General features: G+C 56.2%; 49 protein-coding genes (2 of these 49 cut by a window edge). 19 read left to right on the top strand and 30 right to left on the bottom strand.

Annotated features, from left to right (window positions below; genetic code table 11):
- On the top strand, positions 1–47 hold the final stretch of the coding sequence (gene narP, locus APU02_RS12325; RefSeq protein ID WP_060570147.1) for a nitrate/nitrite response regulator protein NarP. Its footprint begins 601 nt before the window's first position; only the last 47 of its 648 coding nucleotides appear in the window; the start codon falls outside the window, past its left edge; its stop codon occupies positions 45–47.
- A gap of 108 nt (positions 48–155) precedes the next feature.
- On the opposite strand, the gene APU02_RS12320 is transcribed toward narP, so the two are convergent.
- The 15 genes from APU02_RS12320 to napF form a co-directional block, all read right to left on the bottom strand.
- Positions 156–1,208, bottom strand: a complete 1,053-nt coding sequence (locus APU02_RS12320) for a cytochrome c-type biogenesis protein CcmH (protein WP_060570146.1) — start codon at positions 1,206–1,208, stop codon at positions 156–158.
- Positions 1,205–1,762 (bottom strand): thiol:disulfide interchange protein DsbE, encoded by a 558-nt coding sequence (dsbE, locus tag APU02_RS12315; RefSeq protein ID WP_060570145.1) that lies wholly within the window; start codon positions 1,760–1,762, stop codon positions 1,205–1,207. Before dsbE ends, APU02_RS12320 begins: the two co-directional genes overlap by 4 nt.
- Positions 1,759–3,702 carry a heme lyase CcmF/NrfE family subunit gene (locus APU02_RS12310; protein WP_042290515.1) on the bottom strand — a complete coding sequence of 648 codons (1,944 nt, stop codon included), beginning with the start codon at positions 3,700–3,702 and terminating at the stop codon, positions 1,759–1,761. The genes dsbE and APU02_RS12310 overlap by 4 nt, the downstream gene beginning before the upstream one ends.
- Complete coding sequence (gene ccmE / locus APU02_RS12305; protein ID WP_042290518.1) at positions 3,699–4,178, bottom strand: cytochrome c maturation protein CcmE; 480 nt, start codon at positions 4,176–4,178, stop codon at positions 3,699–3,701. The genes APU02_RS12310 and ccmE overlap by 4 nt, the downstream gene beginning before the upstream one ends.
- Positions 4,175–4,387, bottom strand: a complete 213-nt coding sequence (gene ccmD / locus APU02_RS12300; protein WP_042290520.1) for a heme exporter protein CcmD — start codon at positions 4,385–4,387, stop codon at positions 4,175–4,177. The genes ccmE and ccmD overlap by 4 nt, the downstream gene beginning before the upstream one ends.
- Entirely contained in the window at positions 4,384–5,121 is a 738-nt protein-coding gene (locus APU02_RS12295) for a heme ABC transporter permease (protein ID WP_042290523.1), read from the bottom strand. Before APU02_RS12295 ends, ccmD begins: the two co-directional genes overlap by 4 nt.
- A gap of 85 nt (positions 5,122–5,206) precedes the next feature.
- On the bottom strand, positions 5,207–5,866 hold the full coding sequence (gene ccmB / locus APU02_RS12290; protein WP_042290527.1) for a heme exporter protein CcmB: 660 nt from the start codon (positions 5,864–5,866) through the stop codon (positions 5,207–5,209).
- A complete protein-coding gene (gene ccmA, locus APU02_RS12285) occupies positions 5,863–6,483 on the bottom strand; it encodes a cytochrome c biogenesis heme-transporting ATPase CcmA (RefSeq protein ID WP_060570144.1) in 621 nt (206 codons plus the stop codon). Before ccmA ends, ccmB begins: the two co-directional genes overlap by 4 nt.
- 23 nt (positions 6,484–6,506) lie before the next feature.
- Positions 6,507–7,109, bottom strand: a complete 603-nt coding sequence (gene napC / locus APU02_RS12280; protein WP_042290532.1) for a cytochrome c-type protein NapC — start codon at positions 7,107–7,109, stop codon at positions 6,507–6,509.
- 9 nt (positions 7,110–7,118) lie between these two features.
- Entirely contained in the window at positions 7,119–7,568 is a 450-nt protein-coding gene (gene napB, locus APU02_RS12275) for a nitrate reductase cytochrome c-type subunit (RefSeq protein ID WP_042290535.1), read from the bottom strand.
- Positions 7,565–8,428 (bottom strand): quinol dehydrogenase ferredoxin subunit NapH, encoded by an 864-nt coding sequence (gene napH, locus APU02_RS12270; protein WP_042290537.1) that lies wholly within the window; start codon positions 8,426–8,428, stop codon positions 7,565–7,567. Before napH ends, napB begins: the two co-directional genes overlap by 4 nt.
- Positions 8,415–9,110, bottom strand: coding sequence for a ferredoxin-type protein NapG (gene napG / locus APU02_RS12265; protein ID WP_060570143.1), 696 nt, complete (start codon positions 9,108–9,110; stop codon positions 8,415–8,417). Before napG ends, napH begins: the two co-directional genes overlap by 14 nt.
- Positions 9,111–9,116: 6 nt before the next feature.
- Positions 9,117–11,603: a nitrate reductase catalytic subunit NapA gene (gene napA / locus APU02_RS12260; protein ID WP_060570142.1), complete on the bottom strand. Its 2,487-nt coding sequence runs from the start codon at positions 11,601–11,603 to the stop codon at positions 9,117–9,119.
- Positions 11,600–11,863 (bottom strand): chaperone NapD, encoded by a 264-nt coding sequence (napD, locus tag APU02_RS12255; protein WP_042290545.1) that lies wholly within the window; start codon positions 11,861–11,863, stop codon positions 11,600–11,602. Before napD ends, napA begins: the two co-directional genes overlap by 4 nt.
- Positions 11,853–12,344, bottom strand: a complete 492-nt coding sequence (gene napF, locus APU02_RS12250) for a ferredoxin-type protein NapF (protein WP_042290548.1) — start codon at positions 12,342–12,344, stop codon at positions 11,853–11,855. The genes napD and napF overlap by 11 nt, the downstream gene beginning before the upstream one ends.
- A 412-nt stretch (positions 12,345–12,756) precedes the next feature.
- On the opposite strand from napF, the gene eco reads away from it, so the two are divergent.
- Positions 12,757–13,254 carry a serine protease inhibitor ecotin gene (gene eco / locus APU02_RS12245; RefSeq protein ID WP_060570161.1) on the top strand — a complete coding sequence of 166 codons (498 nt, stop codon included), beginning with the start codon at positions 12,757–12,759 and terminating at the stop codon, positions 13,252–13,254.
- Positions 13,255–13,347: 93 nt separating this feature from the next.
- Here eco and mqo read toward each other — a convergent pair whose 3' ends face one another.
- Positions 13,348–15,009: a malate dehydrogenase (quinone) gene (gene mqo, locus APU02_RS12240; protein WP_060570141.1), complete on the bottom strand. Its 1,662-nt coding sequence runs from the start codon at positions 15,007–15,009 to the stop codon at positions 13,348–13,350.
- A gap of 275 nt (positions 15,010–15,284) precedes the next feature.
- On the opposite strand from mqo, the gene APU02_RS12235 reads away from it, so the two are divergent.
- Positions 15,285–16,529 (top strand): SulP family inorganic anion transporter, encoded by a 1,245-nt coding sequence (locus APU02_RS12235; RefSeq protein WP_060570140.1) that lies wholly within the window; start codon positions 15,285–15,287, stop codon positions 16,527–16,529.
- On the opposite strand, the gene mgtE is transcribed toward APU02_RS12235, so the two are convergent.
- The 6 genes from mgtE to APU02_RS12205 all read right to left on the bottom strand — a co-directional run bounded on the left by mgtE (position 16,492) and on the right by APU02_RS12205 (position 24,027).
- On the bottom strand, positions 16,492–17,928 hold the full coding sequence (gene mgtE / locus APU02_RS12230; RefSeq protein ID WP_042290555.1) for a magnesium transporter: 1,437 nt from the start codon (positions 17,926–17,928) through the stop codon (positions 16,492–16,494). The genes APU02_RS12235 and mgtE overlap by 38 nt on opposite strands.
- A 151-nt stretch (positions 17,929–18,079) precedes the next feature.
- On the bottom strand, positions 18,080–19,723 hold the full coding sequence (locus tag APU02_RS12225) for a multidrug ABC transporter permease/ATP-binding protein (RefSeq protein WP_042290557.1): 1,644 nt from the start codon (positions 19,721–19,723) through the stop codon (positions 18,080–18,082).
- Between the two features lie 75 nt (positions 19,724–19,798).
- Positions 19,799–20,449, bottom strand: coding sequence for a DNA oxidative demethylase AlkB (gene alkB / locus APU02_RS12220; protein ID WP_060570139.1), 651 nt, complete (start codon positions 20,447–20,449; stop codon positions 19,799–19,801).
- A complete protein-coding gene (gene ada, locus APU02_RS12215; protein ID WP_060570138.1) occupies positions 20,449–21,513 on the bottom strand; it encodes a bifunctional DNA-binding transcriptional regulator/O6-methylguanine-DNA methyltransferase Ada in 1,065 nt (354 codons plus the stop codon). Before ada ends, alkB begins: the two co-directional genes overlap by 1 nt.
- A gap of 227 nt (positions 21,514–21,740) precedes the next feature.
- Positions 21,741–22,796: an FAD:protein FMN transferase ApbE gene (gene apbE, locus APU02_RS12210; RefSeq protein ID WP_060570137.1), complete on the bottom strand. Its 1,056-nt coding sequence runs from the start codon at positions 22,794–22,796 to the stop codon at positions 21,741–21,743.
- Positions 22,797–22,911: 115 nt separating this feature from the next.
- Positions 22,912–24,027, bottom strand: coding sequence for a porin OmpC (locus APU02_RS12205; protein ID WP_042290569.1), 1,116 nt, complete (start codon positions 24,025–24,027; stop codon positions 22,912–22,914).
- A gap of 742 nt (positions 24,028–24,769) precedes the next feature.
- Between APU02_RS12205 and rcsD the strand changes: the two genes are divergently transcribed.
- Positions 24,770–27,439, top strand: a complete 2,670-nt coding sequence (rcsD, locus tag APU02_RS12200; RefSeq protein WP_060570136.1) for a phosphotransferase RcsD — start codon at positions 24,770–24,772, stop codon at positions 27,437–27,439.
- Between the two features lie 16 nt (positions 27,440–27,455).
- On the top strand, positions 27,456–28,106 hold the full coding sequence (rcsB, locus tag APU02_RS12195) for a response regulator transcription factor RcsB (protein WP_042290573.1): 651 nt from the start codon (positions 27,456–27,458) through the stop codon (positions 28,104–28,106).
- 50 nt (positions 28,107–28,156) lie between these two features.
- Here rcsB and rcsC read toward each other — a convergent pair whose 3' ends face one another.
- Positions 28,157–31,003, bottom strand: coding sequence for a two-component system sensor histidine kinase RcsC (rcsC, locus tag APU02_RS12190; RefSeq protein WP_060570135.1), 2,847 nt, complete (start codon positions 31,001–31,003; stop codon positions 28,157–28,159).
- Positions 31,004–31,176: 173 nt separating this feature from the next.
- Here rcsC and atoS point away from each other — a divergent pair, with 173 nt between their 5' ends.
- The 6 genes from atoS to APU02_RS12160 all read left to right on the top strand — a co-directional run bounded on the left by atoS (position 31,177) and on the right by APU02_RS12160 (position 38,428).
- Positions 31,177–33,003 carry a two-component system sensor histidine kinase AtoS gene (atoS, locus tag APU02_RS12185; RefSeq protein ID WP_060570134.1) on the top strand — a complete coding sequence of 609 codons (1,827 nt, stop codon included), beginning with the start codon at positions 31,177–31,179 and terminating at the stop codon, positions 33,001–33,003.
- The gene (gene atoC / locus APU02_RS12180) at positions 33,000–34,385 is read left to right on the top strand and encodes an acetoacetate metabolism transcriptional regulator AtoC (protein WP_060570133.1); all 1,386 of its coding nucleotides are present in this window, start codon (positions 33,000–33,002) and stop codon (positions 34,383–34,385) included. The genes atoS and atoC overlap by 4 nt, the downstream gene beginning before the upstream one ends.
- Before the next feature lie 197 nt (positions 34,386–34,582).
- Positions 34,583–35,245, top strand: coding sequence for an acetate CoA-transferase subunit alpha (atoD, locus tag APU02_RS12175; protein WP_060570132.1), 663 nt, complete (start codon positions 34,583–34,585; stop codon positions 35,243–35,245).
- The gene (locus APU02_RS12170; RefSeq protein WP_042290586.1) at positions 35,245–35,895 is read left to right on the top strand and encodes a 3-oxoacid CoA-transferase subunit B; all 651 of its coding nucleotides are present in this window, start codon (positions 35,245–35,247) and stop codon (positions 35,893–35,895) included. The genes atoD and APU02_RS12170 overlap by 1 nt, the downstream gene beginning before the upstream one ends.
- Entirely contained in the window at positions 35,892–37,214 is a 1,323-nt protein-coding gene (locus APU02_RS12165) for a TIGR00366 family protein (RefSeq protein WP_060570131.1), read from the top strand. Before APU02_RS12170 ends, APU02_RS12165 begins: the two co-directional genes overlap by 4 nt.
- 29 nt (positions 37,215–37,243) lie before the next feature.
- The gene (locus APU02_RS12160) at positions 37,244–38,428 is read left to right on the top strand and encodes an acetyl-CoA C-acetyltransferase (RefSeq protein WP_060570130.1); all 1,185 of its coding nucleotides are present in this window, start codon (positions 37,244–37,246) and stop codon (positions 38,426–38,428) included.
- A gap of 50 nt (positions 38,429–38,478) precedes the next feature.
- Here APU02_RS12160 and gyrA read toward each other — a convergent pair whose 3' ends face one another.
- Positions 38,479–41,115, bottom strand: coding sequence for a DNA topoisomerase (ATP-hydrolyzing) subunit A (gene gyrA, locus APU02_RS12155; protein ID WP_060570129.1), 2,637 nt, complete (start codon positions 41,113–41,115; stop codon positions 38,479–38,481).
- A 193-nt stretch (positions 41,116–41,308) separates the two neighbouring features.
- Between gyrA and ubiG the strand changes: the two genes are divergently transcribed.
- The 4 genes from ubiG (at position 41,309) to yfaE (ending at position 46,207) form a co-directional block, all read left to right on the top strand.
- Positions 41,309–42,037 carry a bifunctional 2-polyprenyl-6-hydroxyphenol methylase/3-demethylubiquinol 3-O-methyltransferase UbiG gene (ubiG, locus tag APU02_RS12150; RefSeq protein ID WP_042290598.1) on the top strand — a complete coding sequence of 243 codons (729 nt, stop codon included), beginning with the start codon at positions 41,309–41,311 and terminating at the stop codon, positions 42,035–42,037.
- A 389-nt stretch (positions 42,038–42,426) separates the two neighbouring features.
- Complete coding sequence (nrdA, locus tag APU02_RS12145) at positions 42,427–44,712, top strand: class 1a ribonucleoside-diphosphate reductase subunit alpha (RefSeq protein ID WP_060570128.1); 2,286 nt, start codon at positions 42,427–42,429, stop codon at positions 44,710–44,712.
- A gap of 110 nt (positions 44,713–44,822) precedes the next feature.
- The gene (nrdB, locus tag APU02_RS12140; protein ID WP_042290603.1) at positions 44,823–45,953 is read left to right on the top strand and encodes a class Ia ribonucleoside-diphosphate reductase subunit beta; all 1,131 of its coding nucleotides are present in this window, start codon (positions 44,823–44,825) and stop codon (positions 45,951–45,953) included.
- Positions 45,953–46,207 carry a class I ribonucleotide reductase maintenance protein YfaE gene (yfaE, locus tag APU02_RS12135; protein ID WP_042290605.1) on the top strand — a complete coding sequence of 85 codons (255 nt, stop codon included), beginning with the start codon at positions 45,953–45,955 and terminating at the stop codon, positions 46,205–46,207. The genes nrdB and yfaE overlap by 1 nt, the downstream gene beginning before the upstream one ends.
- A 6-nt stretch (positions 46,208–46,213) precedes the next feature.
- Here yfaE and inaA read toward each other — a convergent pair whose 3' ends face one another.
- From inaA to glpT, 3 genes are all read right to left on the bottom strand, one after another.
- Entirely contained in the window at positions 46,214–46,864 is a 651-nt protein-coding gene (inaA, locus tag APU02_RS12130; RefSeq protein ID WP_060570127.1) for a lipopolysaccharide kinase InaA, read from the bottom strand.
- Positions 46,865–47,064: 200 nt separating this feature from the next.
- Positions 47,065–48,141 (bottom strand): glycerophosphodiester phosphodiesterase, encoded by a 1,077-nt coding sequence (glpQ, locus tag APU02_RS12125; protein WP_060570126.1) that lies wholly within the window; start codon positions 48,139–48,141, stop codon positions 47,065–47,067.
- A gap of 4 nt (positions 48,142–48,145) precedes the next feature.
- The gene (gene glpT / locus APU02_RS12120) at positions 48,146–49,504 is read right to left on the bottom strand and encodes a glycerol-3-phosphate transporter (protein ID WP_042290613.1); all 1,359 of its coding nucleotides are present in this window, start codon (positions 49,502–49,504) and stop codon (positions 48,146–48,148) included.
- A 272-nt stretch (positions 49,505–49,776) separates the two neighbouring features.
- Between glpT and glpA the strand changes: the two genes are divergently transcribed.
- The 4 genes from glpA (at position 49,777) to APU02_RS12100 (ending at position 55,021) form a co-directional block, all read left to right on the top strand.
- A complete protein-coding gene (glpA, locus tag APU02_RS12115; RefSeq protein ID WP_060570125.1) occupies positions 49,777–51,405 on the top strand; it encodes an anaerobic glycerol-3-phosphate dehydrogenase subunit A in 1,629 nt (542 codons plus the stop codon).
- Positions 51,395–52,654 (top strand): glycerol-3-phosphate dehydrogenase subunit GlpB, encoded by a 1,260-nt coding sequence (gene glpB, locus APU02_RS12110; RefSeq protein WP_060570124.1) that lies wholly within the window; start codon positions 51,395–51,397, stop codon positions 52,652–52,654. The genes glpA and glpB overlap by 11 nt, the downstream gene beginning before the upstream one ends.
- A complete protein-coding gene (glpC, locus tag APU02_RS12105) occupies positions 52,651–53,841 on the top strand; it encodes an anaerobic glycerol-3-phosphate dehydrogenase subunit GlpC (RefSeq protein WP_060570123.1) in 1,191 nt (396 codons plus the stop codon). Before glpB ends, glpC begins: the two co-directional genes overlap by 4 nt.
- 217 nt (positions 53,842–54,058) lie before the next feature.
- Positions 54,059–55,021 carry an Rpn family recombination-promoting nuclease/putative transposase gene (locus APU02_RS12100; protein ID WP_060570122.1) on the top strand — a complete coding sequence of 321 codons (963 nt, stop codon included), beginning with the start codon at positions 54,059–54,061 and terminating at the stop codon, positions 55,019–55,021.
- Between the two features lie 49 nt (positions 55,022–55,070).
- Here the strand turns inward: APU02_RS12100 and yfaU are convergent, their stop codons facing one another.
- The 3 genes in view from yfaU to rhmD are tightly spaced (at most 54 nt apart) and all read right to left on the bottom strand, a layout consistent with a single transcriptional unit that may run on beyond the window.
- The gene (yfaU, locus tag APU02_RS12095; protein ID WP_042290620.1) at positions 55,071–55,874 is read right to left on the bottom strand and encodes a 2-keto-3-deoxy-L-rhamnonate aldolase; all 804 of its coding nucleotides are present in this window, start codon (positions 55,872–55,874) and stop codon (positions 55,071–55,073) included.
- 25 nt (positions 55,875–55,899) lie between these two features.
- Positions 55,900–57,189, bottom strand: coding sequence for an MFS transporter (locus APU02_RS12090; protein ID WP_042290623.1), 1,290 nt, complete (start codon positions 57,187–57,189; stop codon positions 55,900–55,902).
- Between the two features lie 54 nt (positions 57,190–57,243).
- Positions 57,244–57,671: the final stretch of an L-rhamnonate dehydratase gene (gene rhmD, locus APU02_RS12085; RefSeq protein ID WP_060570160.1), read on the bottom strand. 778 nt of this gene lie beyond the right edge of the window; 428 of the gene's 1,206 nt are visible here — the last part of the coding sequence; its start codon lies off the right edge, out of view — the gene reads right to left on this strand; it ends in the stop codon at positions 57,244–57,246.

The following is a 57,671-nucleotide window of genomic DNA, read 5'->3' as shown; positions in this document are numbered from 1 at the left end:
GCGTTGCGGCCACTATCCTTTTCCTGCAAACGCGCGGGATGCAATAAAGTCACACAGCTATCTGCTACCGGATAACAACGCAACGCGTCTTATCCGGACCACCGCTCACAGTCATTCAGGCCCGATAAGCGTAACGCCATCGGGCAGCCGTAAGGTTACTCCTTCGGCGGCGAAAGCTGCTGTAACGCCTGCGCAATACTGCGTTCGATAACCGCGCGGCGGGTATCGTTGGCGGGCAACAGTTTCAGCATCATTTCCCAGGCCGCCACCGCTTCGCCAAAGCGCTGCTGCTCGAAGGCGTTAAAGGCATACATGCTCAGTAGCCGAACATTGGCATGGTCGCTGCGCACCAGTTGTCGAAGCAGTTCCCCGCCGCGCAGATTATCGTCAGGATCGGAAGAACGAGTCAGCGCCTCGGCGTAGCCAAGCGCGGCATCGCTGTTCTTCGGATCCAGCCGATACGCGTTGGCATAGGCCTCGGTAGCGGTGCTGGCGTTGCCTAACACCATGCCAATCCGCCCCAGCATGATCCAACCTTCCACATTTGCCGCATCATCCTGCAGGCGGGTTCTCAGGCCCAGCGCCAGGCGGGTCATCTCCTCTTCATTCAGAGGCTGGGCGTTCGGATCCAGCGCACGTTCCAGCAGTGCCGGCGTTTGCGCCGTCGCCTGCTGCCAGATTTGTACCTGACGAAAGTTTCCGGTCTGAGAATAGCTAACGCCGCCAACCGCCAGGGCAATCACTATGCCCGGCAGATACGCGCCAAACCCGGCGCGCTTACCCGCCAGTGCAGGCTGCTCGTCAGTAAAAGCGTCCTGTTTCACCCTTACCCGGCGACGCGAGCGCGCGTAAATTATCCAGCCTCCGGCGCCGATCGCCGCGACAGGAAGCACCCACAGCAGGATGGTCAACGGCGTCAGCGGCGGATCGTAAGTCACAAAATTGCCGTAGCGCGCCACCATGTAGTCGACGATCTCTTTCTGGCTTTTTCCTTCCTGCATCAGCTCATATACCTTCTGGCGCAGATCGGTCGCGATCATCGAGTTGGAATCGGCAATGCTGTTATTCTGGCATTTTGGACAGCGAAGCTGCTCGGTGAGCTGGCGAAACTGTTGTTCCTGCGCCTCGTCCTTAAACTGCATGACATCAATAGTGGCCATCGTGTTCGCTGAAAGCAGCAGCATCAGCGCGCCTAACAGAGTCCTCATTGCGCGGCCTCCTTGCTGTACTTCTCCCACAGCGGCTTGATCTCACTTTCCCATACCCGGGCGTTCAAATCACCGGCGTGGCGATAGCGAATAATGCCGTTACCGTCGATGAGGAAGGTTTCCGGCGCGCCATACACGCCCAGATCCAGTCCCAGCATCCCGTCGCCGTCAAACAGGCTCAGGGCATAAGGATTTCCTAATTCTTTCAGCCAGGCGATCGCTTTCTGTCGGTCGTCTTTATAGTTCATACCCACCACGCGAATACCCTGCGCTGACAGCTGATTCAGATACTGATGCTCGGCGCGACAAGTCGGACACCATGTTGCCCAGACGTTAAGCAGCACCGGTTTGCCCTGGGTCAGGACATCCGCTTCATAGTGCTTGCCGGGGTTCTCCAGCGACTCAAGGCGGAACGTGGGCACCGGTTTACCCACCAGCGCCGACTCAAGGTTGGTTGGCGTATCCCCTTCGGCGTTACGCGCCAGCTGCCACAGCAACGCCGCCGCAATCAGCAGAAAAATTATCAATGGGATCAAAAGTACGTTGCGCTTCATACTGCCTCCGGCGCCGTGTTTTGCGGTTGCTTGCGCTTGCGGTAGCGCGGATCGAACAGGCAGAACAGCCCGCCCAGCGCCATCAGCAGCCCGCCCGCCCAAATCCAGCGGATAAACGGTTTGTAATACAGGCGTACCGCCCATGCGCCGTTTTCCAGCTCTTCACCCAGCGCTGCGTAAAGATCGCGGGTGATCCCGCCGTCAATTGCCGCTTCCGTCATCATCGAACGGGTGCTGTTGTAAAAACGTTTTTCCGCATGCAGCGTCGCTTCCGCCTTCCCGTTCCGCGTAACGCCGATAATCGCTACGCCGCCCCGGTAGTTTGGTCCGGTGATCTCTTTCACTTCGCGGAAGGTAAAGCGATATTCATGAATATCAACGCTATCGCCCGCCTTCATGCGTACATCGCGCTCAACGCTGTAGTTCTGGCTAAACGCGATACCCACGATAGTCACCGCCAGGCCAACGTGCCCTAATACCATCCCCCAGTAGCCCGGCGTCATTTTAGTGCCGCGGGTAACGCGCTGCGCCACCTCGGCGATCGCCAGCACGAACACCCAGCAGGCCATCACCAGCCCGACCACCGTCATCGCGACGATGTTATCCTCAAACAGCCACGGCAGCAGGAAAGAGAGCGCCAACGTACTGACAAGGGCGACGACCAACAGGCGTTGCAGCTTACGCGGGCGATCCCGCCCCCAGCGCACCAGCGGTCCAATGCCCAGCAGCAGCGCAAACGGCGCCATCAGCCAGGTAAACATGGTATTAAAGAATGGCTCGCCGATGGAAATACTGCCCAGCCCCAGCTGCTTGTGCACCAGCGGCAGCAGCGTCCCTAACAGCACCACTAACATCGCGGCAATCAGCAGCACGTTGTTACCGAGCAGCAGCGACTCACGCGACCAGAGCGCATTGTTCACCCGTGAACGAACCTTGTGCCCCCGGGTAGCAAACAGCAGCAGCGATCCGCCAATCACCAGCACCATAAAGGCGAGGATAAACATACCGCGTGACGGATCGGAGGCAAAGGCGTGTACCGATACCAGCACCCCGGAGCGCACAAGGAAGGTGCCGAGCAAACAGAGCGAAAAGGCGCTGATGGAAAGCAGCAGCGTCCACGCTTTAAAGCTGGCGCGCTGTTCAGTCACCGCCAGCGAGTGCATCAGCGCCGTTCCCACCAGCCACGGCATAAACGACGCATTTTCTACCGGGTCCCAGAACCACCAGCCGCCCCAGCCAAGTTCGTAGTAAGCCCAGGCCGAACCGAGCACAATGCCGAGCGTCAGGAACACCCACGCCGCGAGCGTCCACGGGCGCGAGAAGCGGGCGAAAGTGCTGTCCAGACGGCCACTCAGCAACGCGGCAATGGCAAAAGCAAAGGCCACCGAGAAGCCGACGTAGCCCATATACAACAGCGGCGGATGGAAAATAAGCCCCGGATCCTGCAGCAGCGGGTTCAGGTCGCGCCCTTCAATGGGGAAATCGGGCAGCGTGCGGGCAAACGGGTTGGAGGTGAAGAGTATAAACAACAGGAAGCCAACGCTGACCATCCCCATTACCGCCAGTACGCGGGCGACGATATCCAGCGGCATCCGTTGCGAAAACAGCGCCACGGCGAAGGTCCAGCCGCTCATCAGCAGCACCCACAGCAGCAGAGAGCCTTCGTGGGCGCCCCAGGTTGCGGCAACCCGGTACCACACCGGCAGTTGGGTATTCGAGTTGCTGGCAACGTAAATCACGGTGAAATCATTGACCACGAAAGCGTTGACCAGCACCAAAAATGCGCCCATTACCAGAATAAACAGCAGCCAGGCAAAGGGTCTCGCCGAGGCCATCATCCGCGCGTCGCCACGCGCCACGCCCCATAACGGATATATGGAAAGCAGGAGCGCGACACCCAGCGCCAGGCAGAGCAGCGCATTGCCGATTTCAGGCATCATGACGACGCATCCTTATACACGCTTTCCGGGCGGCGGTGGTTTTCCTGCATCGCTTTCTCCACTTCCGGCGGCGTGTAGTTTTCGTCATGTTTCGCCAGCACCTCTTTCGCCTGGATATGGTTTTTCTCGCCGAGTTCCCCCTGCACCACGACGCCCTGCCCTTCACGGAACAGATCCGGGAGTATGCCTTCGTAGCTCACATCCACCACGCCTTCAGCGTCATAAATACTGAAATTAACCTTCAGGGTGTCCGGATCGCGCTTCACGCTGCCGGGCATCACCATGCCGCCGACGCGCAGGCGCTGGCCAACTTCCGGCATCTCCTGGGTTTCTCGCTTGCCATAAAGGATCTCGCCGGGGGTATAAAACAGATCGATATTGGAACGCAGCGCATACAGCACCAGCGTAATGGTCAGCGCCAGCCCTGCCAGCACACCGCAGGCTATCCATAAGCGGTTTCGACGTCGAATATTCACGCGGCCTCCTGCTGAGTCTGGGCGGCGCGCATCCGCGCTTCGCGCGCCCGCTGTTGGGCAACCTCGCGCAAAATGGCCCGCTGCCGGGTAGCGGTATGCGCAACCAATACTGCCAGCGGAATCACGCTCATCGCCACGGCCAGCCAGACATAAAAGGCGTAGCCGCCCATGGCGAAAAATTCACTCCAGGATGCAAATGCAGTGGTCATTGGCGGCCCCTTTTTAAAATCAGTTCGCTCACCCACGGGCGGCGTTTTTCCATCATCAGAATCAGGTTACGCATGCGCATCAGCGTCAGCGTGATAAACAGCAGCAGATAGCCGACAATTGCCAGGCGCAGCGGCGTACGCATCGCCGGGTCAATGCTTTGCTGCATCCGGGTCGAGCCCTGGTGTAAGGTATTCCACCACTCCACGGAGTAATGGATGATGGGCAGGTTAACGACGCCGATCAGCACCAGGATCCCCGCCGCGCGCCCGGCCATCTTGCGATCGTCAAAAGCGTGCCAGAGCGCAATGGCGCCAACATAGAGAAACAGCAGCACCAGTTCAGAGGTCAGCCGCGCGTCCCACACCCACCAGGTGCCCCACATGGGTTTGCCCCACGCGGAGCCAGTCACCAAGGCGATAAAGGTGAACACCGCGCCAATCGGCGCCATCGCGGCCAGCGCCAGGTTTGCCATTTTCAACTGCCAGACCAGACCGATAAACGCCGCTACCGCCATGGCGGCGTATATCCCCATCGACCAGATCGCCGCCGGAACGTGCAGATAAATAATGCGGTAGCTCTGCCCCTGTTGATAATCCGCAGGGGCAAAGCCGAATCCCCAAATCCAGCCGGTCGCCAGGACGATGACGCTGGCGACGGCCAGCCACGGGACGAACCAGCCGCAGATCTGATACAGCCGTGGGGGCATAGCCAGTTGATGAAGTGTTTTCCACATATAAGTCACCAGACCTCTCTAAACCAATGAAATTCCGTGGCGCCGGGGGCGGCTTCGCCTTCTCCGGCCTACAGCCTGTACCGGTCTACTGCACGCTGATACGTAACGCCGCCGCTGTCGCAAACGGACTCAACGTCGCGCTTCCCGCCAGTAGCGCGCCTAAAATCGCCATGTAACCGTCGACCGGTAAATGCATTGACGCCGCGTCCATAGCGGCGGTCGCAAAAATCAGTAGGGGAATGGTCAAGGGCAGCACCAGCACGCTCAGCAACACGCCGCCGCGCTTCAGTCCGACCGTGAGCCCCACCCCCGGCGCACCGAGAAAGCTCAGCGTCGGCGTTCCCAGCAAGAGCGTCAGCGCCATAATTTTCCAGCCGTAAATGTCCATGCCCAGCAGCAGCGCCACTAACGGAGAAAGGATCAACAGCGGTAAGCCCGTCACCACCCAGTGGGCCAGCACTTTCGCCAGCACCACCACTGGCAGGGGGATCGGCAGCAACATCAGTTGTTCAAGGCTGCCGTCCTGCAGATCGTCGCGAAACAGTCGCTCCAGCGCCAGCAGTGAGGCCAGCAGTGCGGCGACCCAGATAATGCCAGGGGCAATACGCGCCAGCAGCTGTGGCTCGGGGCCGATGCTCAGGGGAAACAGCGTAATAACGATCAGGAAGAACCACAGCGGGTTGGCGATTTCCGCGCTATGGCGAAACGCGACGCGCAGCTCTTGCCGGAAAATACGCCACATCATAACGCTTCCCTCACGGCGTTAAGCGCGATGCGACGAATGCGATCTGCGGCGACGTTCAGCGGCTGGTGAGTGGTGAGGAGAACCATCCCCCCATGGTCGGTATGTTGCGCCATGCGCTGCGTCAGGCGTTCAACGCCGTTCACATCGATCGCGGTAAAAGGTTCGTCGAGGATCCACAGCCGGGCGTGGGTCAACCACAAGCGCGCTAACGCCACCCGGCGCTGCTGACCGGCAGAAAGTTGATTAACGGGAAGATCTTCGTATCCGGCAAGACCAGCCTGCGCCAATGCCGCCAGGCACTGCGCGGTGTCGCCGTCCTGATGGAAAAAGCGCAGGTTCTCCAACGCCGTCAGCCGGGTTTTTATGCCCGGCTGATGTCCAATCCACAACAAATTTTGATGGTAGCTGTCCCGCACACGATGCAGCGGTTGCCCTTGCCAGCACACCTCCCCGGCGTCGGGGCGAGCAAGCCCCGTCAGCAACCGCAGCAGGGTTGTTTTCCCCGCGCCGTTGCGCCCGGTGATTTGTATCCACTCACCCGCGTTGACCCGGAACGACAAATCGCTGAATAAGATCCGCTCATCCCGTTCGCAGAGCAACTTTCTGGCTTCAAGCATACTACCCACTCATTACCATCCCGTCAGAAGCCCGGCTTAACGTCGCGCATATCGGGAAGCTTATGGGCAATCCCTTTATGGCAGTCAATACAGGTTTGGCCGTCTTTCACCGCCTGGTCGTGCATTTTCGCCGCGACGCCTTTTTGGGCAGTTAAGTCCATGAATTCGAAGTTGTGACAATTGCGACACTCCTGCGAATTATTGTCTTTCATTCTTCGCCATTCGTTTTGCGCCATAGTGAGGCGATGATCTTCGAATTTCTGCGGCGTATCGATCAGGCCGAGCGCTTTGGCATACAGCTCTTTGCTGGCCTTGATCTTGCGGATCATCTTCGGTCCCCATTCGTGCGGCACATGGCAGTCCGGACAGGTTGCGCGCACACCGCTGCGGTTGTTGTAGTGCACGGTTTCCATGTATTCCTGGTACACTGTGTTACGCATTTCGTGGCAGCTGATGCAGAACGCTTCGGTGTTGGCTTTTTCCATCCCGGTGTTGAATCCACCCCAGAAAATAATGCCGCCAACGAACCCGATTAACAGCAGCGTGCCCAGCGCCAGGCGACTGGGGCGACGCCACCATTGCCAGAGGCGCTTAATCCGGCCAGGTTTACGGTTAGCATTTTCCATAACGACCTCTTATTTTCCGTAACCTTTGGATGGCGTAAAGCTGTTGCCAACAATCGGCGCGGCATCGGCCTGCGGGACGTGACACTGCAAGCAGAAATAACGACGCGGCGCCACTTCCGCCAGCACTTTACCGTCGCTGTCCATAAAGTGCGTCGGGCTGATGCGCGGCGCGCCAGTGGTGCGATAGCTTTCTACGCCGTGGCATTGCAGACAGCGGTTAGTGTTAGTGGTCACCTGATAACCCTCGACGCTATGGGGAATCATCGGCGGCTGGTTGACATAATTCAGCGGCATACGCTCCTGCTCTTTCGGCATGCGAATCGCCCCTTCCTGCGTACCGGACACTTCCGGCGACTGGCTAAAATCCACTCCGTTTGCCGCCCAGACCGCGCCGCTGACTACCAGGGCAAGCAGGGCCGTCCATTGACACAGCGCTTTCTTCAGGTCATGGCTTTTCATGATTTCGCTCCCGAACTCCATCGTGTAGTTATTGTAAATACATCCTCAGAACAGACATCCACGCAGCGACCGCAGGTCATGCAATCGCGACTGGTGACCTGCACCGGGCTTTGCTCATCCAGCACCGGGGCACGTAGCACATGCGGTTCCGGGCAAACATGAAAACAGTCCATACAGCGGTTACATTTCTGTCGGTCAGTCGCCGCAACGGTTAATGCGCCTTTGCTACCCAGCACGCCATACAGCGCGCCTAAAGGACAGAGATGTCCGCACCAGCCGTGTTCAACGACCAGTAAATCAAACAAAAACAGAGCGATAATCAGCAGTGCGCCGCTACCAAAGCCCATCACCAGGCTACGCCCCATCAGGGAGACGGGGTTGATCCATTCCCACAGCAGCGTTCCGGTCAGGGCCGATCCGACCAGGACCACAACCAGCAGCACGTACCGTATATGACGCGGCAGCGTTGCGGACTGATTCAGGTCAAATCTTCTGCGCAGCCAGGCCGCAAAATCGGTCACGGGATTCAGCGGACAGACCCAACTGCAAAACAATCGCTTTCCTGCCAGGGCGTACAGCAGAGCAATAATCACCGCCCCGGTCAGCGCCAGCGCTGCGGGCAGATGACCGCTCGCCAGGCTTTGCAGGGTCATCAGCGGATCGGTCAGCGGGATGGTGTCCAGCAACAGGCTACCGGAGTAGTTGCCATGCAGGATCCACACCCCAAACCACGGTCCGCTAAGAAACATGCCCAGCACCGCAAACTGGCTGAGGCGGCGAAGCGCCAGCCAACGGTGACTGCGCCACCAGCCTTTTTTCGCCAGCGCTTCGCGCCCGGCGTCACGTTTACGATTTGCCATCGTTCCCCTCCAGCCAACCGAAGCGGTAATGGTGGCCTAACTCCCCTTTCGCCAACGACAGCGGCAGCACCTTGATGGCGGGCTGTTCCAGGACGCAGACTTTTTCGCACTTACCGCAGCCGGTACAGGCGTCGCTGTGAACGGTGGGAAGAAATCGCGCATGCTTGCCGGTACGCATATTGCGATCCAGCTCCAGCGTGATGGCCTCGTCGATTTTCGGGCACTCGCGATAACAGACGTCGCAACGCAGTCCCTGAAAGTTCAGGCAGTTTTCCTGATCCAACAGCACCGCCAGCCCCATGCGCGAGTCATCAATGGATTCGATGTCTTTATCCAGCGCTCCACTGGGGCAGACCCTGGCGCACGGAATGTCTTCGCACATTTCGCAGGGAATATCGCGGGCAACAAAATAGGGTGTTCCCGCCGACAAACCCGACGCCAGCGTCGCCAGCTTTAAGGTGTCGTACGGACACGCCTGTACGCACTGCCCGCAGCGCACGCAGGCGCTGGCGAACGCGTTTTCGCTCAGCGCGCCGGGCGGGCGCAGCCGCACGCCTGTGGCTCGCGCGGTCTGCTGTTGCAGCCCCAGCGCCACGCCTACAGCTGCCAGCCCGCCCGCTGTGCGAACCACGTCGCGCAGAAAGCGGCGGCGGCCATTTTGCGGTTTCGCTGACCGGGACATGATGGCTTACACCTTCGCCAGTTTCACGGCGCACTTCTTGAAATCCGTCTCTTTAGAGAGCGGATCCGTCGCGTCCAGCGTCAGGTTGTTCACCAGCTGCGCGGCGTCGAAGAACGGCATGTACACCAGCCCCTGCGGCGGACGGTTACGTCCACGGGTTTCGACAATCGAAACAACCTCGCCACGACGGGAGATCACCTTCACTTTGTCGCCACGACGCAGATCGCGGGCTTTCGCATCCAACGGATGGATAAACAGCACCGCTTCCGGGAACGCGCGGTGCAATTCCGGCACGCGGCGGGTCATACTGCCGGTATGCCAGTGCTCCAGTACGCGGCCGGTTGAGAGCCACAGGTCATACTCTTTGTCAGGCGATTCGGCGGCTGGCTCAAACGGCAGCGCGAAGATCACCGCTTTGCCGTCTGGCTTGCCATAGAATTTGTAGCCCTCGCCCGCCTTCACGTACGGGTCATGGCCTTCGCTGTAGCGCCACTGCGTCTCTTTGCCGTCCACTACCGGCCAGCGCAGCCCCCGCGCCTTGTGATAATCGTCGAACGGGGCCAGATCGTGACCGTGACCGCGTCCAAACCACGCGTATTCTTCGAACAGCCCTTTTTGCAGATAGAAGCCCAGCTCGCGGGACTCATCGTTAAGCTGATCCTCTTTCAGCTCCGCCACCGGGAACTTCGTGACCGCCGGGGTGGCAAACAGCACGTCGTACAGCGTTTTACCGCGCAGTTCCGGTTTCTTCGCCAGCAGTTCTTCCGGCCACACCTCCTCGGTTTTGAAACGGCGCGAGAACTGCACCAGTTGCCACAGGTCGGATTTGGCCTCTCCCGGCGCTTTAATTTGCTGACGCCAGAACTGGGTGCGACGCTCGGCGTTGCCGTAAGCCCCCTCTTTTTCCACCCACATCGCAGTGGGCAGGATCAGGTCGGCGGCCAGCGCACTGACGGTCGGATACGGATCGGAGACAATGATAAAGTTGCGCGGATCGCGCCAGCCAGGCATACGCTCTTCATTGATGTTCGGACCGGCCTGCATATTGTTGGTACACATTGTCCAGTAGACGTTAAGCTTACCGTCTTTCAACGCCCGGTCCTGAGCGACAGCGTGAAGCCCCACCTTCGCCGGAATCGTCCCCGCCGGGATATTCCAGTGCTTCTCACAGATATCGCGGTGTTTTTCGTTGGTCACCACCATGTCCGCCGGCAGACGGTGGGAGAACGTCCCCACTTCACGCGCGGTGCCGCAGGCGGAAGGCTGACCGGTCAGCGAGAACGGTCCGCAACCCGGCTGGGCGATTTTACCGGTCAACAGGTGAATGTTGTACACCAGGTTGTTGGCCCACACGCCGCGGGTATGCTGGTTGAAGCCCATCGTCCAGTAGGAGATCACTTTTTTATTCGGATCGGCGTACAGCTGCGCCAGTTTTTCCAGCTGATCTTTGGGCACGCCGGTCATTTCGGCGGTCTTGTCCAGCGTGTATTCCGCAACAAAGGCTTTGTAATCTTCAAAGCCCATCGGTTCGGAGGCGTCGGAGCCGGGGTTCTTCGCCGCTTTCTCCAGCGGATGGGTCGGACGCAGGCCGTAACCAATATCGGTCACCCCTTTGCGCACGTTGACGTGTTTACTGAAGAAATCCTGGTTAATCGCGTTGTTCTGAATGATGTAGTTCGCGATGTAGTTGAGGATCACCAGGTCAGTCTGCGGAGTGAAGATCATGCCGTTGTCCGCCAGCTCAAAGCTACGATGCTGGAAGGTGGACAGTACGGCGACGGTCACGTTCGGATCGGACAGACGACGGTTGGTGATGCGTGACCAGAGGATCGGGTGCATCTCCGCCATGTTGGCGCCCCACAGCACGAAAGCGTCGGTGTGCTCAATATCGTCATAGCAGCCCATCGGTTCATCCATCCCGAAGGTGCGCATAAAACCAACCACCGCCGACGCCATACAATGGCGGGCGTTTGGATCGATGTTGTTTGAACGAAAACCGGCTTTAAACAGTTTCGCCGCGGCGTAGCCTTCCCAGATGGTCCACTGACCGGAACCAAACATACCGATAGATTCCGGGCCTTTCTCTTTCAGTGAGGTTTTGAATTTCTCTTCCATCACGTCGAAAGCCTGATCCCAGCTGATCGGCGTAAATTCGCCGTCTTTGCTGTATTTTCCGTCTTTCATGCGCAGCAACGGCTGCGTTAAACGATCATCGCCGTACATGATTTTGGGCAGAAAGTAGCCCTTGATGCAGTTCAGACCACGGTTAACCGGCGCGTCCGGGTCGCCCTGACAGGCGACGATACGCCCCTGCTGGGTTCCCACCAGAACGCCACAGCCCGTACCGCAAAAACGGCAGGGCGCTTTATCCCATTTAATGGCTTCCTGCTGACCCACAACTGCGCGGGCGACGCCCGGCACGCTTAGCCCGGCAGCCGCCGCAGCGGCCGCAACGGCGTTAGCTTTCATAAAGCTACGACGACTGAGTTTCATGGTGTTTCCTCACCTTGCTCTTCCTGCTGGTGATAAACCAGCGACACCGCCAGCACGCCCGCAACGTTGCGTACCGACTCAATTGTTTGCATCAGCGTTTCACTGTGTTCTGCTTCGACGACCACAATCAGCTGACCGCTTTCGGTGTCACTGACCGCCACTTCGCAACCCGAAAAGGCGTTCACCCGCGCGCTGATATCCTGTAAATGTTCGCCTTTGGCCTGAACAATCAGGCTGCAGACCTGCCAGTTAGTGTGCATGGTTGTACTCCGCGGTAATGGCTGACACCGGACAACTGGCGGCACACGCGCCGCATCCGTTACAGGCCAGATTGTCGAGCTGCGGTTGATATATGCCGGACAGCGTCGGGCGAAAGGTAATCGCCTGAGGCTCGCAACTATCCTGACAGCGGCGGCATTCTACCGACTGGTACGCCAGACAGCCTTGCCCGAGAGTGAAAATCAGATCCCATGCCCTGGTGTGGCGCGGAAGAAAGAGAGATTCGGGGCAGGCCTGCGCGCACGCATAGCAGAAGCTGCATTCGTTTTGTTTGAAATTAACGCTCGGATAGCCGCCCGCGCCGCGTTGCAGGACGTCGTTTTCACACGCCTGGACACAGGCATCGCAGCGAGTGCAATGAGACAGAAAATGAGATTCTTCCCTGCTCCACGGCGGACGGATCCCGCTATTGGCGCTGCGCCAACTGCCTGTCAGTATGCCTCGACGGGATAGATCAACCATGGCATCGCCCTTCCATAAACGACGCTCCCCCAGGCGGGGTGAACGACAATAAAAACCGCATTACAACTACGTCATTATTATGTTGGCTAAGATATTAAAGGATGTGTCAGAGGTGCATACCCCAATCGGGGTAAAACAGGTGGTCGGATCAAAAGAGTGTTAAAGAAGCTTGTCAGAATGTGCTTCTGCGCACAAATCAAAGGGTTATATAATACTTTATACAGCAACAATTCATGTTAGCGATTTATCTTATATAAATCAAATTAATCAGAACAATTCACCACTTCAAAACCCAACAAAGAGTTTATACACTTTAAAAATACGTAAATCTGAAGTTATTGATTAAAGGAATGTGTTAGCCTGACCTTAAAACCGTTCATAAGACATAAAAGGAACGCCTGTGAACTCAAAAATGAAGACAATGGTCCCTGCCGTTCTGTTCGCTGCCTTCGCCAGTACCGCCACCTGGGCGGCCTCAACGGAGAGCAACCCACAGCCACTGGAAAAAATCGCGCCGTATCCACAGGCGGAAAAAGGCATGAAGCGCCAGGTGATTCAGCTACCCCATCAGGAAGACGAATCTACCCTGAAAGTAGAACTGCTGATTGGCCAGACGCTGGAAGTCGACTGCAATCAGCACCGCCTGGGCGGCGAACTGGACAGCAAGACGCTGGAAGGCTGGGGCTATGACTATTATGTGTTTGATAAACTCACCTCGCCGGTTTCCACTATGATGGCCTGCCCGGACGGTAAGAAAGAGAAAAAATTTGTTACCGCTTATCTGGGCGACGACGGGATGCTGCGCTATAACAGCAAACTGCCGATCGTGGTGTATACCCCGGCGAACGTCGACGTGAAGTACCGTATCTGGAAAGCGGAAGAGAAAATTCAGGATGCGGTAGCGCGTTAAGGCACGGTTTATCGGCTGGCGGCACCGCCTCATCCGGCCTACGGATTTTCGTTGCAGGCCGGATGAGGCGGTGCCGCCAACCGCGACTCGGGATTAAAGCGCGATATCCGCCACTTCTTTACGCGCGGGCTGCGGTTGCGCCTGCGGTTTTAGCTGGGGTTTCGGCGCGACGTCCGCGGCCTGCGGCGTATCGTATTTCAGACCAAGCACTTCGCTGGTGTACTGCAACTCCTGCTCCGTTGCCGCCACATTTCCGTTCAGTTTCGTGCCATAAGACGGAATAATCGTCTTCAGCTTCGCCTGCCATTCCGGAGTCGCCACCTTGTCTTTAAATACCGTTTCCATCAGGTGCAGCATGATCGGTGCTGCGGTGGAGGCGCCCGGCGATGCGCCTAACAGCGCCGCAACGGTTCCTTCTTTATCGCTCACCACTTCGGTGCCCAGACGCAGCACGCCACCTTTGTCTTCATCACGCTTGATGATCTGCACGCGCTGGCCCGCCTGCCACAGACGCCAGTCTTCTTTTTTAGCCTGCGGATAATACGCTTTTAGTGCCTCAAATCGATCGTCGTCGCTCAGCATCACCTGGCTAATCAGGTATTTCACCAGATCGAAGTTATCCATTCCAACGTTCACCATCGGCATAAAGTTCGAGGTGGTGGTGGAGCTTAGCAGATCCCACAGCGAGCCGTTTTTCAGGAATTTTGTCGAGAAAGTGGCGAACGGCCCGAACAGCACAACGCGCTTACCGTCCAGCACGCGGGTATCGATATGCGGGACGGACATCGGCGGTGCGCCAACGGAAGCCTGACCGTATACTTTCGCCAGGTGGCGATTCACCACGTCCGGATTCTCCGCAACCAGGAACTGGCCGCCCACCGGGAAACCAGCATAGTCTTTAGCTTCAGGAATACCGGTTTCCTGCAGCAGCTTCAGCGCCGCACCGCCTGCGCCAATAAAGACAAACTTCGCTTTAATCTGATGTTCCGCTTCACCCTTTTTCAGATCCGCGACGGTAACCGTCCAGGTGTTGTCGCTGTTGCGTTTAAAGCCGCGCACTTCTGTATTCAGCTCCAGCGCAAAGTTAGGCTTTTTCTGCAGCGAGGCCACCAGCTGTCGCGTGATTTCACCATAGTTGACGTCCGTACCAATTTCGGTACGCGTGGCGGCCACTTTCTGGTTCGGGTCGCGCCCTTCCATCACCAGCGGCGCCCACTCTTTAATCTGCGCATGATCTTCGGAATAGCGCATTCCACGGAACAGCGTGCTCTGCTGTAGCGCGGCGTAGCGGGCACGCAGGAAGTTGACGTTCTCATCTCCCCAGACAAAGCTCATGTGCGGGACGGTGGTGATAAAGGAGCGCGGATCGTGCAGAACGTTGTTCTTCACCTGATGCGCCCAGAACTGACGGGAAATCTGGAAGGCCTCATTAATTTCGACTGCCTTTTCGGTACTGATGCTGCCGTCGGCTTTCTTAGGCGTATAGTTCAACTCCATCAGCGCCGAGTGCCCGGTGCCGGCGTTATTCCAGCCGTTCGAGCTTTCCTGCGCCACGCCGTTAAGGCGTTCCACCATGGTCATCGACCAGTCAGGTTCCAGTTCTTGCAGATAGGTTCCTAATGTGGCGCTCATGATGCCGCCGCCAATCAGCAGCACGTCCGTTTCCTGCTCTTCCGTCGCTTTCGCTTTTGCCGCCATAGAGACAGCATTCAGCCCCACGGCCATTGAGAAGAGCATGGCAGTCACTTTTTTCATATTGTAATGCCTTACTTTTAGTATCGTTTTTTTGCTTTTTGCAGGTGAAAATCGAGCGGCATCAACGTTAACATTTCAACAATAAGATTTAAATATTGTTTATAAATTATATTAAGATTTTAAAGATGTTATTAATACGTTGATTTTTTATAAGGATATTCACAAGATTTTCTGGAAACTCGCGCGCCAGGCAGGTACTATGCGACGCTTTGTTTCCATCGCACGGACGCCAGTCGGTCTGCTGTTATCAGGCCATTTCCGACCTGAGAGTATTTATGTCTGTAACCCCTTCTTCTGCCGTCGCGGCAGACAACACCGTCAGCGGTGTCATGCGCTCGCCACGCCTGCTGGCGCGCGAAACGCTGGCGGGCGTGATCACCGCGCTGGCGCTGATCCCCGAAGTGATTTCCTTTTCCGTTATCGCTGGCGTTGATCCGAAAGTCAGCCTGATCGCCTCGGTGGTGCTATGCCTGGCGATGTCGGTACTCGGCGGTCGGCCGGCGATGGTAACCGCCGCCGCGGGCTCCGTGGCGCTGGTAATTGGTCCGATGGTGCATCAGCACGGCGTGGGATACATCCTGCCTGCGGTCATTCTGGCCGGGTTGATTCAAATCCTGTTCGGCGTGACCGGTATGGCGCGTCTGATGCGCTTTATCCCCTCTGCGGTGATGACCGGCTTTGTCAACGCCCTCGGTATTTTAATTTTCTTCGCCCAGGTTCCCCATTTCTGGAGTAAAAGCCCGTTAATCTGGGGATTGTTTGCCCTGACGCTGTTGATCGTGCTGTGGGCGCCGCGGTTTATCAAAAGCGTTCCCGCGCCGCTGATCGCCATTGTGTTATTGACGGTGTTTACGGTGACCACCGGTCAGATCCTGCCGACGGTGGGCGATGAAGGCTCAATGAGCGGCGGACTCCCCGGACTGACGCAACTGCGGGTGCCGCTGAATCTGGATACGCTGACCATTATCTGGCCGTGCGCGCTGAGCATCGCGTTTGTCGGTCTGATGGAGTCGCTGCTGACCGCGAAGCTGGTCGACGACCTGACGGTCACGCCGTCAAACAAAAATCGCGAAAGCGCCGGTCTGGGCATCGCCAATATCTGCGCCGGTTTTTACGGCGGGATCGCAGGCTGCGCGATGATCGGCCAGACCATTGTCAACGTTGAGATGGGGAAAGGACGCAGCCGCGTATCGACTTTCGCCGCGGGTGTGGTGTTGCTTCTGCTGGTTACGGCTCTGAGCGAGGTGATGGCAAAAATCCCCATGTCGGTGCTGGCGGGGATCATGGTGATTGTGGCGGTAAAAACCTTTAGCTGGCACAGCATTCAGCCCAGCACGCTGTCAACTCTGCCCGTCACAGAAACGCTGGTGATGCTGGTCACCGTGGGCGCAACGGTTTCTACCGACAACCTGGCGATTGGCGTGGTTGCCGGTGTGCTGGCGATGGGCCTGTTTCCGCGCGTTATCAGAAGTAAAAAACGCGCTACAGAAGAAACAGCGTCGCCAGCCCAAGAAAAATAAAGAAGCCGCCGGTATCGGTAATCGCGGTAATCATGACGCTCGAGCCGACCGCCGGGTCGCGCCCGAGCCTGACCATCGTCATAGGGATGATGACCCCCATCAGCGCCGCCACCAGCAGGTTGAGCACCATCGCCAGGGTCATCACGCCGCCGAGCGCCATGTCGTCATACAACCACCAGGTGATGCCGCCCATAATCCCGCCCCAGACGAGACCATTCACCAGCGCGACGCCCATTTCACGCAGGATCAAAAAGCTCAGGTTACCGGGCTGAATGTTCTGCAACGCCAGCGCGCGGACGATCATGGTGATGGTCTGATTGCCGGTATTACCGCCTATCCCGGCAACGATAGGCATCAGCGAGGCCAGCGCCACCAGCTGCGAGATGGTATGTTCAAACCCATCGATGACCCGCGAGGCGATGAACGCCGTACAGAGGTTGACAGCCAACCACGCCCAGCGCGTTTTTACCGCTTTCGGCACTGGGGCAAAGACATCTTCCTCGGCGCTCAGCCCCCCCATCCGCCGGAGATCGCTGTCGGTTTCTTCGTACACCACGTCGACGATCTCATCAATGGTTAAGCGCCCCATCAGCTTGCCGGCGGGATCCACCACCGCCGCGCTGACCAGGTTGTCACGTTCAAACGTGCGCGCCGCGTTTTCCGCGATATCTTCCGGCTCAAAGGTCAGGGGATCGTTATCCATGACCTCGCTGACCTGGCGCTGTACGTCGTTGAGTAAAATGCAGGTCAGGGACAACTCCCCAACCAGCGTTTTATCGCGACGGGTGACGAACAGTTTGTCGGTGTTCTCAGGCATCTTGCCCAGCCGACGCAAATAACGCTGCACCGCCTGCAGAGTCACGTCGGGACGCACGGTAATGACCTCGAACTCCATGATCGCGCCGACGCGGTTCTTTTCGTAATGCATCACCTGGCGCACGCGGGCGCGCTCGTCCGCCGGTAATGACGCCAGCAGTCGTCCGGTCAGGTTTCTCGGCAGGTGTTGCACCAGATAGATCTGTTCGTCAATGTCCAGATATTGCAGGGCATCGAGCAGTTCCCTGTCGGTCATTTCGTCGATCAGGTCATCCCAGACGCTTTCCGACGCTTCGAGCAGCACGTAACCGCGCTTTGCCTTATCAACCAGGTGCCACAGCGCGTGGCGTTCCTCTGATGGCAGCGCTTCAAGGGTATCCGCCAAATCCGGCGGCGGCAGATGGGCGACCAGAGCGCCTACCTCAGCAATATCGTCGGCAAGCGTACCGACATCATATTGCTCAGCCAGGGTGAGTTTGCCCAGTAAGGTGGAAACGACCGCTTTGTCGGTCGTGAGAAGCCAGATCAGGCGCGCACGTTCTTCATCGCGCAGCCTTGCGCTGTTTTTGGTTTTTACAGACATTAATCATAAATCCATGATATGAGTTGCCATTAAGCATGGTGCGAGATGATGTAAATAACAATAAACGGCATTAGCGGACGGATAAAAAAACGGCAGGCGACAATCCGCTCACCCGACGTGCGCAGGGCCATCGGGCGAACGGTTGTCAGCTTCAGGCGGTACGCGCCACCGCATCACGCGACGCAGCGTCGCGCTCATCGCCCACCAGCTCGCTCAGTTGACCGTTACGCATTTCCAGCAGGCGGTCGGCGTGTACAAAGTAGTGATCGTCGTGGCTAATGGCGAAAATGGTTTTCCCCATCTCCTGCATCAGCGGCAGCAGCACCTGATAAAATTCGCGGCGAAAGTGCGGGTCCTGGTCAGCCGCCCATTCATCAAGCAGAATGATGTCCCGCTCTTCCGCCAGCGCCAGCAGCAGCGCCACGCGCTTTTTTTGCCCTTTTGACAGTTTAAGATTCAGGATCCGCCCGTCGCGCAGTTCCAGCTTGTGCGCCATTTTCAGGTGCGCGAGCCACTTCTCAACCAGCGCCGGATCTGCCGGTTTGCCTTCCGGACCAAGCAGTTGATCAAACAACCAGACGTCGGTAAATACCGCCGAAAACAGCTTACGGTAATCTTCCGGTTTCTCTGCGGATAGTGGCTTGCCGTCGAGCAGAATTTCGCCGGACTGCGGCTGGTACAGCCCCGTCAGCAACATCGCCAGCGTCGACTTGCCGCTGCCGTTACCGCCGATCAAAAACAGCAGTTCGCCGCGATGAAGGGTAAGGTTCACTGGCCCCACGGCAAAGGCGTTGTCCTGATAGTGAAAGGTGACGTCGCGCAGTTCGAGGGTTTTCCAGTCCGCGAACGCCTGCGGGCGGGGAAATTCCGCTCTGAACGGCGCCAGCGCGAATGTGTTCAGCTTGTTAAAGGCCACCTGAGCCGTCAGCAGCGTCGGCAATGCCCCTACCGCCGACAGCAGCGGCGTACGCAGGAACAGCAGCGTCAGCGAATACGTGGCCGCGACGTTGGTATCCGCCCAGCCAAGACTATTCGCCATCCAGAACACCAGGCCAATGGCGCCGAGCATCATAATATTCGACCAGTTCACTGCACTCAGATGGAACGTATCGGCGCGAATAATATGGTGGCGATACTCCCGCGCGTCCGGCACGTACAGATGATTAAAGATCTGTTCGGCCCGCTCGCGGTTGAGGGTCAGCTCCTTGCGCCCTTCCAGCACCGTCTGATAATCGTTGTACAGCTTATCTTCCGTCTCACGCAGCGTCGCCATATGTCGGTAGACCCGCGCAACAAGCACGAACCCGCCCCAGATGGTGATCGCCATCCAGATTGCGGTCACCAGCAACATTTTGGTCGACAGCGTCGCCAGATATGCCGCGGACCCCACGGTGAGGATAATCCCCTGTACCAGCTCCGGCAGACGCACAAAAGCGATAGTAATGTTACGGATATCGCTGGTCAGTCCGGCCAGCAACGACGCGCTACCGAGCTGTTCGATGCGCTCGACGTGGGTATCCAGAATACGCTTGATGAACTCACTGCGCAGACGATAGACAAAGTGATGGCCGAGGGTGGTTAACGCCAGCTGCGAACCCAGCGTTACCGCCATCAGCAACAGTAATAAACCGAGGAATTCCGGTAACACCAGGAGCGACGTATCCGCCGTTTCGATCAGCCGCTGATTAATAAAGGCAATCAGCCCGATACCTAACGCGGCGCTGGCGAGGCTGAGCGCCATCACGCCGATAAATGGCCAGCGATACTGCCGCCAGACAAGAAGAAGGAGTTCCATTGAGACTACCCGGACAAGGAATAACTGCCCGCAGTTTAAACATCTCAACGCGATCGGCAATAATAATTCTTATTTTTATTCTTTTTTACCCGCCTGACGAAAGGTGAGATTGTAGCGGCAGTTTCCGGTTAACGGGTGAAGTCCGTCCTTCAGCGGTTGAATGCCATGATAAAACAGCCGCGATTCGCCCCCCCATACCACCACATCACCATGTTCCAGCATGAGGCGTTTCAGCGGATCGCTGCGCTTCAGGCCGCCGAACTGAAAAATGGCAGGCAGGCCCAGCGACACCGAGACAATCGGCGCGCGCAAATCCGGCTCGTCTTTATCCTGATGCAGCGACAGCTTCGCGCCAGGCGCGTAGCGGTTGATCAGGCAGGCGTCCGGCTGGAAATCCGTATAGCCCGCCGCCGTCGCCGCCCGCCGGCAAAGTTCGACAAACGATGCCGGAAAGGGCGGCCAGGCGTGACCAGTGAGTGGATCAACAGGGGAATAGACATAGCCGCGTCGATCGGTGGTCCAGCCCAGTTGTCCGCAGTTGGTCATCGCCACCGACATGGTGTAACCGCCGGGCGTGACCATCTGGCGAAACGGCGAACGGCTGGCCACCGCGTCGATATCCAGCATTAACCTCTGCGCCGCGCTGAAGGCAAAACGGCGCAGGATTGTCGCGCCGGGCGCCAGCGGCTCCTGCCAGGGTTGTGAATCGGCAAACAGATCGAGCATTATGACTCCTTATCTGATGACTCCCGCCGCAGCAGTTGCGCTTTGCGCGTTACCCCCCAGCGATAGCCCGAAAGCGCGCCATCGCCCCGCACCACCCGATGGCAAGGAATGACGATCGCCAGTTTGTTCGCCCCGCAGGCGCTGGCAACGGCGCGTACCGCTTTCGGTTTGCCGAGCGCGGCGGCCAGTTGCTGATAACTGACCGTTTCACCACAAGGAATGGCGCGCAGCGCCTGCCAGACCTGCTGCTGAAAAGCCGTGCCCTGAATATCCAGCGGCAGCGATAGCGGCACATCGCGCCCGTCAATACTGGCGATCACCTGACGCACACGCTGGTGAAACGCCTCATCAGCCGGTTCGCCGCGCGCCGACGGGAACAGCGCGCGCAGTTCGGCGATCAAACCTGCGTCGTCATCACCCAGCAAGATTGCGCAGATCCCGCGTTCGCTTTCCGCCACCAGGCAGCGCCCCAGCGCGCAGTCTGCAAGCGTATAGCGAACCGTCAGCCGTTCACCGCCGCGGCGAAACTGCGTTGCCGTCATCCCCAGCGCCGTATCGGCGTGACGGTAATAGCTGCTACTGTCAGGGAAACCGGCGTCGAGAATCGCCTGCGTGACGCTCTCCCCTTTGCCCAGCGCGTCGCGTAACCGACGCGCGCGCCAGGCCTGCTGCCAGGCTTTCGGCGTCATGCCGGTGGCGGCCTTGAACAGGCGGTGAAAATGGTACGGGCTCATTGCCACTTGCTGTGCCAGCGCCGCCAGCGTGATGGGGTTATCCTGCTCCAGCAACTGGCAGGCGCGGGTGATGTTATCCAGTCGGTGCTGCCGGGGATGGGCTTTATCCGGCTGACAGCGCTTACAGGGACGAAACCCTGCGGATAACGCGGCCTGCGCATCGGGAAAAAAGCGCACGTTTTTACGCAACGCGTGCTTAGCGCTGCAGGATGGCCGACAAAAAATGCCGGTGGTCTGTACCGCAAAGACAAACTGGCCGTCAGCGGCAGCGCTGCGTGCGAGCACAGCCTGCCAGCATTCATCAGGATTGTTCGACAGATTCGGTTTCATACGGGACTCCTTAAATAAGAGCCTAACCTAAGAGGCGTCATTGTGGCAGAGTTTCAACACGGACAGCGCGGAAGAACCGGAGCGTACACGGCGTACGGGAGGATCCTGAGCACTGCCGGAGGCAAAATGGCAAATGACATCGTCTATTGGGCCAGGCTCCTGGCATAGTGCCTGCTTAACGACAGTATGTTCGAAACCCCTTTCGCAAAAACCCGCAATCTTGCTGTTTAATTTTGTTCACCGATCAGAAAGGCGGAAAACTGTGGCGACATCCAGGTTTTAAAGTCCTCGCCCTCTTTGGTGATCATGTACACCGCCAGCCCTTCGCGGCGCACGACTTCTTTCGCTTTCTCGGCGCCGAGCACCATCAACCCGGTGTCCCAGCCGTCCGCTTCCAGCGCCGTCGGGGCGATAACCGTGACCGAAACCAGATTATGTTCAATAGGGCGGCCGGTCTGCGGATCGATAACATGCGAAAGCCGCTTACCGTCCACTTCATAATAGTTGCGATAACTGCCGGAGGTGCTGATGCCATGACCATTAATGTCCACCACCGCCTGAACGGCGTTTTCGCGATCGGTCGGTTTCTGGATCGCCACCCGCCACGGACGCCCTTCGGCGTTCATACCGCGACTGTTTAACGCTCCGCCAACGGAAACCAGATAACGCGCGATGCCTTCCTGCTCCATGAGCCGCGCCAGATGATCCGCCGCATAGCCCTCCCCCACCGTAGACAAATCAACATACAGATCCGGCAGATCTTTTTGCAGGTACTGCTGATGCGCCTGATTAATCACCGTCAGATGCTGGAGTCCGGTTTTCGCCTTCGCCGCATCGATCTGCGCCTGAGTGGGTACCTGCACCGGCTGTTTGTCCGGACCAAATCCCCAGAGATTCACCAGCGGACCGACGGTAATGTCCATCGCCCCCAGGGTTTTGTCGCCAATACGCAGCGAAGTGGTGATGATGTCCGCCATCGCCTCGCTAACTGGCCAGGGCGTGAGGCTTTTGGTGTGGTTAAAGCGCATCAACGCGGAATCATTTTTATACGTCGAGAGAAGCCGATCGTCAGCATCCAGTTGCGCCTGGATCCGGTTACGCAGTTTCTCTGCGCGCGCGGCGTCTATATCAACCACGCTCACGCGCCAGAACGTGCCCATGGTTTTACCTTCAAGCATCACCGGCGCCGATGCGGGAACCTGCGTCGTGTCAGGCGCGCTATCGCACCCGGTAAAAAAAAGCGTGGCGGCAAGGAGGGCCATCCGCGCAAAAGAAATTTCCATTGGTGATTGTCCTTCTGCGAAATTGCGCAAGGTTACACTAAAAACGCCCGACTGTACGCCGCGAAAAGTCCATAAAAAAAGGCCCCGCAGGGCCTTTTGTCGTCATGAAATGACCTTAGAACTGGTAAACCAGACCCAGTGCGACGATATCGTCAGTACCGATACCAGCAGCGCGGGTGAAGTCATTGTCGTCCAGCAGGTTGATTTTGTAATCAACATAGGTAGACATGTTTTTATTGAAGTAGTAAGTCGCGCCCACATCAACGTATTTCAGCAGATCTTCGTCGTCGTAGTTACGGCCGTTAACAGTTCCCAGGTTTTTGCCTTTGGACTGCAGGTAAGCCACGGACGGACGCAGGCCGAAGTCAAACTGATACTGCGCAACCACTTCAAAGTTCTGCGCTTTGTTTGCCCAGCCAATGTCGCCCGCACGCGTTGCGTTGTAAGTCTGGGTGTACTGTGCCGCCAGGTAGATGTTGTTGGCGTCGTATTTCAGGCCGCCAGTGTAGGTTTCAGCGCGATCGCCGTTACCAATGTAAATGCCGTTGTTCTGCTCATCCGTACGTTTGGAGCTGGTAACTGCCGCACCCAGACCGAAGCCTTCGCCCAGATCGTAAGTGACAGAACCGCCAACGCCGTCGCCGTTCTGGCGCAGGGCTTCACGACCATTGTTAGTAATGCCGGTCATACCTTCGCCGGACGGGCTGCCGTTTTTACCCTGGTACTGAACCGCAACGTTCAGGCCATCAACCAGACCGAAAAAGTCAGTGTTACGGTAGGTCGCGAAGCCGTTACCACGTTGCTGCATGAAGTTGTCAGAACCGTAGGTGTCACCGCCGAATTCCGGCAGTACGTCAGTCCAGGAGGTGACGTCATACGCCACGCCGTAGTTACGACCGTAGTCGAAAGAACCCGCATCGCCAAATTTAACCCCAGCAAACGCCACACGAGTCCAGGAGTTGTTTTCGCTTTCAGGCGCGTTACCCTGGATCTGATACTCCCACTGGCCGTAGCCGGTGATCTGATCGTTTACCTGCGTTTCGCCTTTGAAGCCGATACGCATGTAGGTCTGGTCGCCGTCAGCGCTGTTGTCATCGGAGAAATAGTGCAGACCGTCTACTTTACCAAACAGGTCTAATTTGTTGCCGTCTTTATTATAAATTTCAGCCGCATTTGCTGCGCCTGCTACCAGCAGAGCCGGTACCAGGAGGGACAGTACTTTAACTTTCATGTTATTAACCCTCTGTTATATGCCTTTATTTGCTTTTTTATGCCACTGCATACTGATTAACCCTCATTAACCAGTCGGCAAGTTCATTCTCCGCAAAAATGCAGAATAATCCAACACGAATATGATACTAAAACTTTTAAGATGTTTCAGATATCCACATAGATGTTTCAAAACATTAACAAGAAGGAACTTTTTATATCGCTCTGAAAGTCAAGAAATAAGCACAAATGTACAAGAAATAATAAAAATCCCTTAAATACAATAAAGTACAGACAAATAAAACATAGCACTGAATGACAAAACAAAATCGTCACTCACAACTAAAATAATCTCGCTATCATCATTAACTTTATTTATTACCGTCATTCATTTCTGAATGTCTGTTTACCCCTATTTCAACCGGATGCTTCGCATTCGGTTTTTTTTTACTTTTCTTTACACTCTCTTTCTGTTTATGTGCTACCGCATAAAAACAATCACCACAATCAATCATTCCGCTTCGTTTATTTCCTGAATGATATTCATAAACATTTTCTTGTTAATTAGTGCTATTTATCGCACAGCATCGGGTGATATTTGTACGACGCCTGTCGGGCTGTACACGTTTAACGCAAGCCGTTCGTTTCCCGTATATTCCGTGAATAGCGCTGTTCATCCGACGCGACGAGAGTGTGGAAATCTACAGCGTAGCCTTTATACTGCCCTATCACCTTTTGCGTTGCTTTACAGGTCATAACCACGAATGAGTCAGTCTGAAACCACGGCTACATCCCGCTTCTCCCTCCTGCCAGGAAGCATCACCCGCTTCTTTTTATTACTGATCATCGTACTGTTGGTGACGATGGGGGTAATGGTGCAGAGCGCGGTGAACGCATGGCTGAAAGATAAGAGCTATCAGATTGTCGACATTACCCATGCTATCCATAAAAGGGTGGATACCTGGCGGTACGTGACCTGGCAAATCTATGACAACATTGCCGCCTCCACCAGCCCTTCCACTGGCGAAGGATTGCAGGAAACACGGCTGAAGCAGGATGTTTACTATCTCGAGAAACCGCGCCGTAAAACGGAAGCGCTGATCTTTGGCTCGCACGACAGCGCCACGCTGGAAATGACCCAGCGCATTTCGACCTATCTCGACACCCTCTGGGGGGCGGAAACGGTGCCGTGGTCAATGTACTATCTCAATGGTCAGGATAACAGTCTGATCCTCATCTCCACGCTGCCGCTGAAAGACCTCTCCTCCGGATTTAAAGAATCCACTATTGGCAATATCGTCGACTCCCGTCGGGCGGAGATGCTTCAGCAGGCCAACGCGCTGGACGAGCGGGAGAGCTTCTCCTCGCTGCGGCGTCTGGCATGGCAGAACGGGCACTATTTTACCCTGCGTACCACGTTCAACCAGCCGGGACATCTGGCGACCGTGGTCGCGTTTGACCTGCCGATCAACGATCTCATCCCGCCCGGTATGCCGCTGGACAGTTTCCGCCTTGAGCCGGATACCACGCCCGCGACCACGCGAAATAATGAGAAAGAGTCGCCGGACAGCGTCAGCATCAGTTTTAACAGTTCAAAAATTGAAATTTCATCTGCGCTGAATTCAACGGATATGCGCCTTGTCTGGCAGGTGCCGTTCGGTACATTGCTGCTCGACACCCTGCAAAATATTCTGTTGCCGCTGTTGCTGAATATCGGCCTGCTTGCGCTGGCGCTGTTTGGCTATACCACTTTCCGTCATCAGCCGGGACGTTCAACAGAGGTTGCGCCCAACACGGCGGCGAATAATGAGTTGCGGATCCTGCGCGCCATCAATGAAGAGATCGTTTCCCTGCTGCCGCTGGGATTGCTGGTGCACGACCAGGAGGCCAACCGAACGGTGATCAGCAACAAAATTGCCGACCATCTGCTGCCGCATCTGAACCTGCAGAATATCACCAGCATGGCAGAGCAGCATCAGGGGGTGATCCAGGCGACGATCAATAACGAACTGTACGAAATCCGTCTGTTCCGCAGTCAGGTTGCGCCGCGTACCCAAATCTTCATCATCCGCGATCAGGATCGTGAAGTGCTGGTGAATAAAAAACTGAAACAGGCGCAGCGCTTGTATGAAAAAAATCAGCAGGGGCGCATCGCCTTCATGCAAAATATCAGCGATACGCTGAAAGAGCCGGTCAAAACCCTGGCCGACGAGATTGCTCAGGTCGCAGCGCCCGACTCGCAGAAGCTGGCCACTCAGGCTGACGTGCTGGTTCGCATGATTGATGAAATCCAGTTGGCGAACATGCTGGAAAACGATGCCTGGAAAAGTGAACCGACCCGATTCTCGGTGCAGACGCTGATTGATGAAGTGGTGCCGGAAGTCCTGCCGGCAATGAAGCGGAAAGGGCTGCAACTGCTGATCAACAACCGTCTGAACGCTAACGACGAGCGCCATGGCGACCGTAACGCGTTGCGCCGTATATTAATGCTGTTGATGCAGTATGCTGTCACCACCACCCAGATCGGCAAAATCACGCTTGAAGTTGATCAGGATGAATCCGTGGCGGAGCGCTTAACCTTCCGCATCCTGGACACCGGTGAAGGCGTGACGCTGAGCGAAATCGATAATCTGCATTTCCCGTTTATCAGCGAAACGCAGAAAGACCGGTATGGTAAAGCGAATCCCCTCACCTTCTGGTTGTGCGATCAACTGGCGCGCAAGCTGGGCGGACATTTGAATATCAAAGCGCGAGATACGCTGGGTACACGCTATACGGTCCATGTTAAAATGACGCCGTTGGATCAGCATGTAGAAGACGAGGAGCGTCTGCTGGATGATGTCAGCGTAATGATTGACGTGACCTCTAACGAGATTCGCACCATCGTGCTTCGCCAGTTAGAAAACTGGGGAGCCACCTGCATCACGCCGGACGAAAGACTCATAAGTCAAGAATATGATCTCTTTTTAACGGATAATCCGTCTAATCTTACTGCTTCCGGCTTGCTTTTAAGCGATGATGAGTCAGGCGTGCGGAAAATAGGCCCCGGCCAGCTTCGCGTCAACTTTAATATGAGTAATGCTATGCAGGAAGCTGTACTACAACTAATAGAAGAACAGCTGGCGCAGGAAGATATTCCGGAATCCCCCCTGGGCGGCGATGAAAATGCCGAACTTCATGCCAGCGGTTATTACGCGCTATTTGTAGACACAGTACCGGATGATGTTAAGAGGTTGTATACTGAGGCGGCAACCAGCGATTTTGCTGCGCTAGCCCAAACGGCTCACCGCCTGAAAGGCGTGTTTGCCATGCTAAATCTGGTACCCGGCAAGCAGTTATGTGAAACGCTGGAACATCTTATTCGCGAGAAAGATGCTCCAGGAATAGAAAAATACATCAGCGACATTGACGCCTACGTCAAGAGCTTGCTGTAGCAAGGTAGCCTTATACATGAACAATATGAACGTAATTATTGCCGATGACCATCCGATTGTACTGTTCGGTATTCGCAAGTCACTTGAACAAATCGAGTGGGTGAATGTTGTCGGCGAATTTGAAGACTCCACAGCACTGATTAACAATCTGCCAAAACTGGATGCACACGTATTGATTACCGATCTCTCTATGCCGGGCGACAAGTACGGTGATGGGATCACGTTAATCAAATACATCAAGCGTCATTTCCCGAGCCTGTCGATTATTGTTCTTACCATGAACAACAACCCGGCGATTCTGAGCGCGGTACTGGATCTGGATATCGAAGGGATCGTCCTGAAACAGGGCGCGCCGACCGACCTGCCGAAAGCGCTCGCGGCGCTGCAGAAAGGGAAAAAATTTACGCCGGAAAGCGTTTCCCGTTTGCTGGAGAAAATCAGCGCGGGCGGTTATGGAGACAAGCGCCTCTCACCAAAAGAGAGTGAAGTGCTGCGTCTGTTTGCCGAAGGTTTCCTGGTGACCGAAATCGCCAAGAAGCTGAACCGCAGCATTAAAACCATCAGCAGCCAGAAGAAATCAGCGATGATGAAACTGGGCGTCGAGAACGATATCGCACTGCTGAACTACCTGTCTTCTGTGACCCTGAGTCCGGCTGACAAAGAGTAATTCCTTTCCTGTGCAAAATGCCGGATAGCGCTACGCTTATCCGGCATTTTTTATGTCCGCGTTTTGCGCACCCGTTCGGCATAGACCGCAAGGGTTTGTTTCAGCACGTCCAGCGTCACCGGCTTAGACAAACAGCTGTCCATGCCCGATTCCAGGCAGCGCTGCTTCTCTTCCGCCAGCGCGTTCGCCGTCACCCCGACCACCGGCAGCGTCAGGCCAAGCTGACGAATACGTTGGGTCAGACGGTAACCGTCCATATTCGGCATGTTGACGTCGCTCAGCACAATATCAATGTGGTTTTTGCTCAACACATTCAGCGCATCCACACCGTCATTGGCCGTTTTGCACTGATAGCCCAGCGATCCCAACTGATCGGCCAGCAGGCGACGGTTGATCGGATGATCGTCCACCACCAGGATCATCATATCGTCATTGGCGATCGCCACCTTTTCTGGCGCTGGTAACGAGGCTGTCAGTTCTTCATTGTCCAGCTCGACGCTGTAGATACGGGCCAGCAGCGCGGGCAGTTCATGCGGGGAGGCCACGCTGTGCACCCATTCCCCCGGCGCTCTTTCGAGCGGAATACCAATGTGACGACGGCAGAACATCACCGCCGCTCTTCCCTGCCACGGCTGCTCCAGCGCATCGTCGGTGATCAGCAGGTCGTCGACGGCGGGCGTCTGACCTTCATAACGGATCACGTCCATCCCGCCGCGCGTCAGGCTGTTCTCAACAAAGTGGCACAGCGAGGCGTTCCGCACCGCCAGCCAGCAGCGCGTGTTGACCAGCCCGTCGAGGCTCTTCTTCGCCGGATACTGCGCGCCGTAGAGCGGAATACGCACCGTAAACTGGCTCCCCATCCCCGGCTCTGAATCCACCGAGATATCGCCGTCCATCATGCTGATCAGCTTTTCACAAATCGCCAGCCCCAGCCCGGTTCCCTGGAAATTGCGCTGCACCCCGGTGCCAACCTGGAAGAACGGGTCGAACAGACGCACGACCTCTTTCGCCGGAATACCAACGCCGGTATCGCGCACCCGAATACTCAGATAGTCATGATCACGTTGCACGTGCAGCACAATGCAGCCGATATCGGTGAACTTAATCGCGTTGCTCAGAAGATTGGAGATAACCTGCTGCAACCGCATTGGATCGCCATTCATCGCTACCGGCACGTCCGGCTCGATAAAGCAATAAAGACCGAGTTGCTTGCGCACCACCAGCGGCAAATAGTTGGCGGTGATGTGGCTCATCACCTCACGCGGGGAGAACTCTCGCGGCTCGATTTTCAGTTGCTCGGACTCAATCTTCGAGAAGTCGAGAATATCACTGATAATCTTCAACAACAGGCTGGAAGAGTTATTCATCGCCGTCACCAGGCGATCAACCCCTTTCGGCAACGCCTTGGTTTGCAGGAGATCGAGGTTACCAATGATACCGTACAGCGGGGTGCGCAGTTCATGGCTGACGGTTGCGAGGAACATAGACTTCGACTGGCTTGCCTGCTCCGCCGCCTGCGCCATCTCCTGTAAGGACTCTTCCATTTTGACGCGTGCAGAGACGTCCACCAGCACGCATATCGCCACGTTCTCGTTACGATAGCGGGAATGAACGAAGCTGATTTGCAAATTGGTGTTATTGCTGGTCAACACATCGACAAAATTCACCTGCTGTCCGCAGATGATTTGCGTCAGCCGCTGCCGATCCTCATGGGTGAGCATGTTCAGATAGGTGTGCGCCAGCTCGTTACTGAGAATGTTGACGCCGTCGACGGTACGCAGGATACAGATCCCAACCGGTGCCGAAGCCACAATTTTGCGGTTGAACTGTTCGTGCTCCTCCAGCCGCTGGGCGTCGCTTTCCGCCGGGATAAAAATTCGCCGCTCATACATTCTGGCGAGGGTAAACAGCGCGGCGCCAACCAAAACGTTCAGCAGAATGGCATTCAGAATTAACATCCGAATCCCCTCCAGCACCAGATCGACCGGTACCGAATAGACGATGCTGAGCGAGGAAGGCGGCAGGTTTTTCTTCAGCACCAGCTCACGAAAACCGGGCGTATAGCCAAACCAGGAGCGTTCCTGCATCCAGCGAGGTTCAGCTTTAATGGTGGTTTCCGGCCCCGTCAGTGAGATGAGCGCATGACCATTTTCATCAAGAATGGTCACGCCCATCGGCAGGCTGCCGGGGGTAAAGAAATTTTCCATCCGGATCGCCTGCTCTACGCCCAGCAGGGCCTGCAGCCGGTTAGCCAGATATACGGGCGTCAGCGCGTAAAAGTAGCCGATACCCGGACGCGGCCCCTGCCCCACCCAGTAAAGGTTATTTCCGGAATCATCCTTCGGCGCGCTGCGGTATTTCATGATCCGTTCATGCAGCGTTTTCAGCGCATTGTCGCGCTCAACCGGCATATCGCGCAGGCCAAAATTCGCCATGCACAGATTATCGCTGCCAATCAGAAACACGCGGTTAAGATCGTACGCCGCGGAGAAGTTATCCCGCCAGTAGCGCATAAACCAGGCCAGCGACTCCAGCGATCCGCGCCAGGCGTTGCCCATCGCCGCGCAGTCCGAGTCGGCAAACAAGGGCTCAAAGGTTGGCACGACGGTTTTATCATCGCGGGTGCGTGAAGAAAGTACCCCGTTCTCCGCCGTCAAACGATTCTCGGCAATGTACTTTAGCTCCTTCATCACGTCCGACGTACGCTGAATATAGCGCTGGGCCTGATCGGAACTGAGATTAAACTCCTGACGAATCTCGGACTCCCGCTGATGCAGCGCGTTGACAATGTAGAACACCGAAGCAAAGGCGATTAACAGCCATATCAACAGCGCCAGCGCTCTGAACAGGTAGCGCGAGATTTTCAGGGTTGTACGAAAGGAAGCCAGGTATTTCAAAGGGGCAAAGCTCCGCCTGAGGCGATAAATAGAGTGTGGTTAAGGTAGCGGTAAAAGTGCGATGTCGCAATCCTCACGCCCCTCTTTGCCGGAATATGATACACCGCTGAGAAACCTTTTGCGCAACTGCGGATAATTGGCGTTTACCTGAAAAGGGTAACAGGGATGCCAGAATGCGTTTTTTAAGGGGTTTCTATCCGCGACGCTTGCGCAATCAAATGATTCTGATGGCTATCCTGATGGTCATCGTGCCAACGGTGTCGATTGGTTATATCGTCGAAACCGAAGGACGTTCAGCGGTCTTAGCGGAAAAAGAGAAAAAATTGTCCGCCGTCGTTCATCTGCTCGATCAGGCGCTGGAAGAACGTTTTTTCCACTTCAGCACATTGCCGCGCGATGCACGCATCCAGGCGCTGAATGCGGAACTTGGCCCGATTACCGAGCGAATCACGCAAGCGTTTCCCGGCATCGGCGCGGGCTATTATCACAAAGCACTGGATGCGATCATTACTTATGCCCCTTCCGCGCTGTATCAGAACAATGTTGGCGTGACCATTGCTGCCGATCATCCCGGTCGTGACGTAATGCGTAGCAACACCCCTGTGGTCTTTTCCGGTCGCCAGGTTCGTGGGGATATTCTCAATTCAATGATCCCTATCCGACGAGACGGCGAAGTTCTGGGTTATATCTGGGCCAATGAGCTCACAGAAGATATCCGACGTCAGGCTTGGAAGATGGACATGCGCATTATTGCGGTACTGGTGGCGGGGCTGCTCTGCAGTCTGCTGCTGATAGTCCTCTTCTCCCGACGTCTCGGCGCCAATATCGACATCATTACCGATGGTCTGTCGACGCTGGCGCATAAAACGCCCACCCAACTTCCCAATCTCCCCGGCGAACTGGGGCAAATTAGCCGCAGCGTTAACGCACTGGCGCAAACGTTGCGCGAAACCAAAACGCTCAACGATCTGATTATTGAAAACGCCGCCGACGGAGTCATCGCCATTGATCGTCAAGGGGATGTCACCACAATGAACCCTGCGGCAGAAGCCATTACCGGTTATACACTCAGTGAACTTGTCGGTCAGCCCTATGCGACACTCTTCTCCGACCCGCACTTCGCCAGCCCGGTGCTTGATACTTTGGCGCACGGCACAGAACATCTGGCGCAGGAAGTGAGTTTCCCGGCGCGTGACCGTACCATTGAGCTCAGCGTCACCACCAGTCGCATTCATAATGCCAATGGTGAACTGATTGGCGCGTTAGTGATTTTTTCCGACCTGACCGCCCGCAAAGAGTCCCAGCGCCGCCTTGCACAAACCGAACGGCTGGCCACGCTGGGCGAGTTAATGGCCGGCGTGGCGCATGAGGTCCGTAACCCGCTTACCGCTATTCGTGGTTATGTACAGATTATTCGCCAGCAACTCACCCTCCCCGTACACCAGGAATATTTGTCCGTTGTGCTAAAAGAGATTGATTCTATTAATAAAGTGATTCAGCAACTTCTCGATTTTTCCCGACCGAGACAAAGCCAGTGGCAGCGGGTTCAGCTCAACACGTTGATTGAAGAGACGTTAATTCTGGTCAAAACCTCCGGTGTACAGGCGCGGATTGCCTTTAATTGTGAACTTAACCGGGAACTGCCCGCCATCATTGCTGACCGTGAACTATTGAAACAGGTCATCCTCAATATTCTCATCAATGCCGTGCAGGCGATTAACGCGCGCGGTGAAATCCGGATTCGTACCTGGCAATACGCCCCTTCGCAGCAGGCAGTATCGATTGAAGATAACGGCTGCGGGATTGATATCGCGCTACAGAAAAAAATCTTTGATCCGTTCTTCACCACCAAAGCGTCAGGAACCGGTCTTGGACTTGCGCTTAGCCAGCGCATCATCAATGCCCACCAGGGAGACATTCGCATCAGCAGCATGCCGGGATGCGGCGCGACCTTCACCCTCATTTTACCGATTAATCCGCAGGGAAACTTGTTAGTATGAAAACCCGCTACCGAATCCTTATCGTGGATGATGAAGACAACGTTCGTCGTATGCTCACCACCGCGTTTTCCCTTCAGGGACATGAAACCCACTGCGCCAGTAATGGCGAGGAAGCCTTGCAGCAATTTGCCGACGTGCCGCCGGACGTGGTGTTGATGGATATCCGTATGCCGGAAATGAACGGGCTCGACGCATTAAAGGCGATGCGCGCCCGCCAACCACGTATCCCCGTTATTTTGATGACGGCATATGCCGAAGTCGAAACCGCAGTCGAAGCGCTGCGCAGCGGCGCGTTTGACTATGTCATAAAGCCCTTCGACCTTGATGAACTGCATTTATTAATTCAGCGGGCGCTGCAGCTTCAGGCGATGAGGCAAGAGATTCGTCGTCTGCATCAGGCGCTGAGTACCAGTTGGCAATGGGGACATATTCTGACCAACAGTCCGCGAATGATGGATATCTGCAAAGACACCGCCAAAATTGCCATGTCCCAGGCCAATGTGTTGATTAGCGGAGAAAGCGGTACCGGAAAAGAATTGATAGCCCGCGCCATTCACTATAACTCGCGGCGCGCCAACGGTCCGTTTATCAAAATCAACTGTGCCGCGCTGCCAGAGTCACTGCTGGAAAGCGAGTTATTTGGCCATGAGAAAGGGGCCTTTACCGGCGCCCAGTCCCTGCGTCAGGGACTGTTTGAGCGTGCTCATACGGGAACATTGCTTCTGGATGAAATTGGCGAAATGCCGCTAGTGTTGCAGGCAAAATTGTTGCGGATTCTCCAGGAGAGAGAATTCGAACGGGTGGGCGGACATCAGACCATTCAGGTCGATATCCGTATTATTGCCGCCACCAACCGGGACCTTCCGGCAATGGTGAAGGAAGGCGCCTTCCGCGAAGATCTCTTTTACCGGCTAAACGTCATCCATTTGCAGTTGCCTCCGCTGCGCGAGCGGCGGGAGGACATTGCGCTGCTTGCCAACCATTTTCTGCAAAAATTCAGTACTGAAAATCAGCGCGACATTATTGAGATCGACCCCACGGCCATGTCGATGCTGACCGCCTGGCCGTGGCCTGGCAATATACGTGAACTCTCAAACGTTATTGAACGCGCAGTGGTGATGAATACTGGAGCGGTAATTTTTGCCGACGATCTGCCCGCCCCGCTACGCCAGCCGGTAAGCAGCATAGCGGAGGTCAAAACCGCGCAGCCCGGCGAACGAAATTTAAAAGAAGAGATTAAGCGCGAAGAGAAGCGGATCATTATGGAAGTCCTTGAACAACAAGACGGTAACCGCACCCGTGCAGCCCTGATGTTAGGCATTAGCCGCCGCGCCCTGATGTATAAACTTCAGGAGTACGGTATCGATCCTACGGATCTTTAGTCCCGGAATTTGCTATGCAGAATTTTGCACAGTGCGCAATTTTCTGCATAGCTCCGTGCCTCACAGCATACGGAGATTTTGCTATTTTTCTTTTTTATTCAGTCAGTTAATCTCAAAACCCCTCTCCTCCCAACTCTGGCATCCTGTTTGCAATTCCCGCTTCGTACCCAAAATGGAGTATGCAAAAGGGAAACATAATGAAAACAAAACTGATTACCTTACAGGACGCCGCCGAATTCTTTCGTGACGGCATGACCATCATGGTTGGCGGTTTTATGGGGGTTGGCACGCCCCCTCGCCTTATCGACACCCTACTGGAATCCGGCGTCAGGGATTTGACCCTTATCGCCAACGATACCGCTTTTGTCGATACCGGTATCGGCCCTCTGATTGTCAATGGTCGGGTGAAAAAAGTCATTGCCTCGCACATTGGCACTAACCCGGAAACCGGACGGCGAATGATTGCTAAAGAGATGGATGTTCAGTTGGTCCCGCAAGGCACCCTGATTGAACAAATTCGCTGCGGCGGTGCCGGTCTCGGCGGTTTCCTGACCCCTACCGGCGTCGGTACGGTTGTCGAAGAGGGCAAACAAACCCTCACGCTCGACGGTAAGACCTGGCTGCTTGAGCGCCCACTGCGCGCCGATTTAGCGCTGATACGCGCGCATCGGGCCGATCCCCTTGGCAACCTGACCTATCAACTCAGCGCCCGCAATTTTAACCCGCTGATCGCCCTTGCCGCTGACATCACGTTGGTGGAACCCGACGAACTGGTTGCGACAGGCGATCTGCTGCCGGACCACATCGTTACGCCCGGCGCCGTCATTGACTATATCGTCATGCCACAGGAGAGCAAATAATGGATGCGAAACAACGTATTGCGCGCCGTGTGGCGCACGAACTTCGTGATGGCGACATTGTGAACTTAGGTATAGGCCTGCCAACGATGGTCGCCAATTACTTGCCTGCAGATATTCATATCACCCTGCAATCGGAAAATGGATTTCTCGGACTCGGACCGGTGACAACCGCGCATCCGGACCTGGTGAATGCCGGAGGCCAACCTTGCGGAATTTTACCCGGGGCGGCGATGTTCGACAGCGCAATGTCATTCGCGCTAATTCGCGGCGGGCATGTGGATGCCTGCGTGCTTGGCGGCCTTCAGGTTGACGAGCAGGCCAACCTCGCGAACTGGGTGGTGCCGGGCAAAATGGTGCCCGGCATGGGAGGCGCGATGGACCTGGTCACTGGCGCGCGTAAAGTCATTATTGCGATGGAACACTGCGCGAAAGACGGATCGGCGAAAATTCTCCGCCACTGCACGATGCCGCTTACCGCCCAACATGCGGTACATATGCTGGTCACCGAACTGGCGGTATTCCGTTTTACCGATGGCAAAATGTGGTTGTGTGAAATCGCTGAAGACTGCGACCTGCAAACGCTGAGATCGAAAACCGAAGCGCACTTTGACGTGGCCGCCGACTTGTTGATCCAGCGAGGTGATGCATGATTGGCCGTATCTCGCGTTTTATGACGCGCTTCGTCAGTCGCTGGCTTCCCGATCCGCTGATTTTTGCCATGCTGCTGACACTGTTAACGTTTGGCATCGCGCTGTGGCTTACGCCGCAAACGCCGGTCGCCATGGTGCGCTTTTGGGGTGACGGTTTCTGGAATCTGCTGGCGTTCGGCATGCAGATGGCGCTGATTATCGTCACAGGCCACGCGCTGGCCAGCTCGGGTCCGGTGAAAAAGCTGCTGAGGACCGCCGCGTCCGCGGCTAAAACGCCCGCTCAGGGCGTTATGCTGGTCACCTTTTTTGGCTCTGTCGCCTGCGTGATCAACTGGGGCTTCGGCCTGGTGGTAGGCGCCATGTTTGCCAGGGAAGTGGCCCGTCGCGTACCCGGCTCTGACTATCCGCTGCTGATCGCCTGCGCCTATATTGGGTTTCTGACCTGGGGAGGCGGTTTCTCCGGTTCAATGCCCCTGCTGGCGGCGACACCAGGCAATCCGGTCGAACATATTGCCGGGTTAATCCCGGTCAGCGACACCTTGTTCACCGGCTTCAACATCTTCATTACGCTTGGTCTCATTGTGGTCATGCCTTTTATTACTCGCATGATGACGCCGAAACCCTCTGATGTGATCAGCGTTGACCCAAAACTGCTGATGGAAGAGCCTGATTTCCAGAAGACCCTGCCGGCAGATGCGCCACCGTCAGAAAAGCTGGAAGAGAGCCGGATTCTGGCGCTGATCATCGGTGCGCTGGGTATCGCCTATCTCGGGATCTACTTTGCCGAGAAAGGGTTCAACATCACCATTAACACCGTCAATCTCATGTTTATGATTGCCGGTCTGCTGCTGCATAAAACACCGATGGCCTACATGCGCGCCATTAGCGCCGCAGCGCGCAGCACCGCCGGGATTCTGGTGCAGTTCCCGTTTTATGCGGGGATCCAGTTGATGATGGAACACTCCGGACTCGGTGGATTGATCACTGAGTTTTTCATCAACGTCGCCAACAAAGACACGTTCCCGATCATGACCTTTTTTAGCTCTGCACTGATCAACTTCGCGGTGCCGTCAGGGGGTGGTCACTGGGTGATCCAGGGGCCGTTTGTCATACCCGCCGCACAAGCACTGGGTGCCGACCTCGGTAAATCGGTCATGGCTATCGCCTATGGCGAGCAGTGGATGAACATGGCGCAACCGTTCTGGGCGCTGCCCGCTCTGGCTATCGCCGGGCTTGGGGTCCGCGACATCATGGGTTACTGCATCACCGCCCTGCTGTTCTCCGGAATCATTTTTGTTATTGGTTTGACGTTGTTCTGACGGCAACCCTCACGTTTAAGGAACAGAAGATGAAAAATTGTGTCATCGTCAGCGCAGCACGTACCGCTATCGGCAGCTTCAATGGCGCGCTGGCCAATACCAGCGCAATCGAACTGGGGGCGACAGTCATTAAAGCAGCCCTGGAACGCGCACAGCTTGATACTACTCGCGTGGATGAAGTGATTATGGGGAACGTGTTGCAGGCTGGTCTCGGGCAAAACCCGGCCCGTCAGGCGCTGCTAAAAGCGGGGCTAAATGAAACGGTTTGCGGCTTTACCGTCAACAAGGTTTGCGGCTCAGGCCTTAAGAGCGTCGCGCTTGCTGCTCAGGCGATTCAGGCCGGGCAGGCTCAGGCGATTATCGCAGGGGGAATGGAAAACATGAGCCAGGCGCCGTATCTCCTGGATGCAAAGGCCCGCTGGGGTTATCGCCTCGGCGACGGACAGCTTTCTGACGTGATCCTGCGCGATGGCTTACTTTGCGCCACGCACGGCTATCACATGGGAATTACGGCGGAAAACGTGGCCCGCGAATATGGCATCAGCCGCGAAATGCAGGACGAACTGGCGCTGTTCTCTCAGCAGAAGGCGGTTGCCGCGATTAACGCCGGCGCGTTCGAGGCTGAAATCGTCCCTGTTAGCGTCACGTCGCGGAAGAAAACGGCGGTGGTGGAACGCGACGAATTTCCTAAAGCGGACTGTACGGCGGAAGGTCTGGCCGCGCTGCGTCCCGCCTTCGACAAGGCGGGTACGGTAACGGCCGGTAATGCTTCTGGGATCAACGACGGCGCGGCGGCGCTTATCGTCATGGCCGAATCGGCGGCGCTGGCGGCGGGGCTTAAGCCGCTGGCGCGGATCAAAGCCTATGCCAGCGGCGGCGTCGCCCCCGCGTTAATGGGGATGGGCCCCGTTCCCGCCACCCAAAAAGCGTTACAGCAATGTGGACTAGCGCTGTCAGATATTGACTTGATTGAAGCGAATGAAGCCTTTGCCGCGCAATTTTTAGCGGTCGGTAAAACGCTGGGGTTTGATCCGCAAAAAGTCAACGTCAACGGCGGCGCGATTGCGCTGGGCCATCCTATCGGCGCCAGCGGCGCACGTATCCTGGTGACGTTACTGCACGCGCTTTCAGCGAGAGATAAAACGCTGGGACTGGCGACGCTGTGCATTGGCGGCGGGCAGGGAATTGCCATGATCGTAGAAAGGATGAACTAAATAAAAAGGGCCGGAGAATATCCGGCCCTTCGCACTCAGCGGTGAGTCAATTACTCGTCTGCGTCATCCGCCGCATCGTCGTCGGTTTCCGCTTCCGGAGCGATGTCATCATCCCCTTCCGCGACGCTGCCGTCGATAGAATCCAGCTCTTCGTCATCCACCGGTTCAGCAACACGCTGCAGGCCCACGACGTTTTCATCTTCCGCAGTACGGATGAGGATCACGCCCTGGGTGTTACGACCCACCACGCTGATTTCCGACACGCGGGTACGCACCAGCGTACCGGCATCGGTAATCATCATGATCTGGTCACAATCGTCTACCTGCACCGCGCCAACAACGGAACCGTTGCGCTCGGTCACTTTGATAGAGATAACACCCTGTGTCGCACGTGACTTGGTCGGATATTCGTCCGCCGCGGTACGCTTACCGTAACCGTTTTGCGTCACGGTCAGGATCGCGCCTTCGCCACGAGGAATAATCAGCGAAACCACCTTGTCTTCGCCCGCCAGCTTGATGCCGCGCACGCCGGTCGCGGTACGGCCCATCGCACGGACGGCGTCCTCTTTAAAGCGCACCACTTTACCGGCGGCAGAGAACAGCATGACTTCATCGGAACCAGAGGTGAGATCGACGCCAATCAGCTCGTCGCCCTCGTTCAGGTTCACCGCAATGATACCGGCGGAACGCGGGCGGCTGAACTCGGTCAGCGCGGTTTTCTTCACCGTACCGCTGGCGGTCGCCATAAAGACGTTCACGCCCTCTTCGTACTCGCGTACCGGCAGGATAGCGGTGATACGTTCATCAGCTTCTAACGGCAGCAGGTTAACGATCGGTCGACCACGCGCGCCGCGACTCGCTTCCGGTAACTGGTAAACTTTCATCCAGTACAGGCGTCCACGGCTGGAGAAGCAGAGGATGGTGTCGTGGGTGTTGGCCACCAGCAGGCGGTCGATAAAGTCTTCTTCTTTAATGCGTGCCGCTGATTTGCCTTTTCCGCCACGGCGCTGGGCTTCGTAGTCGGTCAACGGCTGATACTTCACGTAACCCTGGTGCGACAGAGTCACCACAACGTCTTCCTGGTTGATCAGGTCTTCGATGTTGATGTCCGCGCTGTTGGCGGTGATTTCGGTGCGACGCGCATCGCCGAACTGATCGCGGATCAGCTCCAGCTCCTCGCGGATCACTTCCATCAGACGATCGGCGCTGCCCAGAATATGCAGCAGTTCAGCGATCTGCTCCAGCAGCTCTTTGTACTCATCGAGCAGTTTTTCATGCTCAAGACCGGTCAGCTTCTGTAAGCGCAGATCCAGAATCGCCTGCGCCTGCTGTTCAGTCAGATAGTACTGACCATCACGCACACCGAATTCCGGTTCCAGCCATTCCGGACGCGCAGCGTCATCGCCCGCACGCTCCAGCATCGCCGCCACGTTGCCCAGATCCCACGGACGCGCGATCAGCGCGGCTTTCGCTTCTGCCGGGGTCGGCGCGCGGCGGATCAGTTCAATGATCGGATCGATGTTCGCCAGCGCAATCGCCAACGCTTCAAGGATATGCGCGCGATCGCGGGCTTTACGCAGTTCGAAAATGGTACGGCGAGTCACCACTTCACGGCGATGGCGCACGAACGCGGAAATGATATCTTTCAGGTTCATGATCTTCGGCTGGCCGTGGTGCAACGCCACCATGTTAATACCGAAGGAGACCTGCAGCTGCGTCTGGGAATAGAGGTTGTTCAGAACCACTTCCCCAACCGCATCGCGTTTCACTTCAATCACAATGCGCATACCGTCTTTATCGGACTCGTCACGCAGTGCGCTGATGCCTTCAACGCGCTTATCTTTTACCAGCTCAGCGATTTTCTCGATCAGGCGCGCTTTATTCACCTGGTACGGGATTTCATGAACGATAATGGTTTCGCGACCGGTTTTCGCGTCCGCTTCCACTTCGGCGCGCGCGCGAATGTACACTTTGCCGCGACCGGTACGGTAGGCTTCTTCAATGCCGCGACGACCATTAATGATCGCCGCAGTCGGGAAGTCCGGACCCGGGATGTGTTCCATCAGCCCTTCAATGCTGATGTCTTCATCGTCGATATAGGCCAGGCACCCGTTGATCACTTCCGTCAGGTTGTGCGGCGGGATGTTGGTCGCCATACCTACCGCGATACCGGACGAACCGTTTACCAGCAGGTTCGGGATCTTCGTTGGCATAACGTCAGGGATTTTCTCCGTGCCGTCATAGTTATCAACGAAATCTACCGTCTCTTTTTCCAGATCGGCCATCAGTTCATGGGCAATCTTCGCCAGACGGATTTCCGTATAACGCATCGCCGCAGCAGAGTCGCCGTCGATAGAACCGAAGTTACCCTGGCCATCCACCAGCATATAGCGCAGCGAAAACGGCTGCGCCATACGAACAATGGTGTTATACACCGCGTAATCGCCGTGAGGATGGTATTTACCGATTACGTCACCAACGACACGGGCAGATTTTTTATAGGCTTTATTCCAGTCATTGCCCAATACGTTCATGGCGTAAAGTACGCGACGGTGTACCGGCTTCAGGCCATCTCGGACATCCGGCAGCGCACGGCCAACAATGACCGACATCGCGTAATCCAGATAAGAGCTTTTCAGCTCCTCCTCAATGTTGACCGGTGTAATTTCTCTCGCAAGGTCGCTCATCTAACCGCTATCCCTCTACTGTATCCCGGATTCAAAGGTCGCAAATTATAACACAACCGCGCTGATTGAGGTAAACCTATCCCCTAAATACTTAAGCTGGCCGCGACCTGCTGTATGACCGGGATCTGCGCTTTATTCAGCGTGAATGCCTGATATACTCATTCGTCATGCCAAATAAGGAGTAATAGCCCCGATGAATGCCGAAAAACAGCCGGTAAACCAGAACGTTGACCACGAAGAAATTGCCAAATTTGAAGCAGTCGCGTCGCGCTGGTGGGATCTGGAAGGCGAATTTAAGCCGCTGCACCGCATTAACCCGCTGCGCCTCGGTTACATCGCGGAGCGTTCCGGGGGTCTGTTTGGGAAAAAGGTGCTCGACGTCGGCTGCGGCGGCGGCATTCTGGCTGAAAGTATGGCCCGCGAAGGCGCCAGCGTTACCGGGCTGGATATGGGCTTCGAGCCGCTGCAGGTGGCAAAACTGCATGCGCTGGAAAGCGGTATTCACGTCGATTACGTGCAGGAAACCGTGGAGGAACACGCGGCGAAGCATGCCGGACAGTATGATGTGGTGACCTGCATGGAGATGCTGGAGCATGTCCCGGATCCGCAGTCGGTGGTTCGCGCCTGCGCACAGTTAGTCAAACCCGGCGGCGAAGTCTTTTTCTCGACGATTAACCGTAACGGTAAGTCCTGGCTGATGGCGGTCGTCGGCGCAGAATACATTCTGCGAATGGTGCCCAAGGGTACGCATGATGTGAAAAAATTTATCAAGCCCGCCGAGCTGTTAGGCTGGGTGGACGAGACAGCCCTGAAAGAACGCCATATCACCGGCCTGCACTATAACCCGCTCACCAACAGCTTCAAGCTGGGCCCGGGCGTTGACGTCAACTACATGGTGCACACCACGGCTAAAGCTGAGTAATCCCGTCGCCGGATGAGACGCTACGGCGTCCTGTCCGGCCTGCGGAAAAAATAAAAATCCGAAAAAATTGTGCCAGGTCATAAGAACTTTCTTCACCTTCGTTGAAGAAATCAGCACTCGATCAAATTATCTATTTTTTTTATGAATTATTGACATCCCCGCCAGGCCTTATAAGACGCGCACTTAGCCTTTCTTACCCTTTTGCAACCTCAATTTAACCTTAAAATCAACTCTTGTACTGAAAAGATTCCCTACTAGAATACTCACCATATAGCGTTTACTTTAACACCCACCCCCTACATATAGTATTTATCCACAGAGTTAGTCACAAGGTGGCGCTGTGGATAATGCGGGGGATATTTTTTCTTTCACGGACAGGTAAAAACCACATGAATCAGAGTCTGCTGGTGACAAAGCGTGATGGTAGTACAGAGCGCATCAATCTCGACAAAATCCATCGGGTTCTGGATTGGGCGGCAGAAGGACTGAACAACGTCTCGATTTCTCAGGTCGAACTGCGCTCCCACATCCAGTTTTATGACGGTATCAAGACATCCGATATCCATGAAACGATCATCAAAGCCGCCGCCGATCTGATCTCCCGCGACGCGCCGGACTACCAGTACCTGGCCGCTCGCCTGGCGATTTTCCATCTGCGTAAAAAAGCCTACGGCGAGTTCGAGCCGCCCGCGCTGTACGACCATGTGGTGAAAATGGTTGAGATGGGCAAATACGACAATCATCTGCTGGAAGACTACACGGAAGAAGAGTTCAAGCAGATGGATTCGTTCATCGTGCACGATCGCGATATGACCTTCTCCTATGCTGCCGTGAAACAGCTGGAAGGCAAATACCTGGTGCAGAACCGCGTCACCGGCGAGATCTACGAGAGCGCCCAGTTCCTGTATATTCTGGTGGCCGCCTGCCTGTTCTCGAACTATCCGCGTGAAACCCGTCTCGATTACGTTAAGCGTTTTTACGATGCCGTTTCTACGTTCAAGATTTCCCTGCCGACGCCAATTATGTCCGGCGTGCGCACCCCGACGCGCCAGTTCAGCTCTTGCGTGCTGATCGAGTGCGGCGACAGCCTGGACTCGATTAACGCGACCTCCAGCGCCATCGTGAAATACGTCTCCCAGCGCGCCGGTATCGGCATCAACGCCGGTCGCATCCGCGCGCTGGGCAGCCCGATTCGCGGCGGCGAAGCGTTCCACACCGGCTGCATCCCGTTCTACAAACACTTCCAGACGGCGGTGAAATCCTGCTCGCAGGGCGGCGTGCGCGGCGGCGCAGCAACCTTGTTCTACCCGATGTGGCATCTGGAAGTCGAAAGCCTGCTGGTGCTGAAAAACAACCGCGGCGTGGAAGGCAACCGCGTGCGTCACATGGACTATGGCGTACAGATCAACAAACTGATGTACACCCGCCTGCTGAAAGGGGAAGAGATCACCCTGTTCAGCCCGTCTGACGTCCCGGGCCTGTATGACGCGTTCTTCGCCGATCAGGATGAGTTCGAACGTCTGTATACCAAATACGAAAAAGACGACAGTATCCGTAAACAGCGCGTAAAAGCGGTAGATCTGTTCTCTCTGATGATGCAGGAACGTGCGTCCACGGGCCGTATCTACATTCAGAACGTTGACCATTGCAACACCCATAGCCCGTTCGACCCGCAGGTCGCGCCGGTACGTCAGTCCAACCTGTGCCTGGAAATCGCCCTGCCCACCAAGCCGCTGATGGACGTTAACGACGAAAACGGCGAAATCGCGCTGTGTACGCTGTCTGCGTTTAACCTCGGCGCGATCAGCAGCCTTGACGAACTGGAAGAGCTGGCGGTGCTGGCGGTTCGCGCCCTCGACGCGCTGCTGGATTACCAGGACTACCCTATCCCGGCCGCGAAACGTGGCGCCATGGGTCGCCGTACGTTGGGTATCGGCGTCATTAACTTCGCCTACTATCTGGCGAAACACGGCGTTCGCTACTCCGACGGCAGCGCCAACAACCTGACGCACAAAACGTTTGAAGCGATCCAGTACTATCTGCTGAAAGCCTCTAACGAACTGGCGATCGAGCAAGGCGCCTGCCCGTGGTTTAACGAGACCACCTATGCGCAGGGCATTCTGCCGATCGATACTTACAAGAAAGACCTCGACGCGATTGCCAACGAGCCGCTGCATCACGACTGGGAAGCGTTGCGTGAATCCATCAAGACCCACGGCCTGCGTAACTCCACGCTCTCTGCGCTGATGCCGTCCGAGACCTCTTCGCAGATCTCGAACGCGACCAACGGTATTGAGCCGCCGCGCGGTTACGTCAGCATTAAAGCGTCGAAGGACGGCATTCTGCGTCAGGTGGTACCGGACTATGAGCATCTGGGCAAGGCCTACGAACTGCTGTGGGAAATGCCGGGTAACGATGGGTATCTGCAGTTAGTTGGCATCATGCAGAAATTTATCGATCAGTCGATTTCGGCTAACACCAACTATGACCCGACACGCTTCCCGTCAGGAAAAGTGCCGATGCAGCAGTTGCTGAAAGACCTGCTCACCGCCTATAAATTCGGCGTCAAGACGCTGTATTATCAGAACACCCGCGATGGTGCGGAAGATGCCCAGGACGATCTGGTGCCATCCATTCAGGACGATGGCTGCGAAAGCGGCGCATGTAAGATCTGATGAAAGATGCCGGGTGGCGCTACGCTTACCCGGCCTACGATTGCACGGTTTGTAGGCCGGATACGGTGCTTGCCCCTATCCGGCGCTCATCCCACAAAGGACTCACTTCAATGGCATACACCACTTTTTCACAGACGAAAAATGACCAGTTGCTGGAACCGATGTTTTTCGGCCAGCCGGTGAACGTTGCGCGTTACGATCAGCAAAAATATGACATCTTCGAAAAGCTGATTGAAAAACAGCTCTCCTTCTTCTGGCGTCCGGAAGAAGTGGACGTTTCCCGCGACCGCATCGACTACCAGGCGCTGCCGGAGCATGAAAAACACATTTTTATCAGCAATCTGAAGTATCAGACGCTACTGGACTCCATTCAGGGACGCAGCCCGAACGTGGCGCTGCTGCCGCTGATCTCCATTCCGGAGCTGGAGACCTGGGTCGAAACCTGGGCGTTTTCAGAAACAATTCACTCCCGCTCTTACACCCATATCATTCGTAATATCGTCAACGATCCGGCGGTGGTGTTTGATGATATCGTGACCAACGAGCAAATTCAGAAACGCGCTGAAGGCATCGCCAGCTATTATGACGAACTGATTGAGATGACCAGCTACTGGCATCTGCTGGGCGAAGGCACGCACACGGTAAATGGCAAAACCGTCACCGTGAACCTGCGTGAACTGAAGAAAAAGCTGTACCTGTGCCTGATGAGCGTTAACGCGCTGGAAGCCATTCGCTTCTACGTCAGCTTTGCCTGCTCGTTCGCCTTCGCCGAGCGCGAACTGATGGAAGGCAACGCCAAAATCATTCGCCTGATTGCCCGCGACGAAGCGCTGCACCTGACTGGCACTCAGCACATGCTGAACCTGCTGCGTTCCGGCAGCGACGATCCGGAAATGGCGGAGATTGCCGAAGAGTGCAAGCAAGAGTGCTATGACCTGTTTGTCCAGGCGGCGCAGCAGGAAAAAGAGTGGGCAGATTATCTGTTCCGCGACGGCTCAATGATCGGTCTGAACAAAGACATTCTTTGCCAGTACGTGGAATATATCACCAACATCCGCATGCAGGCGGTTGGCCTTGATCTCCCCTTCCAGACGCGCTCCAACCCGATCCCGTGGATCAACACCTGGCTGGTGTCGGACAACGTGCAGGTCGCGCCGCAGGAAGTGGAAGTCAGTTCTTACCTGGTCGGTCAGATCGACTCTGAAGTCGATACCGACGATCTGAGCAATTTCCAGCTCTGATGGGACGCGTTACGCTGCGCATCACTGGCACACAGCTGCTGTGCCAGGATGAGCACCCTTCCCTGCTCGCCGCGCTTGAATCGCATAACGTGGAAGTGGAATATCAGTGCCGCGAAGGCTACTGCGGCTCGTGTCGCATCCGTCTGGTCGCCGGTCAGGTTGACTGGCTCACCGAACCGCTGGCCTTTGTGCAGCCTGACGAAATTTTACCCTGCTGTTGCAGGGCAAAAGGCGATATTGAGATTGAGATGTAACGCGTATTACAGCGCGGCATAATACGCTTTAACCGCCTCCCAGTCCGCTTGCGGAATCGGATGCAGGTTTTTCTCTAACTGGGAAAAGTCGTGCTGCGCGGCTTTACGCCGACGAAAGCGGCGACGGCTTTTTTCCAGATCGAGAAATCCGGCTTCCACTTCACCTTCCGTTTTTACGTAGATGTGACGTACATAGCAACAACCGTGCTGACGGTTCACGGCATGCATCTTTTTGAAGGCCAGCGCCACGGCTTTGAGCATGTCCTGCCGCAGATCATCAGGATAGGGCGTTAGCGCATGCTGGTGGTACCAGTCGGCAATGCTGACAAAGCCGCTCATGTCCTCAGTAACAAGTAACGCGCGCCACTCGCCGTTAACTTTCATCGCGTCGCCATATACGATTTTCGGTACGATAACGCCAGCTCGCGCCAGTTCTTTGATCACCGCGATTTCACGCACAATCGTCGGGCGCCCCCACGGATAACGCAGCGAGTAAAATAGATGTTGTGTCATCCGCTTCACGTACAGCCGGGTTCCGTCCCGCTCAATACACTGTACTCCGCTCATGCCTTTGCGTCGGGAGTTAGGTTCTTCCACCCAATCCCCTTCCGTGGCCCACCAGTCATAAAAGGTTGACTGCAGAACGTCCTGCGCCATCTTTCACCATCCGTTATAGTCACGTGGAAAACGATTTAGACAGGAAATATAGATCGCTTACATAAGAAATACTTGAGAAGGTGATGTTCGGTTGCGGACTTCACGCTCGGCTGCGCGGCCAGGAGGGTAAAAATAAAAACTGCACCCGGGTGCGCGAAAAACCGCTTTTGGGTGCAGTGGTAAGGTTGATACGGCGCGGTTTACTCTTTACGCAGGAACACTACCGCTTTATCGGGGAAATCAGTAAACAGCCCGTCAACACCCGCCTGGTTGTAAAGAATGTCATAAAGCTGGTCGACATTCGCGGCGTAGTCCGGCAGTTGATCCGCGCGTACCGTATAAGGATGAACCGTCATCTTATTCTGGTGCGCGTCTTTCACCATGTCAGTCAGGATGATGTTGTCTTTTTTCGACGTCTCATCAATCAGCATATGATAGTCAGGGCCAATGCCATCGGCGTATTCGGCAATCTGCTTCATCGCCCCGGGCTTGAACATCCAGTCATAGCTGTAGTTCACCCATTTTCCGTCCGGCTGTTTTTCCTGAGTCTCATTCCAGTCGGTATACGCAATGAGCTGCACCAGGTTGAGATCCATCCCCATCTTTGGCTCCAGCTCGTTTTTGATGCGCTTGAGTTCCGCGACGTCAAAACTTTGCAGATAAACCTTATCCTGCTTGTCGCTGTAGCCGTACTTTTTCAGCACGTCCAGCGTGGTTGCCGCAATGTCCTTTCCTTCCTGATGGTGGAACCACGGCGCTTTAATTTCCGGATAGATGCCGATGTTTTTGCCGGTAGAGTGATTCAGCCCCTGCACAAACTCGATCTCTTCTTCAAAAGTATGCACGCGGAAATCCGATTTTCCCATCGGGAAACGGCCCGGATAGGTTTGCACCTTCTTGCCGTTTTCCAGGTCGAACCCTTCGGTAAACTTCAGGGATTTGATCTCCTCAAGGGTGAAGTCGATAGCGTAATAGCGTCCGTCTTTCCGCGCGCGATCCGGGAAGCGCTCAGCGACATCAGTGACGCGATCAAGATAGTGGTCATGGAGGACGACCAGCCGGTCGTCCTTCGTCATCACCAGATCCTGCTCCAGGTAATCCGCTCCCTGGGCGTAAGCCATCGCCTTCGCAGGCAGCGTATGCTCCGGCAGATAGCCGCTTGCGCCGCGGTGCGCAATCACCACTTTGTCGTTATCGCTGGCAGCCAGCGCGCTGCTTCCCAGCACCATCCCGCTCATCATCAGCGCCAGGCTCAGATTCTTAAACGTCATTTTCATTACATTAGCCTCCGTTGCGTTTCAGCATCATCTCCTGGTGATGGCGTTTCTCGCCGAACATGACGATAACCAGCAGGATCACCGCCAGAATGCTGCCGCCAATCATCACCATGAAGCCGCCGTCCCAGCCGAAGAAGTCAACGGTGTAACCCACTATCGCGCTCGCCGCCACAGAACCGCCGAGATAGCCAAACAGACCGGTAAAGCCTGCCGCAGTCCCTGCCGCTTTTTTCGGCGCCAGTTCCAGCGCATGCAGACCAATCAACATAACCGGACCGTAAATCAGGAAGCCGATGACGATCATGCAAATCATGTCGACAGTCGGGTTGCCCGCCGGGTTCATCCAGTAGACGATGGTCGCAATGGTCACCAGGGTCATAAAGAATACGCCGGTGGCGCCACGGTTGCCGCGGAACACTTTATCCGACATCCACCCGCACAACAGGGTGCCCGGAATGCCTGCATATTCATACAAGAAATAAGCCCAGGACGATTTATCCAGCGCAAAATGCTTCACTTCCTTCAGATAGGTCGGCGACCAGTCGAGGATGCCGTAGCGCAGCAGATAAACAAAGACGTTAGCGATAGCGATGTACCATAGCAGTTTGTTCGGCAACACGTACTGCATGAAAATCTGCTTCGCGGTCAGCTCTTCTTCCGCTTTTTCGTTGTAGTCGTCCGGATAATCGTTTTTGTACTCTTCGATCGGCGGCAGGCCGCAGGACTGCGGCGTGTCGCGCATCATGGCGAAAGCAAAGAGCGCAACGATGATTGCGCCAAACGCAGGCATATACAGCGCGGCTTTCCAGTCGTTAAACCATGCCATACCAAGCAGGAACAGCAGTGGAGGGATCCCGCCGCCGACGTTATGCGCGCAGTTCCATACCGACACGATTCCGCCGCGCTCTTTCTGCGACCACCAGTGCACCATAGTACGACCACACGGCGGCCACCCCATCCCCTGGAACCAGCCACACAGGAATAACAGGACAAACATAATGGCAATGCTCGATGTCGCCCACGGCACAAAGCCCATGAACAGCATAACCGCCGCCGCGAGAATCAGACCGGCGGGAAGGAAAACGCGCGGATTCGAGCGGTCGGACACCGACCCCATGATGAATTTCGAAAATCCGTAAGCGATGGAAATCCCTGACAGCGCAAAACCGAGATCGCCGCGCGAAAACCCTTGCTCCACCAGATACGGCATGGCCAGCGCAAAGTTCTTGCGCACCAGGTAATACGCGGCATAGCCAAAGAATATCCCCAGGAAAATCTGCCAACGGAGCCGACGATAGGTCGGATCAATCTCCGCTTGCGGCAAGCGCGCTTTATGCGCGGCTGGTTTAAAAATACTCAACATAATGTAGCCTCCGTGGCCCGTCTCTTTATAAGTGGTCAACACCGCAGTTCGTACAAACAACCCCGCTGCTTCCAGTGTGGCCGCGATGTTAAGTAAAGATACATGCGGTTAATGTGAATTACAGCACATATTGTTACAGTTTTATGACAAATGTTCAGAAAGGCGCACGAAATCACGTTTCATTTTCGAATCATGAGCGAATATGCGCGAAATCAAACAAACCATGCGTTTTATGTGGCTAAATGATAAAAAACGAACTGTGAGGGAAAACAATGAAAACTCGCGACTCGCAAACTGCTGACGTGATTATCATTGGTGGAGGCGCCACGGGGGCCGGTATTGCTCGTGACTGCGCGCTACGCGGCCTGCGCGTTATGTTAGTTGAACGCCACGACATCGCCACCGGCGCGACCGGGCGCAACCACGGTCTGCTGCACAGCGGCGCGCGCTATGCGGTCACTGACGCAGAGTCCGCCCGCGAGTGCATCAGCGAAAACCAGATTTTAAAACGTATCGCCCGTCACTGCGTTGAACCGACGGACGGTCTGTTTATTACCCTGCCCGAAGACGACCTCGCATTCCAGGCCACGTTTATTCGCGCCTGCGAAGAGGCCGGGATCCGCGCAGAGGTGATCGATCCGCAGCAGGCGCGCATAATTGAACCCTCAGTCAATCCACAGCTGACTGGCGCGGTAAAAGTCCCTGACGGCACGGTCGATCCGTTCCGCCTCACGGCGGCGAATATGCTTGATGCGAAGGAGCATGGCGCAGTTATTCTGACCGCTCATGAAGTGACCGGCCTGATCCGCGAAGGGGCAACGGTCAGCGGCGTGCATGTACGCAATGCGCTGACTGGCGAAACGCAGACGCTGCATGCGCCAGTGGTGGTCAATGCCGCCGGGATCTGGGGGCAACGAATCGCGGAATACGCCGACCTGAGCATCCGCATGTTCCCGGCGAAAGGATCGCTGCTGATTCTGGATCACCGTATTAATCAACATGTGATAAACCGCTGCCGTAAGCCGTCCGATGCCGATATTCTGGTGCCGGGCGACACCATTTCACTCATTGGCACCACCTCAACCCACATTGATTACAACGATATCGACAGCAACCGCGTCACCGCCGAGGAAGTGGATATTCTGCTGCGTGAAGGGGAAAAACTGGCGCCCGTGATGGCGAAGACCCGTATCCTGCGCGCATACTCCGGAGTAAGGCCGCTGGTCGCCAGCGACGACGATCCGAGCGGACGCAACGTCAGCCGCGGTATTGTGCTGTTCGACCATGCGGAACGCGATGGTCTGGACGGATTTATCACCATTACCGGCGGCAAACTGATGACCTACCGCCTGATGGCGGAGTGGGCCACCGATGCGGTCTGTCGCAAACTGGGTAATACTCGCCCCTGCATGACCGCCGACACGCCGCTGCCTGGTTCGCACGAACCGACAGAAACCACCCTTAAGCGCGTGATCTCCCTGCCCGCGCCGCTGCGCGGCTCCGCCGTTTATCGCCACGGCGATCGCACGCCGGCGTGGTTAAGCCAGGGACGTCAGCATCGCAGCGTGGTTTGCGAATGTGAAGCCGTCACCGCTGGCGAAGTCCAGTACGCGGTGGAAAATTTAAACGTGAACAGCCTGCTTGACCTGCGCCGCCGTACCCGCGTAGGCATGGGCACCTGCCAGGGTGAACTGTGCGCCTGCCGTGCCGCCGGATTGTTGCAACGTTTTAATATCACCACCGCCACACAATCCATCAGCCAACTCTCTGATTTCTTAAATGAACGCTGGAAAGGCGTGCAGCCTATCGCCTGGGGCGACGCGCTGCGCGAAAGCGAATTCACCCGCTGGGTATACCAGGGCTTATGTGGTCTGGAAAAGGAGCCGCGCGATGAGATTTGATACAGTCATTATGGGCGGCGGTCTGGCCGGACTCCTCTGCGGTTTGCAGTTGCAAAAACATGGCCAGCGCTGTGCGATCGTCACCCGCGGGCAAAGCGCGCTGCACTTCTCCTCCGGTTCGCTGGATCTGCTCAGCGCATTACCGGATGGACAACCGGTAACGGATATCGCTGCCGGTCTGGACGCACTGCAAAAACAGGCGCCTGCCCACCCTTATTCACAACTGGGAACAGAACATGTGCTACAGCTTGCACAGCAAGCACAGGCAGTGCTGCAGGCATCCGGTGCGCAGATGCAGGGCGACGTAAGGCAATCGCATCAGCGCGTCACCCCGCTGGGCACGCTGCGGACAACCTGGCTTAGCGCGCCGGAAATTCCGGTCTGGCCGCTTACCGCAAAACACTTGTGCGTGGTCGGTATCACCGGTCTGCTCGATTTTCAGGCGCATCTTGCCGCCGCCTCTCTGCAGCAGGCCGGTTTGACGGTCGACACGGCGGAGATCGACCTGCCCGAACTGGACGTGCTACGCGACAACGCCACGGAGTTTCGCGCGGTGAACATTGCGCGTTTTCTTGACAACGAAGACAAATGGCCGCTGCTGTTCGACGCGCTGTTACCCGTGGCGAAAAGCTGCGAGATGGTGATGATGCCCGCCTGCTTTGGCCTCGCGGATGAGCGCCTATGGCGCTGGCTCAACGCGCGCCTGCCGTGTCCGCTGACGCTGCTGCCGACCCTGCCGCCGTCTGTGCTGGGCATTCGTCTGCATAATCAGCTTCAGCGCCAGTTTGTACGTCAGGGCGGGATCTGGATGCCAGGCGATGAAGTGAAGAAAGTGACCTGCAAAAACGGCGCGGTGAGCGAAATCTGGACCCGCAATCATGCTGATATTCCACTCCGTCCGCGCTTCGCGGTACTGGCCAGCGGCAGCTTCTTCAGCAGTGGGCTGGTGGCTGACCGTCAGGGCATTCGCGAACCGATTCTTGGACTGGATGTTCAGCAAACGGCCAACCGCGCCGGGTGGTACCGACAAGATTTCTTTGACGCCCAACCCTGGCAGCAGTTTGGCGTCACCACCGACGCAGCGTTACGTCCATCGCTGGCCGGGCAAACGGTAGAAAACCTGTTTGCCATTGGTTCGGTGCTCGGCGGATTCGACCCGATAACCCAGGGATGCGGCGGCGGCGTCTGCGCCGTCACCGCCTTACACGCCGCCCATGAGATCGCAAAACGTGCAGGAGGTGAGCAATGAGCGATACCCGTTTTGAAAGTTGCATCAAGTGCACAGTGTGCACCACCGCCTGTCCGGTCAGCCGCGTCAATCCCGGTTATCCCGGCCCCAAACAGGCCGGACCCGACGGCGAGCGTCTGCGTCTGAAAGACGGTGCGCTATACGATGAGGCGCTGAAATATTGCATTAACTGCAAGCGCTGCGAAGTGGCGTGTCCGTCTGATGTGAAGATTGGCGATATCATTCAGCGCGCGCGGGCAAAATATGACACTTCGCGCCCGTCGCTACGCAATTTCATCCTCAGCCATACGGATCTGATGGGAAGCGTCTCTACGCCGTTCGCCCCGGTGGTGAATACCGCAACATCGCTAAAACCGGTGCGCCAGTTGCTTGATTACGCGCTAAAAATCGACCATCGTCGCACCCTGCCCAAATACTCGTTTGGCACCTTCCGTCGCTGGTATCGCAGCGTGGCGCAGCAGCAGGCGCAGTATAAGGATCAGGTCGCCTTCTTTCATGGTTGTTTTGTCAATTACAACCATCCGCAACTCGGAAAGGACTTAATTAAGGTGCTGAACGCCATGGGCACCGGCGTCCAGTTGTTGAGCAAAGAGAAGTGTTGCGGGGTACCACTTATCGCCAACGGTTTCACCGACAAAGCGCGTAAGCAGGCGGTGACGAACGTCGAATCGCTGCGCGAAGCGATAGCGGTAAAAGGCATCCCCGTTATCGCCACCTCCTCCACCTGTACCTTCGCCCTGCGCGACGAGTATCCGGAAGTGCTGGATGTCGACAACCGCGGTCTGCGAGAGCACATCGAACTGGCGACCCGCTGGCTGTGGCGCAGACTTGATGAAGGCAAAACGTTGCCGTTGAAAACGCTGCCGCTGAAAGTGGTTTATCACACGCCGTGCCACATGGAAAAAATGGGCTGGACGCTGTATACCCTTGAACTGCTGCGCCGTATACCGGGTCTGGAGCTAACGGTGCTGGACTCTCAGTGCTGCGGAATCGCCGGAACCTATGGCTTTAAGAAAGAGAACTACCCCACCTCGCAGTCCATTGGCGCGCCGCTGTTTAAACAGATTGAAGAGAGCGGCGCAGATATCGTGGTCACCGACTGCGAAACCTGCAAATGGCAAATTGAGATGTCCACCAGCAAGCGTTGCGAACATCCGATAACGCTGTTAGCGCAGGCGCTCGGCTAACGCACTTACCTGACGGCGCAAAACGCAGAGCCTGAACATCACATCCATGCCGGATTGCATCCGGCATTTTTGCGTGATTCTTTCCATAAAACTGTATACGTTGCAACCGCAAGCAACTTTCCCTCGTCCCGCCGCGCAAAGCCTGAATTCAACTAATGCAACCCGCGCCATCAGCCTGTAACGTCACGACAACACAATGTTAAGGTGACGGACTACCATGACGCATTCAACCACATCCACTCCGCACGATGCGGTGTTTAAAAAGCTGATTTCCAGTCCTGAAGTGGCACGGGACTTTCTCACTATCCACCTTCCCGCGCCATTGCGCGAAATGTGCGATTTAACAACGCTCAGGCTGGAAGCCACCACGTTTATCGAACAGGATCTCCGCGCATATTATTCTGACGTCGTGTGGTCGCTGAAAACAAAAGAAGGCGAAGGCTATATCTATTGCGTCATTGAACATCAGAGCACTGCCGTGCCACATATGGCCTTTCGGCTCATGCGCTATGCCACCGCAGCCATGCAACATCATCTGGATGCCGGGCATAAAACGCTGCCGCTGGTGATCCCGATGCTGTTTTACCACGGCGTGCAAAGTCCGTATCCCTGGTCGCTAAACTGGCTGGACGAATTTGATAATCCGCAGCTGGCGCGGCAGCTCTATACGGAGGCCTTTCCGCTGGTGGACATAACGGTGGTGCCTGACGATGAAATCATGCAACACCAGCGCGTTGCTCTGCTTGAGCTTATGCAAAAGCATATCCGGGATCGCGATCTGATGGGTCTGGTTGACCGGCTGGTGACGCTGTTAGTTACCGGTATTGCTAATGACAGCCAGCTGCAAACGCTGTTTAATTATCTGGTGCAGTACGGCGATGCGACGCGCTTTAGCGAGTTTATCCGCGAGGTCGCCGAACGTTCCCCCCATCATAAGGAGAGACTGATGACGATTGCAGAACGACTGCGGCAGGAAGGCCACCGTCATGGATTGCAGGAGGGGCTGCAAAAAGGCCTTCAGCAAGGGCTTGAACAAGGATTACACGAAGGTAAGCAAACAGGCACCAGAGAAGAGGCGCTGCGCATTGCGCGAATGATGATCGAGAAAGGGATCGAACGTGATTTGGTGCTGACCATCACCGGTATCTCTGTTGATGAGGTCATAGCCAGCCACCACTGATGCCATAAGCAGGCCGGATAAGCGAAGCGTCGCCATCCGGCACGTTTACTCAGTAGCTACTTTTTACCGGGGTCGCTGAACCGACAGCTTTAAACATCGCCAGTCGGCGATCCAGCGCCTCGGTATAAAGCATGGTATCGACGCCCACGGCGACGAAGTTAGCCCCCCACTGCAGGCATTTTTTCGCCATGGCCGGGTCAACCGCGAGGAACCCTGCCGCTTTACCGGCGGCGCGTATGCGAGCAATGCTTTCCTGAATGATGCGCTGCACGTCCGGGTGTCCGGCGTTATCCGGATACCCCAGCGACGCAGAGAGATCCGCCGGGCCAATAAACACGCCGTCAATGCCGTCCACGTCGAGAATAGCGTCGAGATTGTCGAGCGCCGTTTTGCTTTCGACCTGTACCAGCAGGCACAGCGATTCGTTGGCCTGCGCCATGTAGTTGTCGATACGTCCCCAGCGTGCCGCCCGCGCGACGCTGGCCCCGACGCCGCGCTCGCCAAGCGGTGGGTAACGGGTGGCGGCAACTACCTGACGCGCCTGTTCGGCGGTATCGACCATCGGGATTAGCAGCGTTTGCGCACCGATATCCAGCACCTGTTTAATCAGCGCTTTGCTTCCCTCAACCGGCCGGATCACCGGCTGGCTGGCATACGGCGCGATAGCCTGTAATTGATGATACAGATCCTGCACCGTATTCGGTGCGTGTTCACCGTCGATCAGCAGCCAGTCATAACCGGAGGTCGCGGCAATTTCCGCCATATAAGACGTGGTCGAACTCAGCCACAGCCCAATTTGCACTTCCCCTTTTTGTAAACCTTCCTTAAAAGGGTTTGCTAACAATGCGTTCATAATGATCCTTACAACGTGGATAAAATTATTGATGCGCAGCACCCGGTTGCGACGCGGCACGGTTCACGCTCAGAGTGAAGATGATTAACGCGCCAATGATGGCGACCCCGGCCAGAGTCAGCAGACCCGCCGCGTCGCTGGCGAACATCGTTTCCGCCTTCACGCGCAGGATCGGCGCGATAAATCCCCCTACCGCGCCAAACAGGTTAACAAAGCCGATCCCCGCCGCCAGCGCCGTACCCGAAAGCAGCTGCGTCGGCATGGTCCAGAACACCGGTTGTACCGCAATAAAGCCCACCGCCGCGACGCAAAGCGCCAGTATTGCCAGCACCGGAGAAACCAGCCCGGAAAGCCCAATACCAATGCCAGCCGCTAACAGCGTCAGCGCGGCGACATTTCGGCGATCGCCGGTGCGGTCGGAATAGCGCGGGATGAGCCAGGTGCCAAACAGCGCGGCGACCCACGGAATGGCGGTGACCACCGACGCGGTGAACCCCACTTTGGTGCCCAACAACGCCGCCACCTGCGTCGGCAGAAAGAAGATCAGGCCGTACACCGCTACCTGGATCGTCAGGTAAATGATCGCCAGTTGCCAGACGCGTCCGTTACGCAGGGCATCGGTGAGTTTTGACGTGACTTTCTTCTCTTCTTCGCTCGCCAGTTGGCTTATCAGCGCGGCCTTTTCTTCTGCGCTCAGGAAACGTGCCTGTTGCGGCGTGTCGTCCAGCCAGAAAAACGTGAACACGCCTGCGCCAACCGCCAGTAAACCTTCGATAACGAACATCCAGAACCATCCCGGATGCCCCATGAAGCCGTGCATTTCCAGCAGCGCGCCGGAAAGCGGCGACCCCAGCGTCAGCGCCAGCGGCGCGCCCATATAGAACAGCCCCATAATGCTTGCGCGGGTGCGCTGCGGGAACCACTGCGAGGTCAGATAGATCATGCCGGGGAAGAAACCGGCTTCCGCCGCCCCCAGCAGGGTACGAATAATCAGGAATTTCGCCTCTGTATCCGCCCACGCCATCGCCGCGGAGAGAAAGCCCCACAGCAGCGTGGTGGTGCCGATCCAGGTTCTCGCCCCCAGTTTGCGCATCAGCAGGTTGGCAGGCACCCCGAGAAAGGCGTAGACCACGAAGAAAATCCCCGCCCCCAGCGCATAGGCTTCATTGCTTAGCCCGGTATCAATTTGATAGGTCTCTTTGGCGAAGCCAATATTCGAACGATCCAGAAACGCCAGTACGTACAGCGTGAGCATGAACGGGATCAAACGCGCGCGGTTTTTCTTTACGACGCGGTCAAGCAAAGTGGTACTCATAGCAAGATCCTCAACAGGGAGGGCGTTGCCGGATGAACGGCAACGCACAGGTCATTAGTGGCTATAAGGGCGTTTCAGGTTGCAGTCGCGGTTAAGCTCGACGCCAAATCCAGGCTTATCCAGTACAGATTTATGAATGCGTCCGTTCACCGGCACCGGCTCATCGAGCAGGATCGGGTCAAACTGCGGGCGCATCGTTGAACAGTCCGGGCTGGTCATCAGGAATTCGCTGAATGGCGTATTCGTGAAGGTAATGACCGCGTGATGCGAATAGACCGAGGAACCGTGTGGCACCACCAGCTGTCCGCGCGCTTTGGCGATAGCGGCGATCTCGACCAGCGTGGTCAGGCCGCCGCACCAGCCCACATCCGGCTGCATAATGTCGATGCCGGTTTCCGACAAGGTGCGGAAAGACTGGAGGGTGCCGTGATGCTCACCGCTGGTGACCATCATCCCCGCCGGCGCGTTGCGCTTCAGTTCTC

The sequence above is a fragment of the Citrobacter sp. 50677481 genome (assembly GCF_001463265.1).
GTDB classification, from domain to species: Bacteria; Pseudomonadota; Gammaproteobacteria; order Enterobacterales; family Enterobacteriaceae; genus Citrobacter_A; species Citrobacter_A sedlakii.
Note: the sequence above shows the minus strand (reverse complement) of the source record. Positions and strands in the feature narration are given on the sequence as shown.

Excerpts from the sequence above, each read along its gene's own strand:
- APU02_RS12320 (WP_060570146.1), bottom strand. The coding sequence starts at position 1,208 with ATGAGGACTCTGTTAGGCGCGCTGATGCTGCTGCTTTCAGCGAACACG.
- dsbE (WP_060570145.1), bottom strand. The coding sequence starts at position 1,762 with ATGAAGCGCAACGTACTTTTGATCCCATTGATAATTTTTCTGCTGATT.
- APU02_RS12310 (WP_042290515.1), bottom strand. The coding sequence starts at position 3,702 with ATGATGCCTGAAATCGGCAATGCGCTGCTCTGCCTGGCGCTGGGTGTC.
- ccmD (WP_042290520.1), bottom strand. The coding sequence starts at position 4,387 with ATGACCACTGCATTTGCATCCTGGAGTGAATTTTTCGCCATGGGCGGC.
- APU02_RS12295 (WP_042290523.1), bottom strand. The coding sequence starts at position 5,121 with ATGTGGAAAACACTTCATCAACTGGCTATGCCCCCACGGCTGTATCAG.
- ccmB (WP_042290527.1), bottom strand. The coding sequence starts at position 5,866 with ATGATGTGGCGTATTTTCCGGCAAGAGCTGCGCGTCGCGTTTCGCCAT.
- ccmA (WP_060570144.1), bottom strand. The coding sequence starts at position 6,483 with ATGCTTGAAGCCAGAAAGTTGCTCTGCGAACGGGATGAGCGGATCTTA.
- napC (WP_042290532.1), bottom strand. The coding sequence starts at position 7,109 with ATGGAAAATGCTAACCGTAAACCTGGCCGGATTAAGCGCCTCTGGCAA.
- napB (WP_042290535.1), bottom strand. The coding sequence starts at position 7,568 with ATGAAAAGCCATGACCTGAAGAAAGCGCTGTGTCAATGGACGGCCCTG.
- napH (WP_042290537.1), bottom strand. The coding sequence starts at position 8,428 with ATGGCAAATCGTAAACGTGACGCCGGGCGCGAAGCGCTGGCGAAAAAA.
- napG (WP_060570143.1), bottom strand. The coding sequence starts at position 9,110 with ATGTCCCGGTCAGCGAAACCGCAAAATGGCCGCCGCCGCTTTCTGCGC.
- napA (WP_060570142.1), bottom strand. The coding sequence starts at position 11,603 with ATGAAACTCAGTCGTCGTAGCTTTATGAAAGCTAACGCCGTTGCGGCC.
- napD (WP_042290545.1), bottom strand. The coding sequence starts at position 11,863 with ATGCACACTAACTGGCAGGTCTGCAGCCTGATTGTTCAGGCCAAAGGC.
- napF (WP_042290548.1), bottom strand. The coding sequence starts at position 12,344 with ATGGTTGATCTATCCCGTCGAGGCATACTGACAGGCAGTTGGCGCAGC.
- eco (WP_060570161.1), top strand. The coding sequence starts at position 12,757 with ATGAAGACAATGGTCCCTGCCGTTCTGTTCGCTGCCTTCGCCAGTACC.
- mqo (WP_060570141.1), bottom strand. The coding sequence starts at position 15,009 with ATGAAAAAAGTGACTGCCATGCTCTTCTCAATGGCCGTGGGGCTGAAT.
- APU02_RS12235 (WP_060570140.1), top strand. The coding sequence starts at position 15,285 with ATGTCTGTAACCCCTTCTTCTGCCGTCGCGGCAGACAACACCGTCAGC.
- mgtE (WP_042290555.1), bottom strand. The coding sequence starts at position 17,928 with ATGTCTGTAAAAACCAAAAACAGCGCAAGGCTGCGCGATGAAGAACGT.
- APU02_RS12225 (WP_042290557.1), bottom strand. The coding sequence starts at position 19,723 with ATGGAACTCCTTCTTCTTGTCTGGCGGCAGTATCGCTGGCCATTTATC.
- alkB (WP_060570139.1), bottom strand. The coding sequence starts at position 20,449 with ATGCTCGATCTGTTTGCCGATTCACAACCCTGGCAGGAGCCGCTGGCG.
- ada (WP_060570138.1), bottom strand. The coding sequence starts at position 21,513 with ATGAAACCGAATCTGTCGAACAATCCTGATGAATGCTGGCAGGCTGTG.
- apbE (WP_060570137.1), bottom strand. The coding sequence starts at position 22,796 with ATGGAAATTTCTTTTGCGCGGATGGCCCTCCTTGCCGCCACGCTTTTT.
- APU02_RS12205 (WP_042290569.1), bottom strand. The coding sequence starts at position 24,027 with ATGAAAGTTAAAGTACTGTCCCTCCTGGTACCGGCTCTGCTGGTAGCA.
- rcsD (WP_060570136.1), top strand. The coding sequence starts at position 24,770 with ATGAGTCAGTCTGAAACCACGGCTACATCCCGCTTCTCCCTCCTGCCA.
- rcsB (WP_042290573.1), top strand. The coding sequence starts at position 27,456 with ATGAACAATATGAACGTAATTATTGCCGATGACCATCCGATTGTACTG.
- atoS (WP_060570134.1), top strand. The coding sequence starts at position 31,177 with ATGCGTTTTTTAAGGGGTTTCTATCCGCGACGCTTGCGCAATCAAATG.
- atoC (WP_060570133.1), top strand. The coding sequence starts at position 33,000 with ATGAAAACCCGCTACCGAATCCTTATCGTGGATGATGAAGACAACGTT.
- atoD (WP_060570132.1), top strand. The coding sequence starts at position 34,583 with ATGAAAACAAAACTGATTACCTTACAGGACGCCGCCGAATTCTTTCGT.
- APU02_RS12170 (WP_042290586.1), top strand. The coding sequence starts at position 35,245 with ATGGATGCGAAACAACGTATTGCGCGCCGTGTGGCGCACGAACTTCGT.
- APU02_RS12165 (WP_060570131.1), top strand. The coding sequence starts at position 35,892 with ATGATTGGCCGTATCTCGCGTTTTATGACGCGCTTCGTCAGTCGCTGG.
- APU02_RS12160 (WP_060570130.1), top strand. The coding sequence starts at position 37,244 with ATGAAAAATTGTGTCATCGTCAGCGCAGCACGTACCGCTATCGGCAGC.
- gyrA (WP_060570129.1), bottom strand. The coding sequence starts at position 41,115 with ATGAGCGACCTTGCGAGAGAAATTACACCGGTCAACATTGAGGAGGAG.
- ubiG (WP_042290598.1), top strand. The coding sequence starts at position 41,309 with ATGAATGCCGAAAAACAGCCGGTAAACCAGAACGTTGACCACGAAGAA.
- nrdA (WP_060570128.1), top strand. The coding sequence starts at position 42,427 with ATGAATCAGAGTCTGCTGGTGACAAAGCGTGATGGTAGTACAGAGCGC.
- nrdB (WP_042290603.1), top strand. The coding sequence starts at position 44,823 with ATGGCATACACCACTTTTTCACAGACGAAAAATGACCAGTTGCTGGAA.
- yfaE (WP_042290605.1), top strand. The coding sequence starts at position 45,953 with ATGGGACGCGTTACGCTGCGCATCACTGGCACACAGCTGCTGTGCCAG.
- inaA (WP_060570127.1), bottom strand. The coding sequence starts at position 46,864 with ATGGCGCAGGACGTTCTGCAGTCAACCTTTTATGACTGGTGGGCCACG.
- glpQ (WP_060570126.1), bottom strand. The coding sequence starts at position 48,141 with ATGAAAATGACGTTTAAGAATCTGAGCCTGGCGCTGATGATGAGCGGG.
- glpT (WP_042290613.1), bottom strand. The coding sequence starts at position 49,504 with ATGTTGAGTATTTTTAAACCAGCCGCGCATAAAGCGCGCTTGCCGCAA.
- glpA (WP_060570125.1), top strand. The coding sequence starts at position 49,777 with ATGAAAACTCGCGACTCGCAAACTGCTGACGTGATTATCATTGGTGGA.
- glpB (WP_060570124.1), top strand. The coding sequence starts at position 51,395 with ATGAGATTTGATACAGTCATTATGGGCGGCGGTCTGGCCGGACTCCTC.
- glpC (WP_060570123.1), top strand. The coding sequence starts at position 52,651 with ATGAGCGATACCCGTTTTGAAAGTTGCATCAAGTGCACAGTGTGCACC.
- APU02_RS12100 (WP_060570122.1), top strand. The coding sequence starts at position 54,059 with ATGACGCATTCAACCACATCCACTCCGCACGATGCGGTGTTTAAAAAG.
- yfaU (WP_042290620.1), bottom strand. The coding sequence starts at position 55,874 with ATGAACGCATTGTTAGCAAACCCTTTTAAGGAAGGTTTACAAAAAGGG.
- APU02_RS12090 (WP_042290623.1), bottom strand. The coding sequence starts at position 57,189 with ATGAGTACCACTTTGCTTGACCGCGTCGTAAAGAAAAACCGCGCGCGT.